This window comes from Fibrella arboris, assembly GCF_041321095.1.
In the GTDB taxonomy this organism is placed as follows: domain Bacteria; phylum Bacteroidota; class Bacteroidia; order Cytophagales; family Spirosomataceae; genus Fibrella; species Fibrella arboris.
This window is the reverse complement of the sequence record NZ_JBGGWE010000006.1, coordinates 171,401-229,071: the sequence shown is the minus strand read 5'-3', so window position 1 is coordinate 229,071 and position 57,671 is coordinate 171,401. Positions and strand designations below refer to the sequence as shown.

The 57,671-nt window shown below is 53.4% G+C and carries 50 protein-coding genes (1 of these 50 cut by a window edge); 22 read left to right on the top strand and 28 right to left on the bottom strand.

Annotation, left to right across the window (positions count from 1 at the left end):
• Positions 1 to 40 precede the first annotated feature (40 nt).
• Together ACAW75_RS13055 and ACAW75_RS13050 are read left to right on the top strand one after the other, a co-directional pair.
• Positions 41 to 1,435 carry a vanadium-dependent haloperoxidase gene (locus tag ACAW75_RS13055; protein ID WP_370729168.1) on the top strand — a complete coding sequence of 465 codons (1,395 nt, stop codon included), beginning with the start codon at positions 41 to 43 and terminating at the stop codon, positions 1,433 to 1,435.
• A gap of 130 nt (positions 1,436 to 1,565) precedes the next feature.
• The gene (locus tag ACAW75_RS13050) at positions 1,566 to 2,981 is read left to right on the top strand and encodes a vanadium-dependent haloperoxidase (protein ID WP_370729167.1); all 1,416 of its coding nucleotides are present in this window, start codon (positions 1,566 to 1,568) and stop codon (positions 2,979 to 2,981) included.
• Positions 2,982 to 3,018: 37 nt separating this feature from the next.
• Here the strand turns inward: ACAW75_RS13050 and ACAW75_RS13045 are convergent, their stop codons facing one another.
• The 5 genes from ACAW75_RS13045 to ACAW75_RS13025 all read right to left on the bottom strand — a co-directional run bounded on the left by ACAW75_RS13045 (position 3,019) and on the right by ACAW75_RS13025 (position 6,028).
• Positions 3,019 to 3,576 carry a GNAT family N-acetyltransferase gene (locus ACAW75_RS13045; protein WP_370729166.1) on the bottom strand — a complete coding sequence of 186 codons (558 nt, stop codon included), beginning with the start codon at positions 3,574 to 3,576 and terminating at the stop codon, positions 3,019 to 3,021.
• A 220-nt stretch (positions 3,577 to 3,796) separates the two neighbouring features.
• Positions 3,797 to 5,056, bottom strand: a complete 1,260-nt coding sequence (locus tag ACAW75_RS13040) for an aminotransferase class V-fold PLP-dependent enzyme (RefSeq protein WP_370729165.1) — start codon at positions 5,054 to 5,056, stop codon at positions 3,797 to 3,799.
• Positions 5,057 to 5,061: 5 nt separating this feature from the next.
• Positions 5,062 to 5,370, bottom strand: a complete 309-nt coding sequence (locus tag ACAW75_RS13035) for a putative quinol monooxygenase (RefSeq protein ID WP_370729164.1) — start codon at positions 5,368 to 5,370, stop codon at positions 5,062 to 5,064.
• Positions 5,371 to 5,379: 9 nt separating this feature from the next.
• Positions 5,380 to 5,721, bottom strand: coding sequence for a HepT-like ribonuclease domain-containing protein (locus tag ACAW75_RS13030; protein WP_370729163.1), 342 nt, complete (start codon positions 5,719 to 5,721; stop codon positions 5,380 to 5,382).
• Complete coding sequence (locus tag ACAW75_RS13025) at positions 5,708 to 6,028, bottom strand: nucleotidyltransferase family protein (protein WP_370729162.1); 321 nt, start codon at positions 6,026 to 6,028, stop codon at positions 5,708 to 5,710. The genes ACAW75_RS13030 and ACAW75_RS13025 overlap by 14 nt, the downstream gene beginning before the upstream one ends.
• Before the next feature lie 50 nt (positions 6,029 to 6,078).
• Here ACAW75_RS13025 and ACAW75_RS13020 point away from each other — a divergent pair, with 50 nt between their 5' ends.
• The gene (locus ACAW75_RS13020; protein WP_370729161.1) at positions 6,079 to 7,050 is read left to right on the top strand and encodes an aldo/keto reductase; all 972 of its coding nucleotides are present in this window, start codon (positions 6,079 to 6,081) and stop codon (positions 7,048 to 7,050) included.
• Positions 7,051 to 7,153: 103 nt separating this feature from the next.
• Here the strand turns inward: ACAW75_RS13020 and ACAW75_RS13015 are convergent, their stop codons facing one another.
• On the bottom strand, positions 7,154 to 7,861 hold the full coding sequence (locus ACAW75_RS13015; protein WP_370729160.1) for an SDR family oxidoreductase: 708 nt from the start codon (positions 7,859 to 7,861) through the stop codon (positions 7,154 to 7,156).
• Positions 7,862 to 7,973: 112 nt separating this feature from the next.
• Here ACAW75_RS13015 and ACAW75_RS13010 point away from each other — a divergent pair, with 112 nt between their 5' ends.
• Positions 7,974 to 8,900 carry an EamA/RhaT family transporter gene (locus tag ACAW75_RS13010; RefSeq protein ID WP_370729159.1) on the top strand — a complete coding sequence of 309 codons (927 nt, stop codon included), beginning with the start codon at positions 7,974 to 7,976 and terminating at the stop codon, positions 8,898 to 8,900.
• Positions 8,901 to 9,044: 144 nt separating this feature from the next.
• Complete coding sequence (locus ACAW75_RS13005) at positions 9,045 to 10,433, top strand: S8 family peptidase (protein WP_370729158.1); 1,389 nt, start codon at positions 9,045 to 9,047, stop codon at positions 10,431 to 10,433.
• Positions 10,434 to 10,464: 31 nt separating this feature from the next.
• On the opposite strand, the gene ACAW75_RS13000 is transcribed toward ACAW75_RS13005, so the two are convergent.
• A complete protein-coding gene (locus tag ACAW75_RS13000) occupies positions 10,465 to 11,436 on the bottom strand; it encodes a Gfo/Idh/MocA family protein (protein WP_370729157.1) in 972 nt (323 codons plus the stop codon).
• A 251-nt stretch (positions 11,437 to 11,687) separates the two neighbouring features.
• Between ACAW75_RS13000 and ACAW75_RS12995 the strand changes: the two genes are divergently transcribed.
• The 6 genes from ACAW75_RS12995 (at position 11,688) to ACAW75_RS12970 (ending at position 19,542) form a co-directional block, all read left to right on the top strand.
• On the top strand, positions 11,688 to 12,941 hold the full coding sequence (locus tag ACAW75_RS12995) for an efflux RND transporter periplasmic adaptor subunit (RefSeq protein ID WP_370729156.1): 1,254 nt from the start codon (positions 11,688 to 11,690) through the stop codon (positions 12,939 to 12,941).
• 4 nt (positions 12,942 to 12,945) lie between these two features.
• Positions 12,946 to 14,721, top strand: coding sequence for a TolC family protein (locus tag ACAW75_RS12990; RefSeq protein ID WP_370729155.1), 1,776 nt, complete (start codon positions 12,946 to 12,948; stop codon positions 14,719 to 14,721).
• A gap of 72 nt (positions 14,722 to 14,793) precedes the next feature.
• A complete protein-coding gene (locus tag ACAW75_RS12985) occupies positions 14,794 to 15,495 on the top strand; it encodes an ABC transporter ATP-binding protein (RefSeq protein WP_370729154.1) in 702 nt (233 codons plus the stop codon).
• Between the two features lie 58 nt (positions 15,496 to 15,553).
• A complete protein-coding gene (locus tag ACAW75_RS12980) occupies positions 15,554 to 16,801 on the top strand; it encodes an ABC transporter permease (protein WP_370729153.1) in 1,248 nt (415 codons plus the stop codon).
• A gap of 84 nt (positions 16,802 to 16,885) precedes the next feature.
• Positions 16,886 to 18,067, top strand: coding sequence for an ABC transporter permease (locus ACAW75_RS12975; protein ID WP_370729152.1), 1,182 nt, complete (start codon positions 16,886 to 16,888; stop codon positions 18,065 to 18,067).
• A gap of 86 nt (positions 18,068 to 18,153) precedes the next feature.
• Positions 18,154 to 19,542, top strand: coding sequence for a sigma-54-dependent transcriptional regulator (locus ACAW75_RS12970; protein WP_370729151.1), 1,389 nt, complete (start codon positions 18,154 to 18,156; stop codon positions 19,540 to 19,542).
• A 79-nt stretch (positions 19,543 to 19,621) separates the two neighbouring features.
• On the opposite strand, the gene ACAW75_RS12965 is transcribed toward ACAW75_RS12970, so the two are convergent.
• The gene (locus ACAW75_RS12965) at positions 19,622 to 20,719 is read right to left on the bottom strand and encodes a Gfo/Idh/MocA family protein (RefSeq protein ID WP_370729150.1); all 1,098 of its coding nucleotides are present in this window, start codon (positions 20,717 to 20,719) and stop codon (positions 19,622 to 19,624) included.
• Between the two features lie 106 nt (positions 20,720 to 20,825).
• Here ACAW75_RS12965 and ACAW75_RS12960 point away from each other — a divergent pair, with 106 nt between their 5' ends.
• Positions 20,826 to 22,145, top strand: a complete 1,320-nt coding sequence (locus tag ACAW75_RS12960) for a sensor histidine kinase (RefSeq protein ID WP_370729149.1) — start codon at positions 20,826 to 20,828, stop codon at positions 22,143 to 22,145.
• Positions 22,146 to 22,287: 142 nt separating this feature from the next.
• Here the strand turns inward: ACAW75_RS12960 and ACAW75_RS12955 are convergent, their stop codons facing one another.
• The 6 genes from ACAW75_RS12955 to ACAW75_RS12930 all read right to left on the bottom strand — a co-directional run bounded on the left by ACAW75_RS12955 (position 22,288) and on the right by ACAW75_RS12930 (position 35,614).
• Positions 22,288 to 25,728, bottom strand: coding sequence for a VCBS repeat-containing protein (locus ACAW75_RS12955; RefSeq protein ID WP_370729148.1), 3,441 nt, complete (start codon positions 25,726 to 25,728; stop codon positions 22,288 to 22,290).
• A gap of 89 nt (positions 25,729 to 25,817) precedes the next feature.
• The gene (locus ACAW75_RS12950; protein WP_370729147.1) at positions 25,818 to 27,356 is read right to left on the bottom strand and encodes a RagB/SusD family nutrient uptake outer membrane protein; all 1,539 of its coding nucleotides are present in this window, start codon (positions 27,354 to 27,356) and stop codon (positions 25,818 to 25,820) included.
• A 33-nt stretch (positions 27,357 to 27,389) separates the two neighbouring features.
• Positions 27,390 to 30,524 carry a SusC/RagA family TonB-linked outer membrane protein gene (locus ACAW75_RS12945; protein WP_370729146.1) on the bottom strand — a complete coding sequence of 1,045 codons (3,135 nt, stop codon included), beginning with the start codon at positions 30,522 to 30,524 and terminating at the stop codon, positions 27,390 to 27,392.
• An 850-nt stretch (positions 30,525 to 31,374) separates the two neighbouring features.
• Positions 31,375 to 31,791, bottom strand: a complete 417-nt coding sequence (gene ybeY, locus ACAW75_RS12940) for an rRNA maturation RNase YbeY (protein WP_370729145.1) — start codon at positions 31,789 to 31,791, stop codon at positions 31,375 to 31,377.
• 128 nt (positions 31,792 to 31,919) lie between these two features.
• Positions 31,920 to 34,295, bottom strand: a complete 2,376-nt coding sequence (locus tag ACAW75_RS12935; protein WP_370729294.1) for a TonB-dependent receptor — start codon at positions 34,293 to 34,295, stop codon at positions 31,920 to 31,922.
• A gap of 398 nt (positions 34,296 to 34,693) precedes the next feature.
• Entirely contained in the window at positions 34,694 to 35,614 is a 921-nt protein-coding gene (locus ACAW75_RS12930) for a PfkB family carbohydrate kinase (protein WP_370729144.1), read from the bottom strand.
• Positions 35,615 to 35,789: 175 nt separating this feature from the next.
• Here ACAW75_RS12930 and ACAW75_RS12925 point away from each other — a divergent pair, with 175 nt between their 5' ends.
• Both ACAW75_RS12925 and ACAW75_RS12920 read left to right on the top strand, forming a co-directional pair.
• Positions 35,790 to 36,134: a type II toxin-antitoxin system RelE/ParE family toxin gene (locus ACAW75_RS12925; RefSeq protein WP_370729143.1), complete on the top strand. Its 345-nt coding sequence runs from the start codon at positions 35,790 to 35,792 to the stop codon at positions 36,132 to 36,134.
• Positions 36,115 to 36,420 carry a helix-turn-helix domain-containing protein gene (locus ACAW75_RS12920; protein WP_370729142.1) on the top strand — a complete coding sequence of 102 codons (306 nt, stop codon included), beginning with the start codon at positions 36,115 to 36,117 and terminating at the stop codon, positions 36,418 to 36,420. The genes ACAW75_RS12925 and ACAW75_RS12920 overlap by 20 nt, the downstream gene beginning before the upstream one ends.
• Before the next feature lie 123 nt (positions 36,421 to 36,543).
• Here the strand turns inward: ACAW75_RS12920 and ACAW75_RS12915 are convergent, their stop codons facing one another.
• Positions 36,544 to 37,749: a hypothetical protein gene (locus ACAW75_RS12915; RefSeq protein ID WP_370729141.1), complete on the bottom strand. Its 1,206-nt coding sequence runs from the start codon at positions 37,747 to 37,749 to the stop codon at positions 36,544 to 36,546.
• A gap of 558 nt (positions 37,750 to 38,307) precedes the next feature.
• Between ACAW75_RS12915 and cysS the strand changes: the two genes are divergently transcribed.
• The 7 genes from cysS (at position 38,308) to ACAW75_RS12880 (ending at position 43,921) form a co-directional block, all read left to right on the top strand.
• Positions 38,308 to 39,798 carry a cysteine--tRNA ligase gene (gene cysS / locus ACAW75_RS12910; RefSeq protein ID WP_370729140.1) on the top strand — a complete coding sequence of 497 codons (1,491 nt, stop codon included), beginning with the start codon at positions 38,308 to 38,310 and terminating at the stop codon, positions 39,796 to 39,798.
• Between the two features lie 28 nt (positions 39,799 to 39,826).
• Positions 39,827 to 40,042: a hypothetical protein gene (locus ACAW75_RS12905; protein ID WP_370729139.1), complete on the top strand. Its 216-nt coding sequence runs from the start codon at positions 39,827 to 39,829 to the stop codon at positions 40,040 to 40,042.
• Positions 40,024 to 40,401, top strand: a complete 378-nt coding sequence (locus tag ACAW75_RS12900; RefSeq protein WP_370729138.1) for a type II toxin-antitoxin system VapC family toxin — start codon at positions 40,024 to 40,026, stop codon at positions 40,399 to 40,401. The genes ACAW75_RS12905 and ACAW75_RS12900 overlap by 19 nt, the downstream gene beginning before the upstream one ends.
• 184 nt (positions 40,402 to 40,585) lie before the next feature.
• Positions 40,586 to 41,776, top strand: a complete 1,191-nt coding sequence (locus ACAW75_RS12895; RefSeq protein WP_370729137.1) for an MFS transporter — start codon at positions 40,586 to 40,588, stop codon at positions 41,774 to 41,776.
• 123 nt (positions 41,777 to 41,899) lie between these two features.
• Positions 41,900 to 42,919 carry a M28 family peptidase gene (locus tag ACAW75_RS12890; RefSeq protein ID WP_370729136.1) on the top strand — a complete coding sequence of 340 codons (1,020 nt, stop codon included), beginning with the start codon at positions 41,900 to 41,902 and terminating at the stop codon, positions 42,917 to 42,919.
• Positions 42,920 to 42,924: 5 nt separating this feature from the next.
• Positions 42,925 to 43,494 carry a hypothetical protein gene (locus ACAW75_RS12885; RefSeq protein WP_370729135.1) on the top strand — a complete coding sequence of 190 codons (570 nt, stop codon included), beginning with the start codon at positions 42,925 to 42,927 and terminating at the stop codon, positions 43,492 to 43,494.
• A 37-nt stretch (positions 43,495 to 43,531) separates the two neighbouring features.
• Complete coding sequence (locus tag ACAW75_RS12880) at positions 43,532 to 43,921, top strand: hypothetical protein (RefSeq protein WP_370729134.1); 390 nt, start codon at positions 43,532 to 43,534, stop codon at positions 43,919 to 43,921.
• A 100-nt stretch (positions 43,922 to 44,021) separates the two neighbouring features.
• On the opposite strand, the gene nadD is transcribed toward ACAW75_RS12880, so the two are convergent.
• The 11 genes from nadD to ACAW75_RS12825 form a co-directional block, all read right to left on the bottom strand.
• Positions 44,022 to 44,609 (bottom strand): nicotinate (nicotinamide) nucleotide adenylyltransferase, encoded by a 588-nt coding sequence (gene nadD / locus ACAW75_RS12875; RefSeq protein ID WP_370729133.1) that lies wholly within the window; start codon positions 44,607 to 44,609, stop codon positions 44,022 to 44,024.
• Between the two features lie 125 nt (positions 44,610 to 44,734).
• On the bottom strand, positions 44,735 to 45,334 hold the full coding sequence (gmk, locus tag ACAW75_RS12870; protein WP_370729132.1) for a guanylate kinase: 600 nt from the start codon (positions 45,332 to 45,334) through the stop codon (positions 44,735 to 44,737).
• Between the two features lie 222 nt (positions 45,335 to 45,556).
• Complete coding sequence (locus ACAW75_RS12865) at positions 45,557 to 45,799, bottom strand: hypothetical protein (protein ID WP_370729131.1); 243 nt, start codon at positions 45,797 to 45,799, stop codon at positions 45,557 to 45,559.
• Positions 45,800 to 45,923: 124 nt separating this feature from the next.
• Entirely contained in the window at positions 45,924 to 46,541 is a 618-nt protein-coding gene (locus ACAW75_RS12860; protein WP_085411381.1) for a sigma-70 family RNA polymerase sigma factor, read from the bottom strand.
• Positions 46,542 to 46,772: 231 nt separating this feature from the next.
• Positions 46,773 to 47,279, bottom strand: coding sequence for a hypothetical protein (locus ACAW75_RS12855; RefSeq protein WP_370729130.1), 507 nt, complete (start codon positions 47,277 to 47,279; stop codon positions 46,773 to 46,775).
• Positions 47,280 to 47,318: 39 nt separating this feature from the next.
• Entirely contained in the window at positions 47,319 to 48,158 is an 840-nt protein-coding gene (gene mreC / locus ACAW75_RS12850) for a rod shape-determining protein MreC (protein WP_370729129.1), read from the bottom strand.
• A 93-nt stretch (positions 48,159 to 48,251) separates the two neighbouring features.
• Positions 48,252 to 49,277, bottom strand: a complete 1,026-nt coding sequence (locus ACAW75_RS12845; protein ID WP_085411377.1) for a rod shape-determining protein — start codon at positions 49,275 to 49,277, stop codon at positions 48,252 to 48,254.
• Between the two features lie 193 nt (positions 49,278 to 49,470).
• Entirely contained in the window at positions 49,471 to 49,653 is a 183-nt protein-coding gene (locus ACAW75_RS12840; protein ID WP_085411376.1) for a BF3379 family histone-like protein, read from the bottom strand.
• A gap of 136 nt (positions 49,654 to 49,789) precedes the next feature.
• Positions 49,790 to 51,094 carry an aminotransferase class I/II-fold pyridoxal phosphate-dependent enzyme gene (locus ACAW75_RS12835; RefSeq protein WP_370729128.1) on the bottom strand — a complete coding sequence of 435 codons (1,305 nt, stop codon included), beginning with the start codon at positions 51,092 to 51,094 and terminating at the stop codon, positions 49,790 to 49,792.
• Positions 51,095 to 51,261: 167 nt separating this feature from the next.
• Positions 51,262 to 52,926 carry an amidase gene (locus ACAW75_RS12830; protein WP_370729127.1) on the bottom strand — a complete coding sequence of 555 codons (1,665 nt, stop codon included), beginning with the start codon at positions 52,924 to 52,926 and terminating at the stop codon, positions 51,262 to 51,264.
• Between the two features lie 226 nt (positions 52,927 to 53,152).
• Positions 53,153 to 53,740 carry a thioredoxin family protein gene (locus tag ACAW75_RS12825; protein WP_370729126.1) on the bottom strand — a complete coding sequence of 196 codons (588 nt, stop codon included), beginning with the start codon at positions 53,738 to 53,740 and terminating at the stop codon, positions 53,153 to 53,155.
• Between the two features lie 164 nt (positions 53,741 to 53,904).
• Here ACAW75_RS12825 and ACAW75_RS12820 point away from each other — a divergent pair, with 164 nt between their 5' ends.
• Entirely contained in the window at positions 53,905 to 55,920 is a 2,016-nt protein-coding gene (locus ACAW75_RS12820) for a sensor histidine kinase (RefSeq protein ID WP_370729125.1), read from the top strand.
• An 89-nt stretch (positions 55,921 to 56,009) separates the two neighbouring features.
• Here the strand turns inward: ACAW75_RS12820 and ACAW75_RS12815 are convergent, their stop codons facing one another.
• Positions 56,010 to 56,654, bottom strand: coding sequence for a response regulator (locus tag ACAW75_RS12815; protein WP_370729124.1), 645 nt, complete (start codon positions 56,652 to 56,654; stop codon positions 56,010 to 56,012).
• Between the two features lie 28 nt (positions 56,655 to 56,682).
• Positions 56,683 to 57,671: the 3' end of an Ig-like domain-containing protein gene (locus ACAW75_RS12810; RefSeq protein WP_370729123.1), read on the bottom strand. It continues 3,007 nt past the right edge of the window; the window shows 989 of its 3,996 coding nt (coding positions 3,008–3,996); its start codon lies beyond the right edge, outside the window; its stop codon occupies positions 56,683 to 56,685.

Below are 57,671 nucleotides of genomic sequence, written 5' to 3'. Positions count from 1 at the left end.
AGTATGCACTCCATTTCATTCATAAGTCAAACGCACAATCATGAAAGTTTCTATATATACGTCCATCAGGACATTCACTCAACACGTTTTTCAGCTTCGCTATATACCGATCATTGCTTTTCTATGGTTGCTAACGGCATGCCAACCCGCTAAAGATGCCGATCCAAATCCGGTTCCGGCCGTTACAGATGCCTCGGTGGCCATGCAGTGGATGGACTTGTTTTTAACGCTTGACCGCTATGCGCCAGGGTATCGGCCACCAGTAGCCGCCCGGACACTAGGCTATATTGGTTTGGCCGCCTATGAAACCGTTGTGCCCGGCTCAAAAACGTACCAGTCAGTAGCCGCAAAATTTGCTGGTCTGACGATTCCCAAAATTGAGACCGGAAAATCGTATCGCTGGGATGTAGCCGTTAATGAAACGTACTATTTGATGATGAAGAAATTCTTTCCCCATATTGTTGATGCAGATAAAGATAAGATCGAGGCTCTGTATGCAAAGCTGACAACGACAACCGGGGCGGCCGATGAGCTGGACCGATCGAAAAAGTTTGGTCAGGCTATGGCGAGTGCCGTGTTTGCCTATTCTCAAACAGACGTTGCCGGCGATGCAGCTTATTTGCGGAATCAACCGGCCGACTATATACCCCCAACGGGTGCTGGAAAATGGCAGCCTACAGCGCCTGATTTTAGCCGGGCCCTGTTACCCTATTGGGGCAAGGTCAGGACGTTCGTTGCCAATGAAGCGGATAAACTGGCCAAGCCCCCGCTCGAGTATAGCACGAATAGTAAATCAACGCTGTTTGCCCAGGGCCTCGAGATCTACACAGCCACCACGCCGATCACAAAGGATCAGCAATGGATCGGCGATTTCTGGAGCGACGACATTTATAAACTAACGTTTGAACCAGCTGCGCGCTGGCTGGCGGTTGCCCAGCAGGTGGTACGTCAGCAAAAAGCACCGCTGGATAAGGCTGTTTATACATACGCGAAACTAGGCATCGGGCTGAGCGACATCGGTGTGGCCTGCTGGAACTCGAAGTATGTATATAACATCGAACGACCGATCACCTACATCCGACGCAGCATTGACCCAACCTGGCGAACACGCCTGGCTAATCCAATCAGTATTCAGGAAGGTGTAACGCCACCATTTCCGGCCTATCCATCAGGGCACTCCTGTTTTGGGGCGGTCTCGGCCGAAGTGCTGACCAACATTTATGGGGCCAGTTATGCCATGACCGATAGCTGCCACCTGGGACGCACAGAGTTTAACGGAACGCCCAGAAGCTTCAATAACTTCTATGAAATGGCGCAGGAAAATGCATATTCCCGGGTGCTCTTGGGCGTTCATTACCGGATGGACTGCGAAGAGGGCTTACGCATGGGCTATGCAATCGGGCGAAAAGTAAATCAGCTGGCCTGGACAAAATAGCGACAGAAAGCGAGGTCTCTCACTGGCGAAAGAGGAGTTACTGAGGCAAATGGCCGCTTTCATTAGTGAGAGACTCTTGCTGTTAACTGACTCGTTATCAATAGTTTTTATAAGTCAATCTAGCGCCACTATGGCAAAATATCTCTTTATACGTCGGGTGCTTAAACTCGGGTTGCTCTGGGGCTGCAATTTTTTGGCTCAGGCACAATCTCCGACGGCCATTCCAACGGCAGACCCCATTGCAACGACCTGGGCCGATATGACGGTGCGCGTAATGACGAAAGCGCCCAGGAATACGCCTACTTATGGCTCCCGGGCCATTGGGTATTTGGGCCTGACCATGTACGAAACCGTTGTGTACGCGTCGGCCAGCCACCGGTCTGTGTTTAGAAGGTTGGCAGGTGCCGATTTGTTACCGAAACCCGACCCGCAAAAAGAGTATTGCTGGGAATTGTCCCTGAACGCCGGGCAGGCGTATATGCTCAAGGCGCTGTATGCGTACACAAAAAAAGGACAACTGATTGATTCCCTGGAGGGTGCCTTACGCCAACGCTATGTTAACCGGGTGAGTCCGGAGGTTGCGGAGCGTTCCGAACGATTCGGCCAAGCAGTTGCCACTGCCATTTACGAATGGTCGAAGACCGATGGCGGGCATGAAGGTTATGAACGAAACTTCCCGACAGACTACGTGCGGCCTACCGGGGAGGGTTTATGGATTCCGCCTATTATTGGCCAGTCGAACACCAAAATTCCGATGCATCCAACCTGGGGCCAAAACCGAACGTTCTCGGCCCGCAACGGCAAACTTCCCCTACCTAAACCGCTGGTTTATTCTACCGATACAACCAGTCAATACTATAGTCAGTACAAAGAGGTGTTTGACCGAGGGAAAACGCTGACAACGGCAGACCGTGCCACCGTGATGTGGTGGGGCGACGACCCCACCGAAACCTGTTCACCGCCCGGCCATTCCTATAATCTGGCGACCATAGCCATTCGGACCAGCCAGGCTGATGTAGTCAAAGCGGCCGAGACCTATGCCCGCGTGGGCATGGCGGTTGCCGATGCATTCGTATGCTGTTGGAAAGTCAAGTTCACGTTTATGGTCCAACGCCCGTCTTCGTTCATTCAAAACAACCTTGCTACCAGTAGATCCTGGGGGCCCCCGTGGCTGCCGTTCTTTCTGGAACCCCCTTTCCCTTCGTTTTATTCAGGCCATGCCGTGCAGTCAGCAGCCACCGCCACCGTGCTGACCGACCTGTATGGCGACACCTTTGCCTTCACCGATAATACCCATGTGAACCGGCCCGATTATTTTTATACCTATCTAAGTACGGCCCCTGACAAGTCCACGTATTCATATCCTCAGCTGATTGAGCACCTGCTAAAGTATGAAGCCCGGCACTACCAGTCCTTTTGGGAAGCCGCTCGGGAATGCGCCGAATCGAGGCTGATGGGTGGTATTCATACGCGGCATGACAACGAGGTAGGCCTGGCCGAAGGAACCAAGATCGGCCGCAACATCAACTCATTTCGTTGGCATTGAGTGTCGGAAAGCCACTAGAGGCTTAATGGTGTACTGACTAGTTGTTTGTTCTAGCAATAATCCACTGCCAGACATCGCCATCGTCGGGGTCGTGTACCAGACCGTTGTAGTGAAAACCAATGGATTGCAGCAGCCGGTTCGAGTGGTTTTCAACCGCCAGCGTATGCGCCATCACCCGCCGGACATCGGGTCGGCTGAACGCAAACTGAACCAGGCCACGGGCCGTTTCGGTGGCCAATCCCTGGTGGCGATAGGGGTCAACGATGGAATAGCCGATCTCGACCGTACCCGTCTCATCGGGTCTGCCTTTGAAGCCACCCATACCGACCAGGGCATGATCGGCGCGGTGAACGCTGAAATAGGCACCCCAGCCCAGTGTATGCAGGTCGGGGTCAGTCTGCAAACTGTTCAGCGTGTAGGCCAGCGCACCAGGGTGATCGACCCACAAGCCGGCCCATTCGGGTGGAATCGTCAGGGGCCTGTCTGCCAACCGTATCGGTTGGTCGGCCATTAGTTCGGTTAGCGAAGACTCGGTTACGGGTACGAGCCAGAGGCGTGGGGTATCGATCATTGTAGGTACGTTAGTAGAGTTCATGTCAATCTTGCGTACTAGTTATTCAGTAGGGGTTTGACAGCGGAGCGTCGGTAGAAAAAAAGGGCCTAAATCGAACCTGCTTGCCGTAGGTACGCAAGCGGTAGCGTACCTACGGCACGCGGGAGAGGGGGACCCTACTTCCTAAAGCTACCGACGCTACGCTGTGATGTCCCGATGGGACAACAGAAAACCTGGCATAACGAGATTGACATGCACCCCGTTATGCCTTTGCCAGGGTTCGTAAGGCGGAAACAAACATGTCTAATTCAGTCAGCGAGGTGTAGAGATTGGGCGTGACCCGTACACCCTGCACGGAAGCCGCCGGATTGTCGATGGCGACCGTCCAAACCTTGTGGTCGTTCAGCAGCGTTTTGGCCAAGGCTGCCGGTGCCATTCCCACCACGCCGACGTTGGCAATGGCGCAGGTACGTTCGGGTTGGGCGGGCGTGTTGAGCCGGATGTTGGGCAGGGAACGTACCTGGCTGGTCCAGTACTGTTGCAGATACCGAAGCCGGGCTTCTTTGGCGGCGATGCCTATTTTCTCGTGAAAATCAATCGCTTCGTTAATGGCCAAATCGGTATGGACGGGATGCGTACCGGTGTGGTTCAGCTTTCGTATGTCGTCGTCGGCATAACCCAGATCGGCAAAAATTGGCCACAGGGCGGCTATTTTGGCTTTTTTCACGTAAAGAAGGCCCGCGCCGATGGGTACGCTCAGCCACTTGTGCAGGCTGGTGGCGTAATAATCGCAGCCGAGGTCGGGGATGGAAAAATCGAGGTGGGCGAAGGCATGGGCCCCGTCGACCAGCACCTCCACGCCATGCTGGTGGGCCATGTCTGTAATCTTTTTCACGGGCAGAATCTGCCCCGTAATGTTGACCATGTGGCAAAGCATCAGCAACCGGGTTTTGGGTGTAATGGCCCGTTCGTACAGCTCCACAATCGCTTCGTCCGAAGTCGGGTGCAGGGGTACGTTCAGCACCTTGTTGACGATGCCGTAGCGACGGGCCTGTAGCTGAAACATATCGAGCATGGCCCCGTAATCGTGGGTGGCCATGATGGCTTCGTCGCCGGGTTTCCAGGTTAGCCCGGCAATCACCGTGTCGATGGATTCGGTGGTGTTGCGGGTAATAATCAGTTCGTCGGGCGAGCAACCGGCCAGCTTGGCGAGGCGATTCCGAACGGCGGCTTTATCATCGAACTGGCGGGTACGCATGTAATACGATCCTTCCAGATTCACGTCGCGCACGTGCTGGATAAAGGCGCTCAGCACCGGTTCGGGCTGAATGCAGTAGTAGCCGTTTTCGAGGTTGATATAGTCGGGCTTGATCTGGTACGCCTGCCGGATGGTTGCCCAAAATGCCTCATCGCGGGCCAACTCGGCGGCGGGTACGTTATGTACTCCGGTCAGCAGCGTATCCAGTCTTACGGGTAATAAAGGCGCGGCGGCCATGGTTTTGATGAATTCCCGTTTGGTCATGGTGATTAGGTATTTGTCAGCGTAACCACCTCCACCGTTTCTGTTGAAAACGTCATTGGCTTATCGGCGAACAACACTTTGGTGGCGGCCCAGGTTGTTCGGAAGAGGTCCGACTGGCGGTAGGCTTCCAGCGCCTCGGCTGATTCCCAGTGGCTGTAGGTCATGCGGACGGTGGGGTGGTCGAGGTCGCGGAGTAGTTCAAGGTGCTGACAGCCGGGAAAGGCTCTGATGTTAGCCTTCGATGCCTCGAAAATAGACAGAAAATCGGCCAGGCGATCTTCTTGAAACGTCATGCGAACAAAGCGAATAAGCATGGGGCGGGGTTAACTCATGGACGATAGCATTCGCTCAACGGTTAGTTTGAGAGGAGGGATATTACTTTGTGTAATCGACCAGACCAAGTCCAAATCAACGCCAAAATATTCGTGGACAATAAAGTTTCGGAAAGCTGCCACTTTTCGCCAGTCAATCGAAGGGTACTGCTCTTTAAGCAAAGCAGAAAGATGATTCGTCGCTTCGCCAATAATTTCCAGTTGGCGTTCTATAGCGAACCGTAGTAACGCATTGTCGTATAAATCCTGCTTCGTTTTGTCGACTAAAAATTGATCGATGTAGTCAATTGCCTCCAGGATATGAAGTAGTCTGGCCTTGTCAGGAATTGGCATAAATTAACTGTTTCTCAGCGTCGATATAGGGCTGTATAAATTTAGATAATCCCTTGGCACTCAGTAGATCAACGGGTTTTTTTAATAGCAACGCCAGCTCGTCGTGCATCTGGATAAACCCGAAGAAATCAGCGCCATTTTCGTAGTCAAGCTCAACCAGAATATCAACGTCGCTCGTTTCTGACTGCTCTCCCCGCACATAGGAACCAAACAAATAGGCTCGTTTCACCGGTTTAGCTCTGAAATAGGCAACCAGTGTCGGCACGAACGAAATGGTCTCAATAGCAACGTTATGCGGCTCTTTCATGGGGATAAGCTACCTATTTTCTGCTTTCTAAAAAAATAACGAATAAACCAATGCAGTACAGAACATTTGGCCGGACAGGCTGGCAAGTAAGTGAAATCGGCTATGGGATGTGGGGCCTCGCCGGTTGGACCGGTTCCGACAAGGCCGAGGTGCTCCGCGCCCTGCAACGCTCGGTTGAGCTGGGCTGTAACTTCTTCGACACGGCCTGGGGCTACGCCGAAGGGGTCAGTGAGCAGATTCTGGGTCAGTTGCTACGCGACAACGCCGATAAAAAGCTGTATGCCGCCACGAAGATTCCACCCAAAAACCGGGTGTGGCCATCACGAGCCGACTTCTCAATCGACGATGTTTTTCCGCCCGATTACATTGTTGAATACACCGAGCGTAGCCTGAAGAACCTGGGTGTCGAACAGATTGACCTCATGCAGTTTCACGTTTGGGAAGATGCCTGGGCCGAACGGGACGAGTGGAAGCAAGTGATTGAGCAGTTGACAAAGGCCGGTAAAGTAGCCGCCTGGGGCGTATCGGTCAATCGTTGGGAGCCAGACAACTGCCTCGACACGCTCCGCACCGGCCTGATCGACGGGGTGCAGGTGATCTACAATATTTTCGACCAGAATCCCGAAGACAATCTTTTCCCGCTTTGCCGCGAACTGAACATCGGCGTAATCGCCCGCGTACCATTCGACGAAGGCACGCTCACGGGTACGTTCACAAAAGAGACGACCTTCCCCGCCGATGACTGGCGGTCAACGTATTTTGTGCCGGAGAACCTCAACAGCAGCGTCGACCATGCCGATGCGCTGAAGCCGCTGGTACCGCCCGGCATGACCATGCCCGAACTGGCGCTGCGCTTCATCCTGGCTAACCCCGACGTGGCCACCACCATCCCCGGTATGCGTCAGATCAGGAACGTAGAAGCCAACTGTGCCGCCAGCGACGGAAACGCACTGCCCGCTGAACTGCTGGAAGAGCTAAAGGCCCACCGCTGGGATCGTACCCCGACGGAGTGGAGCCAATAACTAGTTAAACTGTTTGCTGTTTATTGTCTTCTGTTGCTTCGCTCAAGTACGTTAATCGAGGCGAAGCAACAGAAGACAGTAAACAGAAGACAGTTTAACTGGTTCAATAGTCCTGCGTCAGCGGGTGAACCATGAACTCGTCAATGACGACGTGGGCGGGGCGGGTCAGGATGAATAGCATCGACTCGGCCATGTCGTCGCTTTGCAGGTAGTCTTTCGAGGTTTCGTGCCCGTGGCCTTTGGCGTGAAAATGCGAATCGACCAGGCCGGAGTAAACGCCCGACACTTTGATGCCGAACGGACGGACCTCTTTCCGCAACGCGCCCATGAACGCTTCCTGCGCGTATTTGCTCGCCGTATAGAGCGACCCACCCGCAAACGTGCGCTTGGCTACATCGGAGGCCACCACCACGATATGCCCGCTGCCCTGTGCTTTCAAGGTTGGCAGGGCGGCTTTGGTGAGCAGGAACGTACCTTTTACGTTCGTAGCCATCACCGAATCCCACTCGTCGACACTAATTTCCTCTACGTTTTTGAAAACACCATAACCCGCATTGTTGATCACGATGTCGATGGTGCCGAACCGGTCGATGGCCGTTTTGACAACCAACGCCATGTCGGTTTCGCTGGCTACATCGCCGGGAACGACCACGATCTTGCCGTTTCCTTCCGTTTCCAGCGTACTGAGCTCTTCAGCATTACGGGCTGTGGCCAGTACGTTGGCGCCATTCTGGGCCAGCAGGAGTGCCGTTGCCCGGCCAATGCCCCGCGAGGCGCCGGATATAATGATTGTTTTGTTGGCGAGAGTCATGTGTATGGCTGTTTTAGGATTTAGGTACGTTCCGAAGCAACGTACCTGGGTCAACACGCTATTCTGCAAAGATGCGGCGTATCTTGTCGCCTGTGTTCAGCCTATCTAAAAAATGATCTACCTCCTTGCCAGTATCGGGCTCTCGGTGATGTTGCTGCTCAATTTTCGCCTGTTTCCGCGCTATAATGTCAACACCGTTCAGGCCATCAGCCTCAACTACATCGTCTGTTTCATAACTGGGTACGTGCTGCTCCCGTCGGGCGTTTCCTTCTCCCTGGATTTTGCCCAGACCTGGACCTGGGTGGCGCTGGGCATCGGGGTGGCGTTTGTGGTCACGTTTCTGCTGTCGGGCGAATCCACGCAACGGAATGGCATCACGGCTACGTCGCTGGCCAACAACCTGTCGCTGGTCATCCCGGTCTGCGTGAGCCTGTTTGTCCTGGGTACGTCGGGGCGTGTGTTCGATGGCTGGAACTACCTCGGGTTATCGCTGGCCGTAGTGGCCGTGGCACTCAGCACGTATAAAAAGCCGGCTGACAACGCTGCTGACACCAAACAGGTTGCCGTGGATCAGCCGCGTAGGGCTGGTCTGGTGGCGCTGCTGCCCGTAGCCGTATTTCTGATGTACGGATTGACCAACACCATGATCAACTACATGAATGTTGAGTACATCGCCGCGCTGGGCATTAATCCGGTTGTGGTCACCCTGACAATGGTCATTGGCGCTGTTGCGGCGGGGATGACCCTATTTGTCTATCGGTTAGTAAGCCGGAAAGACCGCTTCGAGCTACGTAATCTGGTCGGGGCTGTAACGCTGGGGGTGCCAAACTTCCTGAGTTTCTACACGCTGGTGCTGGCATTGTCCGCTTTTAGTGGAAACGGGGCGCTGGTTTATCCGCTCTACAACATTGGTGTCATTCTTGTGGCTGCTGGGGTAGCTGCGCTCTTTTTTCAGGAAAAACTGCTGCCAATCAATAAAGTAGGTCTTGCGTTAGCCGTTGTGGCGATTGCGCTTATCTCGTGGCAGGAGTTTATCTGACCAGACCAATCAAGGCATTCGTTGGGTCGGCATGGGCAGCGCGTTGTTTTTTACCAGTCAGTATAGGCTGCCCGGAAGCAATGGTTTTTGTTGTAAATGGCTATAGATCAGTAGATTGCTTGGGTAGATTAGTCGATTTCCCGTATGAAACAACACCGTTACCGTTACCACTACCTCCTGGTCGCACTGTTTTGTGGCGGCTTTTTGGCGAGCTGCCAGCTACAGCCCGATCTGCTTCCTGTTTCGACTGAATCTGGGCAGGCGCGTCTTGGTGCCAAGTACAGGGCGGGCGAAGTACTGATCAAATTTAAACGTGGCACAAAATCTGATAAGGTGCTCGGCGTCCTGAGCAAGATCAACTGTCGTAAGTCTGAACGGATCTTGACCAGGATGATGCAGCATGTTGGCGATCAGGATGGGGTCATTCTGGCTACTATTCCCGGCGATATGCTGGCCACGGTCGCTCAATTAAAGGCCATGCCCGACATTGAGTATGCCGAGCCCAATTACGTTTATCAATCCAACGTTGTTTCCAACGATACCTACTTCACCAACAAGTCGTTATGGGGTATGTATGGCCCCAACACTTCACCTGCCAATGCCTATGGTTGTCAGGCAGCAACGGCCTGGGCGGCCAATAAAAATGGGTCGAGTGGGGTCATTGTGGGTGTTCTCGACGAGGGGGTCATGATCACCCACCCCGATCTGGCGGCCAATAAATGGGTGAACCCGAAGGAAACAGCCAATGGAAAGGACGATGATGGGAATGGCTATATCGACGATATAAACGGCTGGGATTTCGATGCCAACAATGCGTCGGTGTACGATGGCGTTGTTGATGACCACGGTACCCACGTGGCCGGCACGATTGGCGCGGCCGGTGGGAATGGGCAGGGTGTTGTGGGTGTTTGTTGGAACGTGAAACTGATTGCCCTGAAATTCGTTGGCACCAACGGCGGCACAACGGCCAACGCCATTAAAGCCATTGATTATCTCACCGACCTGAAGACCCGCCACGGCCTGAACATCGTAGCCAGTAACAACTCCTGGGATGGAGGCAGCTTTTCGCAGACCCTGCAAAACGCCATTGAACGGGCCAACGCCGCCGGTATTCTCTTTATCGCGTCGGCCGGCAATGGCGGGTCTGATAACATTGGCGACAATAACGATGCGGTTCCCAATTATCCGTCGGGCTATCCCAATGCCAACATCATTGCCGTAGCCGCCGTTACGTCGGCCGGCACGCGGGCAAGCTATTCCAATTATGGCGCCAAATCGGTGGACATTGCCGCACCGGGAACAGGCATCTGGTCAACGGTGCCGGGCGCGGGCAATACGTTCAGTTACGCGTCGTACAGCGGGACGTCAATGGCGGTTTCGCATGTAACAGGGGCCGTGGCGCTATACAAGTCGCTGAACCCCACGGCTACGGCCGCGCAGATCAAAGCCGCTATTCTTAACAAAGCCGTTGCTACACCCGATTTCTCCGGCAAGTGCGTGGCGAACGGTCGGCTCAGTGTGGGTACGTTCTAACCGATACCGGCTGATTCACCAGAGTCATTGGTCACCCCGTGATCCAATCCAGCACCTGGCTGGTTTGTGCCCCTGTTCCGCCCGTACTCGGGCTCGCCTTGCCGCCGCGTAGCTCGTTGACGATCAGTTCGATCAGTGGCTGTTGCACGTGCTCGGGAAACGGAACGGTCAGTATATCGGTGCCCGCCGCCGTATCGACGGTGATGGTAAAATTCTCGAAGAACGAGAAGGTGATCTTGCCTTTCGAGCCAATCAATTGGGTTTGTTCGAGACGTTGCTCCGGGTTTACCGTGAAGCACCAGCTACCCGTTCCCACCACGCCCGAGGCAAACTCGAATGCAGCGACCACCACATCGTCGGCGGTATATAAGCCCGCCTGATTACGGGCAAGGCCGCTGGCCGATTGGATAGGGCCAAGCAGAAACGCCAGAAAATCGAACTGGTGTGCGGCCAGGTCGTGGAAAAGGCCCCCGCCCGAAACGGCTGGGTCAACGCGCCACCCGGCCTGCGGGTCCAATTCCCGTTCGTTTGGTTGCCAGTTCAACTGAATGGAAACGGAACGTACCTGGCCAATCACGCCTGCATCGACCAGCTCTTTCACCCTGAGAAAATAGGGAAGTGCCCGGCGATAAAAAGCTACGAAGAGGGGTACACCCGTTTCCCGACTCACCTGATTCATGGCCTCGCACTCCGATGCGTTCAGAGCCATGGGCTTCTCAACATACACCGGCTTACCCACGCGCATGGCCCGAATGGCGTAGTCGGCATGGCTGCTGGGCGGCGTAGCAATATAAATCGCGTTCACGGCCGGGTCATGGATCAGGGCATCGGCATCGGTATACCAGATAGGTACGTTGTGGCGGTTGGCGTAATCGGCGGCTTTTTGGGCATCGCGGCGCATCACGGCCACCACCGTTGAATGGGGTATTTTTTTGAAAGCCGGGCCACTTTTCACTTCGGTTACGTCGCCGCAACCAATAATGCCCCATTGCAAATTTTCCATACCCTCAAAAGCATATTTGGCTGAAGTTTACCGGTGAGCGAGTCGTCTACGGCACCAGCCGTGGAGCCAAGTGAACTAGATTGCCTCCACGGCTGGTGCCGTGGACGACTCGCTCACCGTGTGCGAATCCGCACAGATAGTGCAATTCCGCACACGTTTTCAATTTGTAGATTGACTCAATCTATTGATAGACAATGGGCTATCCGTTGGCACGTCATTCGCAAGCCCTACAGGTAAAATGTGTATGCTGTATGGATCGTGAACTGGCCCCCGAACTTGTTACCCGCTCTCGTCGAAAGACGTGGCTTGTTGGCCTTGTGGCGCTGCTGGGTCTGGCGGGGGTTGTTCTTGGCGCCCGCTCGCTGCTGAAAACATCAATTGAGGCCACCAAGATCCGGACGGCGGTGGTGCAGAATGGGCCCGTCGAAAATACGCTGAACGCTACCGGCGAGATCATTCCGGCCTACGAACAGATTATGACCAGCCCCATTCGGGCCAGCATCCGGCGGGTATTGCTCACGCCCGGTGCGCGGGTACGTCCCGGTCAGCCGCTGGTGGAGCTGGACAAATCGCTGACGCAGATCGAATATGAAAAGCTACAGGATCAACTGGCGTTGAAGCAGAACGGCATCGAGCAGCTCAGGATGAAACTCGACAAGAACCTGTACGATGCGGATGTGAACGATCAGATCAAGCTGCTGAATATCAACAAACTAACGGCCGAAGTAGAGAACGCCCGGCGACTACTGAAAGTGGGTGGTCAAACGCCCGAAGACGTTACCCGCGCCGAAAATGCCCTGCGCATTGCCCAACTGGAAAAGAAACAACTGGAGAATGACCTGGATTATAACCGCCGGTCGATGGGGGCGAGCCTGAAGGAATCGCAATTGCAGGCCCGCATTGAAGGCACGAACCTGAAAGTACTGGCCCAGAAACTCCGGCAGGCCGATATTCTGGCCGACCGGGCGGGAGTGCTTACCTGGGTGAACGAGAACGTGGGATCGGCGGTAAACGAGGGCGACATGCTGGCGAAAGTGGCTGATCTGGGCAGTTTCCGGGTCGAAGCGTCGTGCTCCGATACCTACGCCGATCAACTGCGGGCAGGGCAGCCCGTCATCGTTCGCATCAACGAAACCGATCTTCGGGGACTGATTACGCAGGTGAAACCATCCGTGCAAAACGGTACGATCAAGTTCGCCGTCAGTCTCGACGATAATAACAATGCGGTGTTGCGGCCCAATCAGAAAGTAGAGGTATTCGTGGTGACCAATCGTACGGCCAATGCCACTCGGATAGCCAACGGACCAGCCTTCAAAGGCAAACGCCGTCAGTTTGTCTATGTGTTGGGAGATGATAGCGTCGCCCGGCGGCGGGAGGTGGAGATTGGCCTGACCAACTTCGACTGGGTAGAGATCAAAAGCGGCCTGCAGCCCGGCGACAAGGTGATTCTGACCGATCTGAGCGACTACGAGCACCTGGAGCAACTCACGATTTCTAAAGAGTGAACGTATGAAAGAGCGAAAGAGTGGGTCGTGGATAAAGGAAAAATTGGTGTCGTTTTTCTGGCCAGGTACGTTGAGCCGTTCATGGCAGACCATAACCGGTCCGCTGGCTGCCCAGGCCATCAGCAATGCAGCGCCGCCCCATGGGGGCACAACATCGGTAGCCAATGCGTTATCTCCCGCGTATTGGCGTGCCGTAGGTAGGCGACCTGCGGGGCTGTTGCCGCTCAATAGTTTGTGTGGCATAATGGCCTGTAGACATCTGGCCCCGATGGGGCGATGCTTACGAACTACTCGTGCGATAGCAATACACCTGGTCCTCGCCGCTTTTTTTTCCCTTACCAGCGTCAGTTTCAGTGTGGGCCAACCGACCAGTTGGCCCACACTGAAACTGACGCTGGATGAAGTCATAAATCTGGCGCGTGAACAATCGATTGCGGGCAAGCAGGCGGCTACGCTGAAGAAGACCAACTACTGGAAATACCGCTCGTTTCTGGCCGATTTCAAGCCGCAACTCAGTCTCGACGGGTCGCTGCCCAGCTTTACCCGCTCCTTCATTCAGGTGCAGCAACCCGACGGAACCATCGCGTTTCAGCCCGTGTCGCTCAATAACTCGTTGCTGAACCTGTCGCTGAGCCAGAACATTCCACAAACGGGCGGGTCGATCTATGTGCAGCAGCAACTCCAGCGGTTCGATAATTTCCTGAACCGGTCTACGCTCTACAACGGTATCCCGTTTGCCTTCGGCATCAGCCAGCCGTTATTCCGGTTCAACCAGATGAAGTGGGACCGGCGCATTGAGCCGCTGCGGTATGCCGAGAGCAATCAGCAGTATATCGAGGCCATGGAGCAGGTAGCCCTCGATGCCACGGGCCTGTATTTCGATTTACTGGTGGCGCAGGTGAACCTACAGATTGCCGAGACCAACCGCGCCAACAACGACACGCTGTACACCATTGCCAAACACAAGCTGGAACTGGGCAAAATCTCGCGCAACGATCTGCTGCAACTTCAACTGAGCGTACTGAACGCCCGGAAAGATCTGGCATCGGCCCGGCAAAGCGCCGAAGTAGCGTCGCTGAAACTGCGGTCTTATATCAACACCCAGACAACGACGAATCAGGTACGTTCTTTTGAGCTGGTTATTCCCGATCAGGTACGTTCGTTCGAGATCGACCTTCAGCAGGCCCTGGCCGAGGCATTCGCCAACCGCTCAGACGCCATCGGATTTCAGCGAAGGCGGCTCGAAGCCGACCGTGATGTGGAGAAAGCCCGGAAAGAAAACGGCATCAACGCCACCCTCAACGCCGATTTTGGCCTGACCAACCGGGGCAGCCGACCCATTGATGTGTACATTCAGCCACAAGACCGGCAGTCGGTTATACTTCAGTTTACCGTACCCATCATGACCTGGGGCCGGGCGCAGGCTCGTACCGAAACAGCCCGCGCCAACCAGCAACTGGTCGTGCAAACGCTGGAGCAGGCCCGGCGCACGTTTGAGCAGCAGATTTACACGCAGGTAACGCTACTCGATATGCTTCGTCAGCAGGTGAAATTAACCGCCGAGGCCGACCAGATTGCCCAGACCCGCTACCAGATCGCGCAGGAACGTTTCCGCCTCAGCGACCTGACCGTGACCGACTTAGGCATTGCTACGCAAGACAAAGACCGCGCCCGCCGCGACGCCATTCTGGCCCTTCGCGACTACTGGCAATCGTACTACACGCTCCGTTTATTGACCTTATACGATTTCGACACAAACCAGAAACTGCAAGGAGCTTAGGGCTTGGGGCCGGGGGTAGCTGACGCAAGAGCAAACCCCCAAGCCCCAAGCCCTACGCCCCTGCCCAATCACATGATCACGCTCAAAAACATCGAAAAAGTGTACCGCACCAGTTCCATCGAGACCCTGGCGCTGACCAACATCAATCTGACGATCAAGTCGGGTGAGTTCATCTCGATCATGGGGCCCAGCGGCTGCGGTAAGTCGACGCTGATGAACCTGATGGGCCTGCTGGATGCGCCCAGCGCCGGCCAGGTAGCGATTGACGGAAAAACCGTGACCCAGTACCGCGACAAGGAACTGGCCCTGCTGCGCAATCAGCAGATCGGTTTCATTTTCCAGAGCTTTCACCTGATCAGCGACCTCTCGGTGCTCGATAACGTGGAGATTCCGCTGCTGTACCGGAAAGGCGACACAACAGGGGCATCGCGTCGGCAACTGGCGCAGGAGGCACTGGAAAAAGTGGGTCTGAGTAACCGCATGAAGCATTTTCCCGGCCAGCTATCGGGCGGACAAAAACAGCGCGTGGCCATTGCCCGGGCCATTGTTGGCCGCCCGTCGATCATCCTGGCCGATGAACCGACGGGGAACCTCGACAGTGCGATGGGGAACGAGATCATGGCCATTCTTCAGCAACTCAATACCGAAGGCAGCACCATTGTGATGGTCACGCACGACGAAACGATGGCCCGGAAAACGCACCGCCTGATCCGCCTGTTCGACGGCGCCATGGTGGGGGATTCGTTGCTACTAAATGAAAGAATGACTGAATGACAGAGCGATGGTCAGCGTACCCCTCTTTCACCACTCACTCTTTCACTCTTTCGCCCTTATGCTCACGAACTATATAAAAATCGCCTGGAAGGTGTTGCTGCGGCACCCGTTCTATACCTTCATTACGCTCTTCGGCATCAGCCTGACGCTGACTGTGCTGATGGTGCTGACCTCGTTTCTCGACCATTTATTTGGTGCGCATTATCCCGAACTGAAGCGCGACCGGTCAATCTATATCCAGATGATGACCCAGCTGGATTCGGGCCGCAATGGTCGGTCGCAGGGGCCGATGAGCTTCAGGTTTTTAACCAAATACGCCAAAGCCCTGAAGTCGGCCGAGCGGGTGACGATCTGCTCGATGTTCAACACGTCGAACGCGTATGTCGGCTCCCAAAAAATCGACCTGAACACCAAGTTTACCGACGCTGACTTCTGGCGGGTAACTGATTTCGAGTTCCTGGAAGGAAAACCGTACAACGAACAGAACATCGCCAATGGCGATTACGTAGCGGTAATTACCGATGACTTCAGAAAACAGTATTTCGAAGATCCGTCGGAGCCGGTCGTTGGGAAAGATGTGGAGATCGAGAACATTCACTACAAAGTAATTGGTGTAGTGAAAGGCAGCCCGATCACACGGATTCTGACGCATGCCGACGTTTATTTTCCCTACACCGCCCCCAAAAGTAATTACCAGAATACAGGCCTGCGGGGGAATTACATTGCCATTGCGCTGGCAGGCGATAAGCGGGGCATGAAAGCGATTAACGATGAGTTTCAACGCTTTATCCAGCGCATTCCGGTACCGGGCGATCAGGATGGATTCAAGTATTACGTACTGGTCGTAAAAAGCCTGCCTTATCTGGAAAGTTTTATGGGCGCCTTTGCCGACGGCGACAGCGGCCTGAAAACTATGTTCTACGGCGTCATCGGGTTTATCATGCTGATGCTGATGGGGTTGCCTGCCATTAATCTGGTGAATGTAAACGTGAGCCGGATTCTGGAACGTGCCTCGGAAATAGGCATACGAAAAGCCTTCGGGGCACCCATACGTACCTTGCTCTGGCAGTTTATTGTGGAAAATATTTTCATCACGTTCATCGGCGGGGCCATCGCCCTGGTGCTGACCCTGATCGCCATTTCCCTGATCAACAACAGCGGCTGGATTGCCCATGCCGACCTGACCATCAACGTACCCGTTTTTCTGATCAGTATGGGTATCTGCCTGGTATTCGGGCTGTTATCGGGCGTGCTGCCTGCCCTGCGGATGTCGAAACTCAATATTGCCGAAGCCTTAAAATCGTAAAGAGTGAATGAGCGAAAGAGTGCTAAACGCACCTTCCTCTATCTGGTCACTCTTTCACTCATTCATTCTTTCACTCTTTAAAAAATGATCCGTCATCTGTTTACCCTCATCTGGAACAAGAAACGGGCGCACTCGCTGTTGATCATCGAGATCTGGGCCTCGTTTATGGTCTTGTTCGGGCTGGCTTCGCTGCTGGTCCACAACCTCAGCAATTACCGTGAACCGCTGGGCTTTGCTTACGAAACTATCTGGGTGGTTGACTTAAATAATAACCAGGATACCGTAGCCGTAGCCGAAAAAACGCAACGGATCATCCAGCGAATAAACGCCTTTCCCGAAGTGGCGTCCAGTTCACGCATGAGCGATAATAGTCCATTTTCTGCCAATACCATGAACAATGCCGTTGTGCGTGGGAATCGAAACACGATGATGGATTTTTACGTGACCGACGAGAATTTTGCCAAGGTGCTGGCTATTCCATTGGCCTCGGGCAGATGGTACACGGGCGCTGATAGTATTGGCAAATACAAGGCTGTGGTGATCAATCAAAAGGCGAAAGAAAAATTATTTGACAACGAAGATCCGATTGGTCAATTGTTGGGCGATAAGCCTAAAGAAAATGATGGCCCACGCCAGAAGAAAATCGTTGGTGTAGTCGATAATTTTAAAGCCAAGGGCGAATTCATGACGAACAAACCGGCTATTTTCGAGCAGCTTGACAGCCGTGAGCCGTACTACAAAAAGATTCTGGTCAACGTAAAACCCGGTACCGACGCTGTTTTTGAGGCGAAGCTGGTGAAGGCCATAACGGCGATGGCCACGGGCTGGAGCGTTGATGTGGATCACCTGACGGAGTCGCGGCAGAACCAGCACAACCTGACGCTGGTGCCTGCTATCATCTTCGTCGTTGTGTGTAGCTTCCTGCTCATCAATGTCGCGCTCGGCCTGTTCGGGGTGTTGAACGTAAGCATCACCCGGCGGCGGGGCGAGATTGGCCTTCGTCGGGCGCTGGGGGCCACTGAACGGTCAATTTCGTGGCAGTTTGTGGGGGAAATGTGGGTACTGGCTACTTTTGCACTGGTACTGGGGCTCGTGCTGGCCTGCCAGTTTCCGCTGCTCAACGTATTCGATCTGCCCGCCAGTGTGTACATCACCGCTATCCTGATTGCCGCCCTGGTCGTGTACCTGCTCGTTACGGTCTGTGCGCTGTTCCCCAGCCGACAAGCCGCTACGATCCAGCCTGCCGTGGCCCTTCACGAAGAATGAACGGCAGGTAGCACCGAAGCTCCAGCTTCGGTAGTAACTGATAAGCTTATACTACCGAAGCTGGAGCTTCGGTGTTACCCTGCCCCATGCTCCTTATCATCGACGACGATATGGCTGTTCAGACGTCTCTTTCGCTGCTTTTCAGGAAAGAGGGGTTTGCTGTGCGTATTGCCGATGGGCCGTTCGAGACGCGGGAGGTACTGGAGCAGGAAACGCCCGAAGCCATTCTGCTCGACATGAATTTCTCGGTCGAAACGTCGGGCGATGATGGCCTGCGGCTGCTTCGGTCCATTCGCGAACGGCTGCCCAACGTACCTGTGCTCCTGATAACGGGCTGGGGGAGTATCGATCTGGCCGTGCAGGGAATGAAGGCCGGGGCCAATGATTTCATTACCAAACCCTGGCAGAACGACCATTTGGTGCAGTCGGTCAAAACGGCGATCAGGCTGGCGGGCGGTCGATCTGGTGAGGCTGTGTCGGCGGGCCGTCGGCAGCTCGATGAACAGTTTCAGTTCGATAACATCGTGGGTGAAGACCCGAAGCTGCTGGATGTGCTCACCACGATCGGACGTGTAGCCCCTACCGATGCGCCGGTGCTGATTACGGGCGAAAGCGGAACGGGGAAAGAATTGATTGCGGAAGCCATTCACCAGAACAGCCGTCGTAAACGACAACCGTTCGTGAAGGTGAACCTGGGCGGCATTTCCAGCACGTTGTTCGAGAGCGAACTTTTCGGCCACGTGCGCGGCGCCTTCACCGACGCCAAAGCCGACCGCATTGGCCGTTTCGAGCTGGCCAATCGAGGCAGCATTTTCCTGGATGAAATCGGTGATCTGGATGCGGCGTCGCAGGTAAAACTGCTCCGCGTGTTGCAGGACCGCACCTTCGAACCGCTGGGCAGCAGCAAAACCCGGACGGCCGACGTGCGGGTGATCTGTGCCACGAACCGGAATCTGGAAGACATGGTGAGGCTGGGTACGTTCCGCGAAGACCTGTTCTACCGCATCAACCTCATTACGGTGCGCCTGCCCGCCCTCCGCGAGCGCCCCGCCGATATTCCGCGGCTGGTCAACTTCTTCACCAACAACCTGAAAACGCTGTACGGCCGACCGAATTTACAGGTGAGCAAGGAAGCGCAACACTGGCTGAAAGACCTGTCGTTGCCCGGCAACATCCGTCAGTTGAAAAACGTGGTTGAACGGGCCGTGCTGCTCGCTCCCGGCGATATGCTCACCGTTGCCGACTTCGAAAAGCACGTGAGTCAGCCATCTTCCAGCCCCGCGCCCCAACCCCCCAGCCACTTACCGCCTGTTGGCAGCATGACCCTCGATCAGATGGAGCGCCAGATGATCGAGCGGGCGATGGCGCACCACCAAAACCGGGTCGGCCACGTAGCGCGGGCGTTGGGCATCACCCGTTTCGCCCTCTACCGCCGCCTGGAGAAATACGGCATTGCGTATAATGCGGAGGAATAATCGGTATAGGGGGCTCAACTGGCACGAGCACGTGCTCGTGCCAGTTGACACTAATCCGCCAAGTCAGTGTACCATAAAATCACGCCCGTTTCCAGTCGATTTCGATGCGGCGGCCTGTGTCGGCGGCTCGAACGATGGCATCTATAATGTGGAGGTCTTTGATGCCCTCGGCGGCCGAGGCAATGGGTTCGGTGTTGTCGATGATGTTGGTAGCGAAGGCGTCCATCTGGCGAATTTGCTGAAAAGGCGGCGTTGCCAGGTCGATCTTTCCTTTCGATGAATCACCTTTGGCACCCGTGGCGTTGAAGGCGGGTTGTAACCCGAACCACTGGTAGCCGGTGGTCGCGTAAAGCCGGTCAACGTAGGAGGTATAGGTTGTAGTTGAGCTGGATAAGGCACCGCCCGGAAATTCCATCTGGAAAAACATACTCTCGTAAATGTCCTTGAAAATCGTTTTGTCCCGGATAAAGCCCTGCGCCGTCACGGCAATCGGATCTTCGCCAATCGTACGGCGGGCACCCTGAATGGCATACACACCCAGGTCCATGATGGCCCCGCCACCGCCCATCTGCTTGTTGAGTCGCCACGACTGTGGGTTGGCCATGGAGAAGCCCAGTGCCGTTTCCATCATTTTTATAGTGCCCAACTCCTTCGATTGTGCCAGCCGACGTACCTCCAGATGATGCGGTTCAAAATACAGCCGATACCCCACCGACAGTTTCACGCCCGCCTTTTTGCAGGCCTGAACCATCTGCTCACATTCGCCCGCGTTGAGGCCCATCGGCTTTTCGCAGATCACGTGCTTGCCCGCTTTCGCCGCCCGAATCACATACTCGGCGTGCATCGAATTGGGCAGCACCACATACACAATGTCGATGTTGGGGTTGTCGGCAATGCGGTCGAAGGTCTGGTAGTCGTAGACATTCTCTTTCGGAATGGTGTACTTCGCCATCCATTCCTGCGCTTTAGCCGGTGTGCCCGTCACGATGCCCGCCAGCCGACAGCGCTCGGTATGCTGAAGCGCCGGACCCAACTGAACGGTACTATACGTACCCAGCCCCACCAGTGCAATGCCCAACTTACGGGTGTCGGCGGCACGAAACAGCGGCGAGGCATTGGCACTGGCCAACGCGCTGGCTCCGAGAGCGGCCTGCGATATAAAAAGGCGACGATTCATGGTTAGCATGTAGTTAAAAGCAGGAGATTTACCCTTGACAAGATACGAAAGAGCTGTACCTGTAAAATTTGTGTAAATCGGCTTATCTGCGTCATCAGCGTTCTATATGACATTTCAAACCCGTTACCTGCTCTACATTGGGGCCGTTCATGCCGTATTGATCGGGCTGACGTTTCAGTTGCTGAAAGAGAATAAACCCTACTTCATTGCGTCGGAAGTGCTGATCCTCCTGTCGATGTACATTGCCGGGCGGCTGTACCAGTCGTTCCGGCAACCAGCGGCGTTTATCGCGTCGGGCATTGAAGCCATTCGGGATAAGGATTTTACGATCAAGTTTGTGCCGACGGGTAACGAGGAGGTGGATGGTCTCATTACGGTCTACAACCTGATGATCGATCAGCTTCGGCAGGAACGTACCCGGCAGGCTGAACAGCAGTTTTTTCTGAATAAGCTGGTAGAAGCGGCCCCCATTGCCTTACTGATTTTTGACTTTGATGAGCGCGTATCGGCCGTGAATCCGAAAGCGCACCAGCTACTAAACCTGCCCGACAACGACCTGATTGGCAGATCTTTATCGGCCATAGGGCACCCCCTGCTAACGCACCTGATCGACCTGCCCGCCGACCAGCCGCAGACGATCAAACTGACGGGCGTTGAAACCTACCGGGCCATGCGCGGCCAATTTATTGATCGGGGTTTCCGGCGTCAGTTTCTGTTCATTGAAGAACTGACGGCCGAGATTATCGATACCGAGAAGAAAGCCTTCGGCAAGGTGATCAGGATGATGGCCCACGAAGTCAACAACTCCATTGGGGCAATCAACTCTATCCTGCACATTGCCGAACCCGACGTACCTGACCCCGACGTGCGGAAGGCCGTGCGGGTGGCCATTGAGCGGAATGATCGGCTCAACCAGTTCATGCGTCGCTTCGCCGATGTGGTGCGCCTGCCCGTGCCCAACCCTGCGCTAACCAACGTACCTGACCTGCTGCGCGACGTATTTAGCCTGATGCAACCCCAGGCAACCGCGCGCGGCCTATCGCTGACGCTGCACTTGCCCGATGGACCGGTGAAGCAGTTGATCGATGTCGCCCAGATGGAGCAGGTGCTGGTCAACGTGGTGAAAAACGCGCTGGAAGCCTGTCAAACCGGACAGTCAGTCGAAATGGTGTTGACCAGTAGTGACTTACTCGTCCGCGACAATGGCCAGCCGATTTCCGATGAGGTGGCTACGAATCTGTTTAACCCGTTCTTCAGCACCAAAACCACCGGCCAGGGTATTGGCCTGACCCTCGCTCGCGAAATCCTGCTCAACCACGGCTTCGCCTTCTCGCTACGTACCCAGCCAGACGGCTGGACGGTGTTTCAGATTAAATGGCACGCGGATTTAGGGGATTTGAAAAGATTGGCGCGGCTGTTGGATTGAAGCGGATTGGTAACCTGGAACAGAGCCAATCTGCTCAAATCCCCTAAATCCGCGTACCCGGAAAACAGCCCCGAGAATCGGTTTAATCCCCACATCCGTGTTCTATTGGCCAGCCGCGTACCCCCTTAAAATCCGCGTACCATTAATGGGCCAAGCAGCGGTTCAGGCGGAGGCCTTGTGAATTGATGGCTGTGATCAGCAGTGTTTCTTTGTTAGGGCCGCGTAAAAGCGCCGATGACCGGGCGTCGCCCCGAATCAGCAGGCCGCTGCTCGTGGAGTCGAGCGGCTTGAAATGACCACGGCCATCGCCCAGCAGCACTGTACCCACAGAGGCATCTTCCCGGCCCATGTTGACTTCGTTTGGGTAAAAATTGCCCGTCAAAACCGCATCCAGATGTCCATCCCGGTTAAAATCGTGTACGACGATCCCGAAAGCCGGCGCTACCTGAGCCGGGCGAGGCAAGGCATGTACGGCGAATTGACCGTGCCCCTGGTTTTCGATATAAGCGCTTTGCAGGTACGTTGCCTGGGCCTTATAAGCGTCTTCCAGCTCATCGCTGGTCAGTAAGTCATCGAAGTGTACGGCGGCGTAATCGGCAAAGCGCTGGTATTTTCGGCGGAACTGGATTACCTGCTGGTTCAGCGCATCGCGTGGAATGGCCGGATAACACACACCGTTGATGAAATAGCCCATCAGCGGGTCTATGGTACCGTCGTTGTTAAAATCTTTGGCGATAATCTTGACCGGTTCGTTGGCTGAGGCCTGATAAAGCGTATTCAGTCCCTCGTTTCCAGCCATGTAGTCGAGGTCGCCGTCGTGGTCGAAATCGCCCTGCGCCAGCGTATTCCACCAACCAGTCGTGTTTGGCAGCTGCACTGCGGCCGATTTGAAACTACCTCTTTGATTTTTGTAGATCGTCAGCGGCATCCACTCGCCGGCCAGCAGCAGGTCGGGCCAACCATCCTGATCATAATCGGACCAGAGCGCCGAGCAAACCATACCGGCCTTGAGCAGCGACGGACACAACTGCTGGGTCACGTCGGTGAAGCGATACCCCGTTGCCGACCGGTCGTTTCGCAGCAGATAGCTCCGGGCGGGCAGCGGGTATTCGCCGGGAATCTGACGCCCCCCCACAAACAAGTCCAGATCGCCATCATGGTCAAAATCGGAGGCAATGGCACAGGATCCGCTTCCTGATAGATCGGGCAGCACCCCGGCAGGAGCCATGCCGAAATTGCCTTTTCCGTCATTGACATACAACTGATCCTGGTAGAAGGCCTTATCCGTTGCCGGCCGCTCATTACCCCCATAAACCACATAGAGGTCCAGGTCTTTGTCGCCATCGGCATCGAAAAACAGCGCGTTGGTCGCTTCCTGATCAGCCCCGGCTGGAAAGGCTTTCTTCGTGAACCCGCCCGCCGACTGCTGAACGAACAAACAGGCTGGACTCCCCCGGTATGAACTACCGGTAAAACAGTCGTCTAACCCATCTCCATTGACATCGCCCACCGCCAACGCAAAACCAGCGCGCGACAGCATTTTGTGCATAGCAGCCCGCTGCTTGAAATCAACGAAATCAGATTCTTTATGCACGAAATCGATGGGATAGTGCTCCGTGACGTCGGTGAACAGGCGATTACGGGCTGAGTTAACCGAAGGCTCTTTTGCCGCTATCGTCGCCTGCGAATACGATAGCGTGATGGGTTGATCTACGGCTATATTTCGCCTGCTTTCTGAGCGCCCGCCCGGCCACTCGATACGTACTGAGTCGATTGTTGCGTTTCGGCCTATTCCAAAGTGAAGGGCCGGTTCTACAGACGACAGATAGCCCCGCACAACGTATAGCTCGGCATATTGCCTGGCGCCCCCGGCCCAAAGCGTTACGGTCGCGCCTATCCCTTGTCGGTTAGCCGAATCGCCCTGTAGTTTAACCGTCAGGTAGTGTTGGTCCGGCGCCTGCTCACGGCTTCGATTGCGGTAGATAAGCGCTTCACTATCAACGTTGTTGACGGCAATGTCCAAATCGCCATCCTGGTCGAAGTCGGCGTAGGCGGCGCCGTTCGCGTACGATTTTGTGTCAAGTCCCCAGGCCCGTGACACATCGGTGAACGACCCATCGCCTGCATTGTGAAACGCATAGTGCGCGAGCGGAATCTCGGGCACCTTATCCAGCAGGGCAAGGCGCTTCTGCGTGTTGTATTCGGTGGTGCCGAAGCTGGAAAAATCTTCGGTGAACGTGATGAAGTCGCGGTCGGTCACGTTTTTGCGGTAGCCGTTGGTGATGTACATGTCTTTCCAGCCGTCATTGTCGAAATCGGCCAGTAACGTGGCCCAACTCCAGTCTGTCTGCGCAACGCCCGCCATCAGGCCAACTTCAGCGAAAACGGGCTGGGGGCGCGGGGCTGAGGGCTGATGGTTTGGGGCAGCGCTTTTTACCCCCTGCCCCAAACCCTCAGCCCTCAGCCCGTCGCCCAGATTCATCTGCAGCGAATTCCGCATATACTGCATCTGGTTGCCGTAGCGGGACGAAATGCTCATTTCCTTTCGGTCGTAATCCTGACCACCCAGCATCATCTTCAGCCGGTCATTCTCTTTCGGGAGCATGTCGAGTTGCATCAGGTCGATGCGGGCATCGTTGTTCAGGTCAGCCGCATCGACGCCCATGCCGTACATACTCGTGTGGGCAGTAGCTTCTTTGATGACGTTGGTGAAATGGCCGTTCCCGTCGTTCAGGTAAAGAATGTCGCTGCTGGTGAAATCATTGGAACAATAAATGTCTGGATAGCCGTCCTTATTCACATCACTAACGACCAGCCCCAGGCCCAGCGCGTCGTAGGTGATGCCTGCCTGCCGGGAGACGTCGGCGAAAACCGGATGGCCCGCCGGCCCATTTCCTTCATTTCGGTAAAGTTTACCCGTGCCGGGATGCGACCCATCCGATACGACAGGGCGCATGTGGGCGGGGTTCTGGTAGTCAGGCGCTGTGTTGAGCAGGAAAGCATCCAGATCGCCATCCAGGTCATAATCGAAGAAAGCGGTTTGGGTAGTGAAAGCCGGGTCAGCCAAGCCATAAGCTTTCGCCATTTCGTTGAAAACGGGTTTCCCATTCGTCAGCCCCTGGTTGACGAAGAGCAGATTCTCGGTCTGTTTGAGCGACGAATGGCTGGCAACAGAAACATAGATGTCGAGCCAGCCGTCCTGATTGATGTCCGTCATCACCGCCCCCGAGCACCATCGATTGGTGGTCAGTCCGGCCGCTTCCGTTATATCGTCGAACGAAAAGCCATCACCCGGCTGTTTTCCCTGATTCAGATACAGGCGGCAACTAGCCTGGTTGCCGGTGAAGAATACATCCGTAAAACCGTCCTTGTTAACGTCGCCAACCGCTACGCCGCCCCCGTTGTAAAAATTGGTGAACGTGAAGCCATTTACCTGTTCGGAGGGAGTCAGCGAATTGGTAAAGGTTATGTGGGTCTGACTGCTGGGTAATTGCTCGAACAGGGGATCGGGTGACCGATGACAAGCCAACAGAACGCTGCTCAGCGCACTCGCCCAAACCACATGTAACCAACGTACTTGCATACCTATCGCCTCGGGTTTACGTAATACAACAATGACACCGGAGCATCCGGTGTCATTGTTGTATTACCAGTGTATATCAGATTAATCCATTAATAACCAGGGTTTTGGCCTTTAACGCCAATGTTCGGGTTGTTGTCGATTTCCTGTTGAGGAATGGGCAGCAACTCATGCTTGCCTTTCTGGAAATAGGAGAAGGGCTCGGTCGTCAACTTACCCTGTTTCCGCCAGCGCAGGATATCCCGGTTCCGAATCTCTTCGCCATTCAGCTCCACCCGACGTTCGTGTACAATGGCCGCAAATACCTGATCTTTCGTCGAAGTAGGGTATTTGGCGGTTGGGTACGTTGGCATGGCTACGCTGGGCCGGTTGCGGATCTGGTTCAGGTACGTTACCGCACTGGCTGTATTTCCCAGTTCGTTTTCGCATTCAGCCATGGCCAGCAGCGTTTCAGCATACCGCATAATCCGCTGATTGATGCCGCCTGTTGTCGAAACGCCCGCTTTGTACATCAGCGTGAACTTCCGCCAGCTTACCTTCTGCGTTTTGCCATCCACAATCGAGCTATTGCCGTTCTGCACCTCGTCTGTCAGGATGTTTTGGTCCTTGTTAAACTTATCGCCCGTGGTGTAGAACGATTTCGCATAGCGGGGGTCGGTCTTCGCATCGCCTTTGCTGGTTTTCTCAAACTCAGCTAACAGACTGTTCGACGGAATAATGTTCCGCCAGCCAATACCCGAATACTCCTGGGTACGTACCGTTTCTTCGCCTGCCGAGGCGCCATCCGCATCGCCATTCCAGTTGAATGTGCCCCCCGATGGCAGGAAATTCACTTCCCAGATCGATTCCTTGTTAAACTCGGTCTCTTCGAGGAAATTGTCGTTGTACTCATCTACCAGGGCATAGGTGCCGGAGCTGATGACTTTCTGAAGTTCAGTCTTCGCGTTGGCATAGTCACCCTGTTGCATGTAGACCCGGGCAAGCAGCATCTGAGCAGCGCCCTTGGTCGCACGCCCCTGATTGGCTGCGTCATACGTGGCCGGAAGGGCATCCTGAGCGGCTTTCAAATCAGCCACGATGAACGCATACACATCGGCTTCCGGCGAACGGGGCAACGACCCCGATACGCCCGTGACATAGTTTTTATAGAGCGGAACGCCTCCCCACATACTCACCAGCTCGAAATAAGACCAGGCCCGCAAGAACTTGGCTTCGCCCACTGCCTGTGTGGCCACGCTGGCCGTTAGCGCTTTGGCCGCCGCCGCTTTGTCAACCACTACGTTGGCCCGGTGAATCACGCGGTAGGCTCCCGTCCAGACAGAGGCTACCAGCCCGTTGTCTGTTGTGTGAACGCCCAGCAACAGCTGGTTCCGTGGTGTTTCGAGCTGGCCGCCGCCTGCCGCTACGTCGTCTGAACGCAAATCATTGGTAAAGAACCACTCGCGGGCAACCAGGTTCGTAGACTGCAACGCGGCATAAACACCGTTGACTGCACTCCTGATCTGTAGATCATTTTGAAAATAACTGTCGGTCGTAACCGCGTTGGGGTTTAGCTGCTCCAGCTTCTTTTCGTCACACCCGGCGGTCAGAACCAGTAGTAAAGCGCCGGCTAAGAAATAGTGCCTTTTCATATATACAGTATGCTTTGAGTTCGTTAAAATCAGTTAGAATGTTACCTGAAGACCGGCCAGCAGGGTACGTGCCTGCGGGTAGTTAGCGTAGTCGATGCCGCTCCGCAGCAGCGTTCCATTGCGCGAACCAATCTCCGGGTCATAACCCGTGTATTTGGTCAGCGTCAGCAGGTTCTGACTCGATACATACACCCGTACTTTGTTCACCGACCCACTCGTTAAACTGCCCAATGCCTTGGCCGGGATCGAGTAGCCGATCGACAGGTTCTTGACGCGCATGTACGAACCGTCTTCAATGAACCGATCTGACGTACGGCTGTTGTTGTTCGGATCACCCGCCACTGCCCGGGGGATGTTTGTATTCGTATTGGTTGGCGTCCAGGCGCTTAGAACGGCAGGACCTGCATTGAAGAGCCGGAGCATACCTTCTGTAACAACCCGGGTGCCGTTGTAGATTTTGTTGCCGTAAGTACCCTGCAAATACAGCGTAAAGTCGAAGTTCCTGTACGTACCGCTAAAGTTGAGGCCGTAATTGAACTTCGGCAGGTAGCTGCCCAGGTACGTCCGGTCATTCGCGTCGATTTTACCATCGCCGTTCAGGTCTTTGAACCGAATGTCGCCAGCCGACGTGTTTTTGGCCGGGTTATCCGCATCGCGCGTGGCAGGGCGGTTCTGAATAGGCGAGCTATACACTTCGTCGATCGACTTGAAAATACCATCGACTACGTAGCCATAGAACGACTGAATGGGTTGCCCAACTTCGGTCTTGGTGATATCGGCTCCGCCGTAGTCAGCATTGGAGCCTGCATAGATCGCTGAGGTTGGGGTGGCCAGGCTCAACACCCGGTTGCGGGTAATGCCCACGTTGGCCGACACGTTCCAGCGGAAAGCACCTTTCGAATAGTTATACCCCGCCTGGAATTCATACCCCCAGTTCTTCATGCTGCCGATGTTGGCCACCGGTGCGTTGCTGTAGCCGATCGAGTTTGGAATGGGAACGCCCAGGATAAGCCCGTCGGTGAACCGGTTATAGATTTCGGCCGTAAACGTGATCTTGTTGCTAAACAGGCCCACATCGATACCGCCATTGACCATGTCGGTCGTTTCCCACTTCAGTTCGGTGTTCCCCAGCGAGTTGAAGTAAGAACCCAGGCTGTTTGCCGAGCCGAACGGGTAGGCCGTTGCATCGGCCGATACGAGCGACTGCCAGGCGTAGTTGCCAATGCCGTTGAAGCCCGTCTTGCCGTAGCTCACCCGGAGTTTCAGTTCAGACAGCTGCGGTACACCTTTCATGAACGACTCCTGATCCATACGCCAGCCGAGCGATGCCGACGGGAAATTCCCCCATTTGTTGCCCGGCGCAAACAACGACGAGCCATCGCGACGGATCGAGGCGCTGAACAGATACTTACCTGCGTAATCGTAATTGACCCGACCAATGTAGGAGATCAGGTCCGTTTCTGCCCGCGTGCTGGTGATCGCCGGGTTACTGACCCCCTGAATCACATCCAGGTCATTGTTGGGCCGGGTGCCCGATCCATTCATGCCTGTCGACAGGACCTGTTGCGTTTCAGCAACAACCAGCAGACTCAGGGAGTGTTTCCCGAAGCTTTTGTCGAACGAAAGCTGATTGGTGATCGTCTGCGCGATATTCGTGTTTCGCGACTGCGAGACAGTGGCCGAGCTACGTGTTGTATACCCATCGTTGTAGATTGGGTTGAACGTGCTGCCATTCGAGAAGCCCAGATCGACGCCGTAGTTGAACCGGTATTTCAGGTAACTCGTCAGCCGAACATCCGCATAGATAGTGGCAAAGGCTTTCAGGAACTTCGTCCGGGTGACGTCCATGGCTGGTGCCCGAAGTGGGTTTTCCGGGTCTGACCCATCGGCGGCCGTTGGTGCGCTATAGCCCCCTACTTTGGTCGGGTCCGTTGTAGGCCAGTAGGGCATCATCCGGAGGGCGTGCATCAACTGCGACCGATCGCCGGTGGTTTCGTTACGCTGATTGCTGTAGGCCGCCGTCAACGTCTGACCAATCGAGAGAAACTTGGTGATCTGGTGATCGGAGTTCAGCCGCAATGAGCCGCGTTCGAAATCAGTCCCCTGCATGATACCAACCTGCTTGAAATAGTTACCCGACGCAAAGAACCGCGACGTTGCATTGCCACCCGACAGAGAAAGCTGGTGCTGCGCAATGGGCGCATTACGGAAAAGCTCGTTCTGCCAGTTCGTTTCCGTCTCGGCAAACGTTTGAGTGGCACCCGCATAAATGGGCGTATTCAGGTTATTGAGCCGCGAGGGAAGAGCGATACCCGCATTGGCCGTGAGCGCTTTGGCATATTGCACATACTGATCCCGGTTGAGGACATCAATTTTATGCGTTGCACTCTGAACGCCGACGTACGAATCCAGCGAAACGCGGACCTTGCTATCCCGGCTTCCCTTTTTGGTCGTGATCAGAATAACCCCGTTGGCGGCCCGTGATCCGTAAATAGCCGCTGAACTGGCATCTTTCAACACTTCCAGCGACTCGATGTCATTGGTGTTGAAGCTGTTGAGGTCGCCCGTTGGTACGCCGTCAATAACGTAAAGCGGGCCAGATCCGTAGCTGATTGACCCAACACCCCGGATTTGCACGATAGGCGAGTTACCTGGTCCACCGTTGTTAACGACGGATACGCCCGGTACACGGCCCTGAAGCGCTGAAGCCAGGTTGGGGACTGGCAAGGCCGTTATCTCTTTCGGCGTCACCGTCGATACCGCGCCCGTCAGAGACGACCGTTTCTGAGTGCCATACCCCACCACAACCACTTCTTCCAGCGAACCGGCGTCGGCTACCAACGATATATTGATCGTTGTTTGATTACCGACCGTGACCTCCTGTTTTTTATAACCAATGAAGCTAAATACCAGTATCGAGCTACCATTAGGTACGTCGATACGATAGGCCCCGCGTGCATCAGTCGTTGTTCCTCTTGCTGTTCCTCTGATCTGAATGCTTACCCCTACCAGCGGGCTGCCTGTTTCATCGAGCACAGAACCCGTTACTGATTGATCGGCTAGGCGGGCCCAGCTTGTGATCGTCAGGGCGTGAACGATAATGAGGGTGTAAAGTCCAATCCATATGAGCTTCTTTAAGGAAGCATGGATTTGTAATTGTTTAGACATAATTTTAGGGGTTTGTTGGTTTCACAACGGACAAAAAAATCCCTGCATCCGATTACGGATGTTCTCTCGCAGGAACAAAAAGGGAGCTTCGGAGTCAGTAATGCGCCAACATTGCTGACTCTTTTTTTATGCGTATAGCATGTGATCGCGCATAGGCTGAAGGAGGGTTGGGTTTAATTTAATTCGGTTGTAGTGGGCAAACACTGACTGGTCTCAATCATAAAGGCACGCTGGTTTACTTTCCACTGCATAGCAATCATGGGTAAGGGGTACATAGAATAGACTTGTCTTCCAGTCTGGTGAAGCCCGTTTACTCTATTCTACAGGAATTCCATTATCTCTATCAGGTAACTGCTTAATTCTATGTGTCAAAATGACACTTTTTCATTTGTACGAGTAAAGGCGTTTGACTGTGATGCATGCCGCGAGTGGAATCCAGGAAAAGTCCCGCTGCTTAAAAATGACAATTTTTAAAGTGAAAATACTATTTATATATGGATTGTCAAGGCGTTGGTCATATCTTGATATATATCAGTCATATTATTACATATATCCGTCAGGTTATCACATTTACTATACGTTCGTAGCCTGGAAATACTACTTATAACTATAGCTCTTTGATAGTCTATTATACAGTAGCTGGTCTGAACAACAGCAGGAAAACCAGTAGATCAGCCTGATCTTGTCTCGCGAAATTCTACTTAATCACGCCTTTATGGCTTATTGCGTACTCGGAAAGACAAGTGGTGCGCAGCTTCTTTACTTCGAGCGGACCAGATAAAAGAAAGCCTTCTGATTGAAGCAGAGCCAGGGCATGTGCATCCGTTTAGTCCGCCTGTTGTAAGCCTTATCAAAAAGCAGCCAACCATTCGTCTTCTTTGCTGCGCATTAGTTTCTCATCCTCAGGCGACTTGTCGCCGTAACCGCAAAGGTGGAGCAGACCGTGGGCCAGCACCCGGCGCATTTCCTGTTCGGGCGAAACGCCCAGTTGGCCAGCATTGTCGGCTACGCGGTCAACGCTGATAAAGATGTCGCCCTCGATGGGGTCGTCTTCAAATTCGCGATTATCGAACGTGATGATATCGGTGTAATAGTCGTGGTTGAGGTGTTCGCGATTGACCTGCAACAGGTAGTCGTCGGAGCAGAACACGTAGTTCAGGTCGCCCATGTCGTGCCCTTCGGCCCTGGCCTGCGTCGTGAGCCATTTTTTCGCCGCCAGTTTCTGCGATAACTTATAGTCGACGTCTTCGTTGAAAAAGCGAATCATGCTTAAGGGGAGTAAAGGAGTAACGCAGGAAGGGAGAAACGGTAGCTTCGCGCGTTGATAACTCAACATGCAAAGCTACCGTTTCTCCCTTCCTGCGTTCCTCCTTTACTCCTTTATTTCTATCTAACTTAAAATTTCACCCGCACCCCCGCCAGTACATTGCGGGTGGCTTGTGGGTAATAGTAGTTGTACGAATCGAGGCGGCCTTCGCTGATATAGCCATAGGTGTAGCCGTTCGAGACGTAGCGCTCACTGAACAGGTTATTGACCAGCAGGGTGAAGGCGATTTCCTTCGCAAACGTGGGCTTCAGCGTGTAGATGAACCGCAGGTCATTCACGAAATAGGCGTCGATCTTCCGGTCGTTGCTACTGGTATTATCCAGGAACTGCTGACCCACATATTTCGATAAAAAGCCGATTTCCAGGCCTTTGGCGGCTGTCAGCACCAGTTGCGAGCCGGCAATGACGTTGGGCGAAAAGGCAATGTCGGTCTGCGCAAACTGGCGGGCTTCCTGGCCGGCATCTGAGTCGAAAAACTGGGTATAGTTGCGAATTTTGTTCTGGCTGAAGGTGCCGTTCACGCTCCAGCGCAAGGCCTTCGTCAGCAACGTAGTTACTTCGGCCTCAATACCGGCTCGGTAGCTGCTGGGTACGTTGATCCGGTTGAACGCGCCCACGTCGTTGATGGCTCCGTTGAGCACCAGCTGATTGCGGTAATCCATGAAATAGCCGTTCAGGCTCAGGGCCACCCGGTCGGTACGGGTTTTCACGCCCGCTTCCCAGTCATACAGCCGCTCGGCCGCTGGTCGGCTGCCCGGTGTCGACTGCGTGTAGTCGTCGCGGTTGGGTTCCTTGTTGCCCACGCCGACCGATGCGTAGGCCGTGGTGCGGTCGTTGACGGTGTAGGTAACCCCCGCCTTTGGATTGAAAAAGGTTAGCGCCGCCTGCTGCTGCACGTTCTTCAGCTGGCTATTGAAGCCCAGAAACGAGTAATTCACCGAACGTACCTGCAAGTCCAGGAAGGCATTCAACTGGGTCGTGAACTGGTAAAAGGCTTTGGCGTACACATTTACGTCGGTCTTGGTGGCGTCATCTTCGTAGTACCGATACGGTGTGTTAGGAACGAACTGCCCCGAAATAACCTCGCCGAAATGCTTCCCCTGGTACTTGTTCAGTCCGCCACCGATGTTGGCTGTAAGCCGGTTTTTGGTATCGTAATCAAACGAGAAAACGGTGCCGTAAAAGTCATTATCCAGCCATCGGCGGCGCACAATGTTCGACCGGCTAGTGACCGAATCGCGGATAACGACATTGGGAAGACCGTATTTACTTAGCTTGTCACCTTCCTTGAATTCTTCGTAGTAACCGCGCCCTTTCGTATAAAAGAGCGATACATTGGCCCGCCAGCTCCGGCTCAGTTCGGTTGAGGTAATGAGTTGATACTGATCCTGTTGGTAGTTGTCTGTCTGGTTCGGGTACGTAAATTCGTTGTAGGTCCGGTTCGTCGCCAGCAACTCTTCGGGTACGCCATTCCAGGCCTGGTATGTCTTTTCCTGTCCCGAGAAAACGTTGAGCCGAATGAAGCTTTTCTGATTGTAATACCCACCCGACACATAAAACGATTTCAGATCCGACGCCGCCCGGTCGATATAGCCATCCGACGCGATCTTCGACAGCCGCGCGTCCACCACAAAGTGGTTCGATAGCAGGCCCGTACCGGCCTGCACCGTGGCCCGCCGTGTGTTGAACGACCCGCCCGACAGGTTCACTTCGGCATACGGATCTTTCTGGAGCGAATTGGTCTGCACGTTCACACTCGCGCCAAACGCCCCCGCCCCGTTGGTCGACGTACCCACACCCCGCTGAATCTGAACGCTATTGACCGACGACGCAAAATCGGGCATATTCACCCAATACGTCCCCTGCGATTCGGCATCGTTATATGGAATGCCGTTGAGCGTCACGTTCACCCGCGTAGCATCGGACCCGCGAATACGAATGCCTGTGTAGCCCACGCCCGCGCCTGCATCCGACGTGGTCACGACCGAGGGTGTGAAGTTGAGCAGCAGCGGCAGATCCTGCCCCAGATTGAGCTTGGTGAGGTCGCGCTTCGTCACGTCGGTGTAGGCAATGGCCGATTTCTCGCTGGCCCGCGTAGCCAGCACAACAACCTCATCCATAACTATTTCGCTCTGGTGCAACCGGAGTGTGAGCGGCTCGGTAGCTGGTAGCTTAATGGTCTGGTCAACAGCGTCGTAGCCAACGATAGAAGCACGTACCTGGTACGTACCCGGACGAAGATTGGTGAGCCGAAAAGCCCCTGATGCATCGGTACTGGTTCCTTTCAGGGAGCCATCGAGCGTGATGGCAACGCCGGGTAACGGGCTGCCGTTTGTTTCCCGCACAAGGCCGGAGAGGGTAAGTGATTGTGCCCAGGCGGGCAGTTGGAATACGCACCACAGCAAGAGTGTGGCGGCAAAACGATAGGTCGTTGCGTTGGTCATCATGACACAAACGGTTAACGATAAGGCGTAGGGGCCAAGCCTATCTTTGGTGAAAAAAGAGAGTTTCAAGTGTCAGGTATCAAGTTTCAGGTGCGCTGCTAACAACCACCTCGGTGATAAGCAACGCACCTGAAACTTGATACCTGACACTTGAAACTCATGTTTACATTCCCTGCTGCGGCATTACCCGTGTACAGGTTCTATGGGTATAATCTCAGCCCGTTGTTATAAGGCACCCCTGAAAGATTAATGACGCAAAGTTAATGCGAAAAGAGTTTCAAGTGTCAGGTTTCAGGTTTCAAGTTTCAAGTGTCAGGTTTCAAGTGCGTTGCTTACCTATGTTTTTGTTAATAAGCAACGCACTTGAAACTTGAAACCTGACACTTGAAACTTCCCTTCTACATTTCCACGCTAAACGCCGACAGTTTCACGAACTGACTGACGCGGTCCTGAATTTCTTCGGGAGACAGGTTCAGGATGCGCTCGGCACCGAACTTCTCCACGCAGAACGACGCCATCGCCGACCCGTAGATGACGGCCCGTTTCATGTTGTCGAAGGAGATATCGTCGGTTTTGGCGATGTGGCCGATGAAACCGCCCGCAAACGTGTCGCCCGCGCCGGTTGGGTCAAATACCGATTCCAGTGGCAGGGCAGGGGCGGCAAAGATCCGGTCTTCCTGGAACAGCAAGGCGCCGTGTTCACCTTTCTTGATGATGACCGTTTTGGGGCCCATCCCCATGATCGTGGCCGCCGCGCGTACGAGCGAGTAATCACCAGTGAGTTGGCGGGCTTCTTCGTCATTCAGGACCAGCACGTCCACGTCTTGCAGCAGCGCTTTCAGATCGGCGTTGGCAATCTCGATCCAGAGGTTCATCGTGTCGAGCACGATCAGCTTGGGCTGGTTGGTCAGGCGTTTGATCACCAGGTGCTGAATGGCCGGGGCCGTGTTGCCCAGCATCAGGTACGTGCATCCCTGATACGATTCAGGAATGATAGGGTCAAAGTTCTCCATCACGTTGAGCTGCACGTCGACCGTATCGCGCGAGTTCATGTCGTTATGGTATTTGCCCGACCAGAAAAACGTTTTTTCGCCCTGCCGGATCTCCAGCCCGTCCACGTTTACACCGTGGCTGACCAGCGTGTCGATCATACTTTGCGGGAAATCATCGCCCACAACGGCCACCAGGTTATTTTCTTCGGTGAAATACGACGCCGACAGGGTAATGTAGGTGGCGGCACCGCCAATGATTTTGTCGGTCTTGCCGAAGGGGGTTTCCAGGGCGTCGAACGCGACCGAACCCACGGTGAGTAAACTCATGCTGTTTGTAGTGTCAATTGATGCCAGCAAAGGTAAGCGTGAGCGGGGTATGTAAAGTGAAGGCTACGCGTGCATCGATGAGGTTTAACCGGTATACATTACGCGCCAAAAAATGAATAAAGGTGTTTTTTGGCCAAATGTTGTACTTTAGGGCAACTTTTTCAGCTTTTTATTTGTGAGTCAGAAGCATCGAACTGTCATCTTCTACAAGTCTTATTTCGAAGAGTTCTTTACAGCCCAACGGGATAAAGTGAAGGATGAAATCATCTGGACGCTTAGCCTGATTGAAGAGCTTCAACGAGTGCCCGAAACGTACCTGAAGCACATCGAGAACACGGACGGCCTCTATGAGATTCGAGTGCAGGTGGGAAGCGACATCTTTCGGATTTTCTGCTTTTTCGATCAGGGTCAATTAGTAGTGCTGGCGAATGGGTTTCAGAAGAAATCACAAAAGACGCCAAAACAGGAAATTGATAAAGCGCTCAGTATTAAAAACGATTATGAAAACGAACAAAAATAACGTGACAACACTCGACCAATTGAAAGATAAACAATACGGTCAGCGTGGCTCAGCGAAACGGGAGGCATTAGAGGCTGGTTATGAGAGCTTTAAGATTGGCGCACTTTTACATCAAGCTAGACTTGAAAAAGGCTTAACTCAGGAAGAGCTAGCTGATCGTGTGGGTACAACAAAATCCTACATCTCTAAAATCGAGAATAATATAAAGGAGGTACGCTTGTCGACGCTCCAGCGGATCGTTGAAATCGGCTTTGGTGGCCAGTTGCAGCTTTCTATAAAGTTGTGAGCCAGTAACAGCAGCACTTTTGTCATCCCGACGACAGGATCGTTCCGCCGCTGCGGGATGACAAAAAACGACCAGATAAGAAACTAAATCGACGTACCTGGAATCTCCTTCACCAACTGCTCTCTAGATCACTTTATGCCGTTTGAACTCCTTCTCGCGGTCGAAGAGGAAGCGGTAGGTGATGTGGCGTTTGACGACTTTGCCGCCGAGCATCTTCGAGAAACGGATCATTCGGACGTTGAAATCGCCGATCCAGTTCAGTTCTAACTGGCTGAACTGGTGCTTCTTGCCGCCCCAGGCCTCGCGCGTTGGGTAGGCAATGGCAATGGCCGATTCGATGCCTTTCCCCTGAAAATCAGGCACAACGCCGAAAATAACGCCGAAGGCTTTATTGGTCGGTTTGACCAGTTTGTGGTACAGGAAGGTCAGCTTGCCACGCAGGTCCATCTTGCCGTTTACGTGCTTGAAGTACTGGTTCAGCTCGGGTAGCATGATAAAGAACGCTACGGGTTGCCGCGATGGGCCGCTGCCGTGATAGCCGAACCAGACCAGGTTTTCTTCCATTACCGGCTTCATCTTCTGCATCAGCACCAGCGCCTTCTCGGGTGTCATATCGGGCGTACCCAGAATTTTGGCCCAGGCTTTGGTGTAGATTTCGGCGAAATCAGCGGCATATTGGGGGAGTTTGTTCTTCTGAATATGCTCGAACGTGTAGGCCGGGTCGTCAAGAATTGCTTTGGCCCGGTCGAACACTTTCTGCTGCATGCCGTTCGCAATCAGCTCATCGTAGGCAATGGGCAGGTAGAAGGTGTGTTGCTGGAAATAATCGTTGAACCCGTACGCCTCGAAAAACGGTACGTAATACGGTTTGGTGTAGGGCATACCGTAGTTGGGCTCTTTGTCGTAGCCTTCGACCAACAGGCCCCACCACCGGTCGCGGTCACCAAAATTGATGGGCCCGTCCATGGCTTCCATGCCTCGAGCCGCCAGCCATTCCCGACAGGTATCGAACAGGAGGAAAGCCGCTGCCTGATCATCGATGCACTCGAAAAAGCCCATTCCGCCCGTCGGCTGGTCTTTTTCGGCCTTCAGCGTTTTCTGATTCACGAAAGCCGCTACTCGCCCGATGGTCTCGCCCGCCTCATTTTTCAGGACCCAGCGCGTGCATTCGCCATCGTCGAACAACTTGTTGCGCCTGGGGTCGAACACGCTTTCCAGATCATCGTCGAGCGGACGAATCCAGCAGGGATCATTCTTGTACAGCCGAACCGGCAGTTGAAGAAATTCGGTACGGAGGGCGGCGTTCTGGCCTACTTCGAGTAATTGCATGAAACAAAAATAGTCTACTGTTTGCTGTTTACTGTTTTCGGTTGCGCTGCTGGGGCAAGTAATTCATCGTTGTCGCTTGCCTGTGACGAGTGACCCCTATCGACAGGGCCTCTGGCCCGCTGGTTCACTTTCGTATGGCCAGCTAAGAAGACCTAGTTTAAAGCTATGAACGGGCCAGAGGCCCTATCGATAGTGGTCACTCGCCATAGGCAAGCGACAACGGAGTTAGTCTTCCGTCCTCTATGGGGTCACTCGCCAGTTTACTGTTTGCTGTTTACCGTTTTCTGTTGCTCCGCTCATAGACAACCTCGTTGTCGCTTGCCTGTGGCGAGTGACCCCTAACTAGAGGGCCTCTGGCCCGTTCATGGCTTTAAACTAGGTCCTCTTAGCTGGCCATACGAAAGTGAACCAGCGGGCCAGAGGCCCTATCGATAGTGGTCACTCGCCATAGGCAAGCGACAACGGAGATGAATTTTTACTGTTGCAAGATTGGTGTTCGTTCCAGTAAGCGGAGCAACAGAAAACGGTAAACTGCAAACGGTAAACTATTTTTGTGTCATGCAACCGCTCTCGCTCTACAATACACTTTCCCGTCAGAAAGAACCGTTCGACCCCATCAGCGCCCCCAACGTGGGACTCTACGTCTGCGGCCCAACGGTTTATAACTACGTTCACCTCGGCAACCTCCGCACCTTCCTGACCTTCGACAGCCTATTTCGCTACCTGACATTCATTGGTTACAAAGTCAGGTACGTTCGGAACATCACCGACGTGGGGCACCTGGTGGGCGATGGCGACGAGGGCGAAGACAAGATTGGCCGGATGGCGAAACTCGAACAGATTGAGCCGATGGAGATCGTGCAGCGTTACACCAACGATTTTCACGACGTGCTGTTGACCTTCAACATGCGTCCGCCGAGCATCGAGCCAACGGCAACGGGCCACATGATCGAGCAGATCGAAGCGGTGAAGTTGCTGATCGATAAGGGGTTAGCTTATGAATCGAACGGGTCGGTGTATTTTGATATTGAGCAGTATAACAAAAACGGTGGCGACTATGGCAAACTGTCGGGCCGGATTCTGGACGACCTGCTCAATGAAACCCGCGAGCTGGACGGACAGAGCGAGAAACGGAATCCACTGGATTTTGCGCTCTGGAAAAACGCTTCACCCGAACACCTCATGCGCTGGCCGTCGCCCTGGGGCGATGGTTTTCCGGGCTGGCACCTTGAGTGTACCTGCATGAGTACCAAATATTTAGGCTCTCAATTCGATATTCATGGCGGCGGTATGGACCTGAAGTTTCCGCACCACGAATGCGAAATTGCCCAGGGGAACGGCCTCAACGATCGCGCTCCGGTTCGGTACTGGATGCACTCGAACATGCTGACGGTCAACGGGCAGAAGATGAGCAAATCGCTGGGTAACTCGTTCCTGCCATCACAGTTGTTCGCCGGTGACCACCCGCTGCTCGATCAGGCCTATTCACCCATGACGGTTCGGTTCTTCATGCTGCAATCGCACTACCGCAGTACGCTCGACTTCTCGAACGACGCGCTGAAAGCGGCCCAGAAAGGCTACAAACGACTCGTGAACGGCTATCGGCTCATCAAATCAATGACGTACCTGGCCGACGAAGGCGTGGAAGTCGATCCGAAACAGGGCGACGAAATTGCCAACTACAAACAGGCCCTGTTCGACGCCATGAACGACGACCTGAATACGGCCGTTACGATTGGTCACCTGTTCAGCCTGCTGAAAAAAGTAAACCAGCTCGATACCCGTCAGGTGTCGATGGGTCAACTGGGAGAAGAAGCATTTACTCAGTTGAAAACGACGTTCCTTCAATTTTTCGAAGAGGTACTGGGATTGCAGGAAGAAATCACACGCGACCAGTCGGCGATGGTTGGCGGTATGCTGGACCTGTACCGCGAATACAAAACCCAGCGGTTGTACGACAAAGTAGATCAGGTACGTACCTACTTCAAATCGCAGGGCCTGGTCATCCGCGACATGAAACACCGCATCGACTGGGCTTATGAGGAGTAACAGAATAGCTTGCTAAAAGAATCAGCTTATGCAGACGCTAACGATCAGAGTACATAACCCGCACGCTTTTAAATTAATTGAGGAGTTGGAAGCATTGCGACTTATTGAAGTTGTCAGAGAGTTGGTGCCCAAAAAAGAACAGAGGCTTTCGGATCGCTTGGCTGGCAGTATTACGAGTGAGCAGGCCAATCGGATGCGGGAAGAACTGAAACAAAGCCGAGACGAATGGGAAAGAAATTTCTGATTGATACAAATGCAATTATTGATTTTTCGGAGAATAAATTACCTGCTTCGGGTAAGGCGTTCTTAAGCGAAATTCTTGATAGTGAACCTTGTATCTCTGTTGTGACGAAGATTGAACTACTCGGGTTTGCTGGTATTGGGCAGCCAATTATTGATTTCGTCAATGAGTCATTGGTAATAGGTCTGACAGATGAGGTGGTGGAACAGACTATTGCCCTGCGGAAGAAGCACAAGATAAAGCTGCCCGACGCTATCATTGCAGCTACAGCTTTACTACAGAAGGCTACAATTGGGAGCCATAACATACGTGACTTTCAGAATATTAAGAAGCTCAAATGCGTTGATCCACATACGCTCTAACCGGATACGTACCTACTTTAAAGCGTAGGGCCTGGTCATCCGCGACATGAAACACCGCATCGACCGGGCTTATGAGGAGTAGTTGATTAGATCCGTAAACCTTGACGCTGACGTGTCTTGCTGACGCCTGGTCGAAAGGCGCGAAGCTCACAGCGTTTATCTATTGCCTTGATCCGCCTAACCCTTGACTCAAGTACGCACTGAGCCGCCAGGCAACGCCCATTTATTGGTTATTGTGCTGGCGCAATTTGCCGGCACGTCGCTCTGGTTTGCCGGGAATGTTGTTCTCCCTAACCTGCAACCGCTGCTTGGCACTACGGCACTGAGCGGCTGGATCACGTCGGCCGTGCAACTGGGATTCATTGCCGGTACGTTGGTCTACACCCTGTACCGTATTCCCGATACGTACCCGGCTACCCGTGTTTTCCTGGTGTCGGTCATCGCGGCGGCGATTTTCAACCTGCTTATTCTGGTGCTGCCGCTCCGGTCGGGCTGGGTGTTGCTAAGCCGATTCGGAACTGGGTTCTTTTTGGCAGGCGTTTATCCAGTTGGTATGAAGATCGCGGCCGATTGGTTTCGGCCGGTTCTTGGCCGGGCCATGGGTTTTCTGGTTGGTGCGCTGGTACTGGGCACCGCCCTGCCACACCTGATACGCGGCGTGGGCCAATCATGGCCGTATGAAGGCGTGTTACTCACCGTGAGTATGCTGGCAGTAGCGGGTGGGCTGTTACTGTCCTGGGTTATGCCAGCAACGCCAGTAGTACGTCGGCCAGGTACGTTCAGCCTGTCGGTTTTTCCGATGTTGTTTCGGCCTGGACCATTACGGGCAGGCGTTACAGGCTATTTCGGCCACATGTGGGAACTCTACGCGCTTTGGGCCTTTCTGCCTACCCTCCTCCTCATCTACAGCCAGCACCACCCTGATCATCCAGTCAATAGATCCGTTTGGGCATTCTGGGGCATTGCGGCGGGCTTTATTGGCTGTGCGGCGGGTGGTCTGATCGCCCTTCGCGTTGGTAGCCGACGGGTGGCAACCGTCAATTTGCTGATTTCAGGCTGTTGCACTGCGCTGATACCGCTGATAGTACATGCGCCACCGGCTTTATTTCTAGCTTTCCTGACCCTCTATGGCATCACCATCGCCGGTGATTCGCCGCAACTTACGACCATCATATCGACCAACGTACCTGACAACATGCGGGGTAGTTTACTGACGCTTGTTACTTGCCTTGGCTTCACCATCACCATCATGTCCATTCAGGCGCTGGCCTGGTTGCTGGCTAATTCGGGCGGGTCGGTCTGGGCATTTTGGTTGCTGCTGCCGGGGCCAGTACTAGGTGTTTGGGGGCTGGTGAACAAGCGTGCCATCGGCTAGTTGTCTTTCCTAACGGCCTGTTTTGTACGCGATCGTCAATTCACGATCGTTGAACCACACAGATGGCGTACTTTTGGGCGTTCTGATAACAAACCGATTCTGTTTGTTTGACAAATTTTACTCATGAAAACAACCTTTCTGGCCGTTTTGGCTTGTGCGCTTGTTCTTGTAGCCTGCGACGATAAAAAAAGTGGTTCATCGGAAACAACGCAGACTGAAACAAAAATGGTCTCGGCACCAACGTTTTCCGGCGATTCAGCCTATTCGTTTATTGAAAAGCAGATTGCCTTTGGGCCTCGTGTACCCAATACGCCTGCTCATGTCCGCGGCGGCGACTACATTGTGGCAACCCTGAAATCATATGGCGTTGAGGTGATCGAACAGCCGTTTACGGTGAAAGGCTGGGACGGTATCCTGGTCAATGGCCGTAACATCATCGGCGTGATTAACCCGAAGGCTGAAAAGCGATTGATGTTCTCGTCGCACTGGGATTCGCGCCGTTTTTCGGATCAGGACAGTCTGGAGGTAAATCATAAAAAACCAGTGCCTGCGGCTAATGACGGGGCCAGTGGCGTAGCCGTGTTGCTTGAAATGGCGCGTGTTATTCAGCAGGCCAAAGACAAGCCAACGGTAGGTGTCGATCTCGTCTTTTTCGACGCCGAAGACTGGGGCAATGGCGAAAAGGCCGTGGGTGATAAAGAGGCAGGCCACCCCGATATTGATTATGTTGGCTTCTGCCTTGGCTCGCGCTACTGGGCTAAAAACCCGCATAAACCGGGTTATACGGCCTTTTATGGTGTGCTACTCGATATGGTCGGGGCCAAAGGCGCTACGTTTTTAAAGGAAGGCTACTCCATGCAGTTTGCTCCAAGCGTAACCCAAACCCTCTGGAACACCGCCAGCCAATTAGGGTATAGCCAATATTTTGTGGATAAAACGGGTGGTTCGATCACCGATGATCACCTGGCTCCAAATACCATTGCCAAAATTCCAATGGTCGATATCATTCACCTAAATGCACTGAGTGGCGGCTTCTTCCATGATTGGCACACGGCCGAAGACGATATGCGGAACATTGATCCAAACACGTTGAAAGCCGTTGGGCAAACGCTGGTTCAGGCGGCATATAACGAGCAGCCATGATCGGTATGAAAGCCCGCGTTTGCCGCTGTAGTCTTCTGCTGCTACTAGCAGGTACGTTGCATGCACAACAAGCCGATTCAACGCGGGTTCAAACGGCTGATTCGCTGGCGCTACAACGTTTTATGGAAGCGGTTGGGCCAGCCGAGGCCGTTTTTTCGTTTGGGCCAACCGCCTTCTTCCGGTTTAAATCGGGCGTTTATTCTATCAGAGACACCCACTTTCCGCTGCTTGATTCGCCCGACTCGCTGGTTAGCCGGCCAATTGAAAAAGCTTATAAACGACACCGCCGGGCTCGGATAACCGCCTATGCTACGGCGGTTCCGCTAGTTGTGTTAAGTTACTCGGCCGTTCGGCTTGTGTTATCATTAGGTACTGTCGTTAGCGGTCGTCCAAGCTCGGCAGGTTTACCGAGCGAAGGCGTACTGCGGGCATCGGGTATTGCCTCGGTAACGGGCATTGCCTTGATGGGTGCGTTCAATATCAGCACAACGACGAGTTTATTTAAGGGTATCAGGCGGCACAATAAAGGCTTTGGCCGGAAACTGCCCACGCTTTTTAACCCTAAAGGATTGTGAGCTGACAACTTATACTACGAATCTACACCGTCAACCGATGACACCTATAAAATTAGTATCGCTTATTGGCTTAGTAACCCTATTACTTGCCTGTGCTGGCCCCGACAAGCTGGGTACGTTGGACCTGAAAGCCTGGCGTGATGACCGGGGGGGCTGCAAAGGTGTACGCCAGACCTTGCTAACCAACTTCATGACCGTGCGCGATCAGTTCAAAGGCATTCATGTGAATGATCTTGGTAAGATGCTGGGCCGTCCCGACGTGAACGAAATTACTGACCGTAACGGCAAGATTTACGTGTACTATGTTGAGCAGGGCCCACAGTGCGGCGAGAATACCGGTGCTAAATCAGGCGCGAAAAGTGTTGCCCTGCGAGTTAGCTCGATTGGCCTGGTAACCGAAGTGTCGACCCAGAACGGAACGCCGTAGGGAGTAGTTTCAAGTCTCAGGTTTCAGGTCTCGAGTCGCGCTGCTACGCTACCAACAACTCACAAGCGAAGCACTTGAAACCTGAGACTTGAAACTACACTCACACATAAAACTTCTTGCGTTCAATCATCTCTTCCACCACATCGGGTACCATATAGCGAATGGAGCGATTGGCGCGGATAGTATCCCGTATGTATGTGGCCGACAGGTCAAGCAGGGGCGCTGCAATCAGTTGAACGTTTGGGTGTGTGCGCAAAGGAGAGGGGCTGGCCAATTCGCCAGGGCGGGCAGGGCGAGGGTACACATATAGACCGAACTCGTTCAGAATACGCTCATACTGTTTCCAGTTGGCAAACTGCTCCAGGTTGTCTTCGCCCATGATCAGTTTAAAGGTATGCTGCGGAAATTTCTGGCTCAGCACATCCAGTGTATCGATGGTGTAGCTGGGTTTGGGCATCGAAAACTCCACGTCGGTAGCTTTCAGGCGGTTGTTGTCAGCAATAGCCCGCTCTACCATATCGAGCCGGTCAAATTCGTGCAACAGACTCTTTGTTTTTTTAAACGGATTTTGCGGCGACACAACAAACCAGACCTGGTCCAGATCGGTGTTGGTAGCCATCGTATTGGCAACAATCAAATGCCCAACATGAATTGGGTTGAATGAGCCAAAGAAAAGACCAATTTTCATAGAAAGAAGTTTACTGTCTTCAGGTTCAGTTTACCGTTTTCTGTTTACTGTCTTTTGTTGCGTTGCTAAAAGCAGCGTACTAAAGAAGCAGTGCAACAGAAAACGGTAAACAGAAAACGGTAAACTTAAATTACCGTTGCCTTCGCCGGAACGATATCGTTTTCAATGAAATCGTCGATTAGTTTTTGGGCTTTGGCATACGATTCCTCTAAATCGTCATTGACCAGAATGACATCGAACTGATCCTGAAACGACATCTCGAAATGGACCTTGAAGAGCCGTTTCGACAGGCTGTCTTCCGTTTCCGTTCCGCGGCCGATCAAGCGTTGACGCAATGTTTCTTCGTCAGGCACTTTCACAAAAACGGCCAGCGCCCGATCACCATAATACTGCTTCAATTTCAGGCCACCCTTCACATCTACATCGAACAGTACGTGTTTACCACTGTCCCACAGGCGTTGAATTTCTGATTTCAGCGTGCCATAGAAAGCGCCGACATATACTTCTTCCCATTCCACAAATTCATCGGCGTCGATTTTGTGCTTAAACTCGTCGGGCGTCAGAAAATAATAGTCCTGCCCGTTCTGCTCGGCGCGGCCCCGGCGGTCGCGGGTGCAGGCAGAAATAGAGAAGCCAAGGTTCTCGTTTGACTGTAGCAGATGGTGGACAATGGTTGTTTTGCCAGAGCCAGATGGAGCCGAGAAGATGATGAGTTTGCCGTCCAAGTGGGGAGAAGTTTAATGGAAAGGAACTGTCATTACGCTTCGCTGTCATTAGACAGTCATTAATGGTCATTTGTTGTGAAAGCAATGAATGACCATTAATGACTGTCTAATGACAGCGAAGCGTAATGACAGTTCTTCTGTAAAGGTATAAAAAACAAATCGGGGTAAGTAAGAGGCCGGTTGGCTTACTCACTTACCCCGAAGGTAATAGCTCAATGATGCTTAGTTGAAGGTAGCAATTCGGCTACGGATGTCTTCGATAATACGTTCGGGACAGCACCTTTTTTCCATCTTGTTCTGAAGAAGAGCTTTGATCTCTTTTTCCAGATGGTACATTTTAATACAGGGCTGGCACGACTCCAGATTACGCTTCAACTTCTCAAGATCCTGTTCGCTCGCTGCTCCGTCGAGTACCGATTGAATAAACTTCAGACAGTCGCTTTGGTGCTCACACGAATGTTTCATACTCTCCGGTACCTTTGGCGACGATGTTGGCAAAGACGTTTGCATTGGAAAAATTTTATTTATTCCAAAATTAGTTATATTGTTGCTATTGGTCTAACCAAAGTCTGTATCGTAAAAGTTCGGTTTAGTCGTCAATATTTTCGTTATAACCCATCGATGCCGCATAATCTCGCAGCTTTTCCTTCAGAAGGTTACGGGCCCGGTGCAACCGTGACCGAACCGTACCGATAGGAATGTCGAGGATCTTGGCCATTTCTTCATAAGTGAATCCTTCGATATCACAAAGAATAATGACCGTCCGAAAATCGACGGGTAGCGAGTTTAGGGCGGTAGCCACTTCATCACCGATCAGATCCGACACCGTTTCGGCCCGAAGGTCGACTGTGTGTTCAGTCTCTGAATCTTCTGAATTGTAAGTGGTCTCAACGTCCTGGTAATCAACCTTGGCTGGTTCCTTACTTTTCTTCCGATAATCGTTAATGAAGCTGTTCTTCAGGATTCTGAACAGCCACGCCTTTGCGTTGGTTCCCTGTTCAAAGGACGAGATAAACCGGAACGCCTTTAGGTACGTATCCTGCACAAGGTCATTCGCATCGTCTTCGTCCATGGTCAGACGGAAAGCGAAGTTGTACATGGAATCAATATGGGGCATAAACTCCTTATTGAAGATCCGGTATTTCTGGTCGTCGGTGTATCCGCGAGTGGGCGTCGTATCTGACATAGTTTCGGGCATTGTCGACATAAAAGTAGGCGTTAAAGTCGGTTTGCCTCGACAGCCGCCAGATTTTACGCAGGTCTGAAAGAGAGACTGCGCTGGCAGAGGCCGGTGTAGACAGTCTACTGCAAAAACCAAACCTTTGTTTAACTAAACGGTTTACCGGTCAAAATGGCAGAACTAATCAAAGGGTGCCTATGTTTCCGACCGCTAATGACATACTAACCTATATGTCCGGTTCTGGGTATGCTGCTACCTTTATCGCCGGGTAAAAAACTGAATCAGCGTGATGCTTAAGGTGGTGAATACGGCACTGGCCACTGTACGTATGGCTGTAGGCAACAGGAGCGATATACTCCCGGCTTCAATAAGAAACAGAAAAGCGTGGTGAATAAAAACCAGGACAAACACGTACTTGAAAAAATCGGTAAAGCCCAGCTCCTGCAATGTAAACACTACCCGTGACTCCTGAATGCGCTGGCTCATCTGAACGCGTACTACCAGCGGGCGCAGGTACGTCATAAGCACCGTAGCGGCTGCGTGGATGCCCAGCGTGTTATAAAACGTATCAACAATAACACCTGTAACGAAAGCAAGCAGCAGCAGCCAGGTTTGACTGAATTCGTTTGGCAGCAACAGGATACAGGCTACGTAGATAAAGCAGAATCCGTAATCGAACAGGACCAGATTTCTGACGATCAGGATCTGAAGAAGCAGGTAAAGCAGAAAGAGGGAAACGAGGACAAGAATTTCGCGAAGGGTCATGTAATCGATAAGGTGGGGCGTTGCGGAGTCGGTAGCTACTTATTTCTCGCTGTCAATCTGTTTTTCCAGTTGCTCCTGTTGAGCCGCTAAACTGTTCTGCACCACATAAACGTAAGACAGGTTGCCAAAATTAGTCGATAAGTCGATGGTCAGGTCATGGAACGTCTGGTTGGCCTGTACGCCGATGGTTCGCACCCGCCCAATGAGAATACCCGGCGGAAAGACAGAGTTCTGATTCGACGTGACCACTGAGTCGCCTTTGCTAACTGGTTTGTAGCGCGAAATATCGAGCAGTGCCATTTTAGTCGGGTCAACGCCCAGCCAGCGAGCCGTTCCGATCTCATTAGCTTTTACCAGGCTAGCCGATACCCGAAATTCGGAATGTAGAATTGAGGTGATAACGGAGAAATGTTCGTTGCAGAAATGGACTCGCCCTACAATGCCCGTCGGAGAAATAACGCCCATTCCCGGCTTAATACCGTCGGCGGTACCTTTGTCGATGGTCAGGTAATTATTGGCGAACGTAGTGGTGTTGTTGATTACCTTACCAACGGTAAAGGTAAAACGTGCGGCGAAAATTGAGTCCGCTTTGTAAAGTGGTGGGCTTGACGGGCTGCGTTCCTGCTGCCGTTGCGTCAGTTGAGTACGTAGACGTAGGTTTTCGGCGGCCAGATCGGCGTTTACCTGCCGTAGGTTGGCATACTCTCGGGCCGTGTTCGACAGAGTCAGTAGCTTCGCCGCATACTGGTTTGAGGTATTGAAGAAACTGGCACTCCAATAGTTGTTTGTGTTGATGATAAAGTAAAAGCACAGCACCTCCAGCAACACAAACAGAATGAAGTTGCGGCTTTGGGCAATAAAGGCAAAGAGTTGTTCCACAAAGAAAGTTTACTGTTTACTGTTTGCCGTCTACTGTTTGCTTTCGGCTCAGGCGGAGCAATAGTAAACAGCAAACAGTAAACGGCAAACAATCTACGAAATCAGTACTGACTTGTAAAGATCAAGATTTTTAATTACTTCACCAGTGCCTTTCACTACCGCTTTGAGCGGATCGTCGGCTACGTGAATAGGCAGTTTGGTTTTGCTGGCCAGCCGCTTGTCGAGGCCGTGCAACAGTGCACCACCGCCCGTCAGGTGAATACCGTTGGTATAAATATCGGCCGATAGTTCGGGTGGTGATACTTCCAGGGCTTTCATGACGGCTTCCTCAATTTTCGAGATCGACTTATCGAGGGCGTAGGCGATTTCGCTGTAGGTGACCTTAATTTCTTTCGGGATACCGGTCATCAAGTCGCGACCACGGATTTCGTAGTCGGCGGGCGGGTTGTCGAGTTCGGGTAGCGCCGAGCCCACTTCCATCTTGATCTGTTCGGCCGAGCGTTCACCGATCAGCAGGTTGTGCTCACGGCGCATGTAATCCACGATATCGCGGGTAAACACGTCGCCGGCGATCCGAATCGACTGTTCGCAGACAATGCCGGAGAGAGCGATAACGGCGATTTCGGTAGTTCCCCCGCCAATATCAACGATCATGGTGCCGTTGGGCTGGGTAATGTCGATACCAATACCTATGGCGGCAGCGATTGGCTCGTGTACCATGTACACCTCCTTGGCTCCTGCGTGTTCGGCTGAGTCTTTAACAGCCCGTTTTTCTACTTCGGTGATGCCCGACGGAATGCAGATGACCATACGATGTGAGGGCGAGAACAGGCGATTGCCTGATTCAATCATTTTGATCAACCCCCGAATCATCAACTCCGCTGCTGTAAAGTCAGCAATTACCCCGTCTTTCAGCGGGCGGATCGTTTTGATGTTTTCGTTTGTCTTTTCGTGCATCTGCATTGCCTTATGCCCAATAGCCAGCACTTTACCGCTGACTTTGTCCATGGCAATAATCGACGGCTCGTCGACTACGATGCGGTCTTTATGAATAATAAGGGTATTGGCCGTACCCAAATCGATAGCAATGTCGCTAGTCAAAAAATTAAAAAGTCCCATTTCAGGCTGGTTACGTATAGATGCTAAGCTGGATTTCCAAACAATACACAAAAGTAGGGATAATAAAAGACAACTTTAGCCCACTGTTTGAATGGACTTTTGTTTTTCCCCATGATTGTCAGCCTATAAACGTCAAACCCGCCCGAACAGGGGTGTTCGGGCGGGTTTGATTAATAGTGGCAAGAAAAACAAACTATTTTGCAGCAGCGTTTTTCTGGTCCTGAACTTCGGAGCGGATCTGCTGGGCCATTGTTTTCAGGTCCTGCATACCCTTACGTACCCGAGTTCCGGCCGCCTGATTCTTTTTGTCATAGAATTTATCGAAGTCGCCTTCTAGTGACATAATCAGGTTTTTTACTTCCTCAAAGCGTGTCATACGATTGGGGTTTAAGTGTGAAAAGTGCTTAAATGCGCTAAAAACGCGTATTTGGGCGAAATATAGCTATTCTCTTATACACCGCAAGAGCCGGGTCAAAAAAATAACAGAATAATACAACTTAAACCCCTGTACCTTACTCAGCGGCAGACTCTGTCACGGCAGTTTCGGCTAATTCAGCCATTCCAGCGGGTTTTTGCTGCGCGTAGTAACCATTTTTGAGTTTTTCTACAATTTCGCTGAACACAGTGAGCGTATAGGAAACATCTTCGAGCGAGTGGGCCGCCGTTGGGATAACACGAAGCATGATAACTTCTTTGGGTACCACGGGGTAGGTAACGATTGAGCAGAAAATACCATAGCTCTCACGCAGCTCACGAACCATGGCCGTGGCTGCCACAATACCGCCATCATTCTGTAATAGAACGGGCGTAACCGGAGAAGTCGTTTCACCAATGTCGAAACCACGCTCGCGCAGACCATTCTGCAACGCCCGCACGTTCTCCCACAATTTCTCGCGAAGCTCAGGATGCTTCTTGATCAGTTCAAGGCGTTTCATTGCGCCTACAACAAGCGGCATTGGCAGCGACTTGGCGTACGTCTGCGACCGCATGTTGTACTTGAGGTAGTGGATTATGTCTGCGTCGGCGGCCACGAAAGCGCCAATCGAAGCCATTGATTTGGCGAACGTCGAGAAATACACGTCGATACCGTCCTGGCAACCGAAATGCTCACCAACGCCAGCACCGGTTGGGCCCATGGTACCGAAGCCGTGCGCATCGTCTACAAACAGGCGGAAGGCGTATTTTTCTTTAAGGGCAACGATTTTATCCAGGCTACCCACTTTCCCCGACATACCGAAAACGCCTTCGCTGATGACCAGAATGCCACCCCCGTTTTCTTCGGCTTTCTTGGTGGCCCGCTGCAGGTTTTTCTCCAGGCTGGCCATGTCGTTGTGGTTGAACTTATAATAATCGCCCATCTTGGCTTTATGCAGCCGGATACCGTCGATGATGCAGGCGTGGCACTCGGCATCGTACACGATAATGTCGCGGCGATCGACCAGCGATTCGATGGCCGACAGTACGCCCTGGTAGCCAAAATTAAGCAGGAAGGCATCCTGCTTACTGACAAACTCAGCTAACTGATGCTCAAGCTCCTCGTGCATATCGCTGTTGCCCGACATCAGCCGAGCGCCCATCGGATAGGCCAGTCCCCAATCGGCGGCCGCTTTCGCGTCTGCTTCGCGTACTTCAGGGTGGTTGGCAAGGCCCAGATAGTTGTTCAGACTCCAGTTGAGCATCTTCTTGCCAAAGAAGGTCATATGAGGGCCAAGTTCGCCTGTCAGCTTAGGAAAAGCGAAGTAATGATGCCCATTGAAGAGTTTTGAATTCGAGCCGATCGGGCCGAGATTGCTGCGGAGTTTCTCAAATAAATCCACTTTATGATGCCGTTTGAGGGCCTAAAGCCCCGTTTATGATCTATTTAGTGCAAATTTAGGGAATAATGTATAATGCACAATGTACAAAGGGTAATGGCTTTTCCCTGAAGAGAGGCCCTACCTGGCAAGCTGTTAGCCATCGTCTGTTGTGCAGTATACCTTATTCCTCATAAAACCGGGTGCTTCTTGTGCCAGTTGGTGGCATCCTGATAGGCCTTGGCAACGGCCAGAACGGACCCTTCGGCGAAGAGCTGGCCATTGAAGGTGATACTGGTCAGGGTCTGCTGGGCATTGAACCCATTGGGCAGCACCACGCATGGATGGCCGGTAAGATTAGTCAACTGAAGGTTGCCCCCGGCGTAGGCAGGCGTCACGTACACGTCGACCTGCGCTTTTTTCAATACGTCGTGCAGCTGGTTGATAAGCTGGGTACGTATGCGGTTGGCCTGTATGTACTCGACCGCCGGGATAAAGCGCGACGACCGGAACTCGTTTGGCCAGGCCGATTTCATCTGCCGGACCATCAGGCTATCGCGGCGCGACCGGGTGAGTTCGTCGAAGGCGGCAGCACCTTCAACGCCGATGATCATCGTAAGGGCACCATACCGGAAAGGCGGTAATTCGATGGGCACCAGGGTAGCACCGAGTTTTTTCAGCAGCTCAAGCGTGGCCTGATCATTGGCTTTGTTCGGGTACGTACTGTCGAATGCTTTTTGAACAACGCCAATCCGAACACCCTTCAAGGAATTCAGGGGCGCATAGCGAAAAGGGACGTTCATCACCGTTGGGTCGAGGTTATCGGGCCCCTGAATAGCGTTGAACACCAGGGCGCAGTCTTCGACAGAGCGAGCCATCGGCCCAATTTTATCCATCGACCACGAAAGCGCCATGGCTCCGTGCCGACTTACACGCCCGTAGGTAGGACGCAGGCCGGTAGTGCCGCAAACCGTTGACGGCGACACAATGGACCCCAGTGTTTCGGTGCCAATGGCAAAGGGTAACAGGCCAGCGGCCACCGTACTGCCCGACCCGGCCGATGAGCCGCTCGAACCCGTCTCTGATTTCCAGGGGTTACGGCTCTTGCCGCCAAACCACACGTCACCCATAGCCAGTTCGCCCATGGCCAGCTTGGCACAGAGCACCGCCCCGGCATCTTCCAGCTTTTTGATGACCGTGGCGTCATAATCGAGTACCTGATCTTTATACGGCACCGACCCCCAGGTAGTTTTGTAACCACGTTTGGCCAGCAGGTCTTTGGCCCCGTAGGGAATACCATGCAGCGGCCCCCGGTATTTACCTGCTTTAATGTCGGCGTCGGCGCGGCGAGCCTGTTTCAGGGCCAGCTCTTCGGTCAAGGTTACAACGTTGAAGAGCGTTGGGCCGTAGGTTTTCAGACGCGTAAGGAAAAACTGGGTCAGCGCCTCCGACGTGATCTGCCGGGTACGGATCAATTGGCTTAACTCAGCCACCGTGTAAAAAGCCAGGTCGTCACGGTTGGCGGGCAAACGTACCTGGCCCGGCAGCGAAGCGCGGAATGAACTGCCTCCGGCTGGCATGACGAACCCGGTTGGCAGTGGGTTGAAATACAGCGCAGGAGCAACGTCGTTGGTGAGCTTAACGGTACGGATCGTTTCAAAGTCGCGGCGCTGATCGTTGAGGTTGTCGACCATGGAGTCGCGCTCGGCCCGGGTAAACGACATACCGAAGATGTTGGCCGCTACATCGGCCATTTCGGCAGTAATCGGCTGCTTGGGGTCGTCGTAACTGGTGATGAACGCACCGGCAGAGAAACTGGTGGCACACAGAAGAAGAAGACGTAATGGTTTGTGCATGAAGTTAGCTGGTTGTACAGACCTTAAATATAGGCCAACTTCAATGAACGACAGGGAACTATGCGTCTAAAAAGAAACGGATACTGCCTGATGCCTATACGATCTAATGTATGTCATTGTGGGCTGACAATGCTAGTACAGCGAAGAGCGCTAACGCGATGGACATCCAGACTGGAATCTTTCGCCACCTAGGGTATATGCGCGGATTGGCCAATTGCCAACGTACCTACTTTCCGGGCGCCGGCGCTGGCATGGCGGGCTGGAACTCCTTCACATACGTACCTGCCTTGAAGGTATCAAATGGCTCTTTGGCCTGATAATTTCCACCAAAATAGGTAATGACCTGATGGAACATGCGCGGTTCCAGGTAACCCGCAATGGGCTGAATCATCGCCATTTTTTCATCGAGAAATACGGTTGATGGGTAGCTCATTTTGCCCTGCAACAGATTCACGGCCAATTCATGCGCATTGCCCTGCTTGCGGAACGTCTGACCCCCAACCGTGATGTCTGCGGCCTGTTCGGCGTCGAGCTTCACGGCGTAATAATGCTCATTCACGTAATCGATGATAGCGGGCTGTGAGAACGTCTTCTGATCCATCACCTTACACCAGCCGCACCAGCCCGTGTATACGTCGATGATGATCTTACGGGGCGCTTTCTGGTTCAGGTCAAAGGCTTCCTTAAAACTGAGCCAGTTTATCGTTTTGCCTTCAGCAGCGGGCGCAGGTACCGCTGGCCGGTCAACGGCGGGGCGGAACGAAAAGAACAGGCCAACAAAGAGTAAGGTGAAAAACAGAGCAGACAGGCGCATGAGCTGGCTTTTTACGGGTATGATACTATCATCATGAATAACGGCAAAAAGCGGGCCGAAATTGCTGTATCTGCGGTGCCCGGAGCCAGATAATGACCTTTACATCAGTTGTTTCTTGGCCAACTGGCTCTGCCGTTTATTTTTGGTAATAACCTACTGTGAGCATGCGGATCTGGTGGCCTCCCGGTCTCTTTATTTTCTTTTGGCTGTGCAGCCAGCCACTGGCCCACGCCCAAACGACCGATATGGTCGTGCTCACTGACGCCGATGAGCCACTGGCTGTTATCTCAACGGATGGGGCATTGAGTATATACGTAGATTCTACGCGGCAGCAACCGTTGTCGGTTGTGCAGCACCAGGCCTTTGCACCGGTGGGCCGCATGGTGCCAAACGTTGGTTACACAGGAGCTACCGCGCACCCGAACCCGATATGGCTTCGATTCAGGCTACAAAATGCCACGCATCAGGCGGTCAGGCTTTATGCCCGTATCAATTTCTGGTGCTTCGACTCGACCCAGTTTTTTATCGTTGATCCGGCCAATGATTCCCTGTTGATCGCCTCGCCTGTCTTCGGCTGGCGAACACCCGTTGACAACCGGATTGTGGCCGACCGGAATTTTACTTTTCCGGTTACTATAGCCGCCGGGGCCGATCGGTTTGCTTACCTGCGCGTTTTCAAACGGCGCGGCACGCAGGTCATTCCCCTGACGCTCTGGCGCGAAGCCGGCTACTGGGCCAATATGCCGCGTGAGTACCTGTTCTGGGGCGGCATTCTGCTATCGCTGGCTTTTGTGGCGTTGATGAGCCTGTTCTTTTTCATAACCACCGGCGATTCCATCTACTGGAGTTACATGTTCTGTGTGCTCTGTCTGATCGGATTCTTCTTTATCAATGATGGGTTCATGAATCAGTTTGCTTTTGAGGCCCAGTTCTGGTTACCCCGTCAGAATATTTATTTTCTGTTTCCCCTGCTCCTGTTCTATTCGCAACTTGTCTTTATCCGCACGTTTCTACCGTTGAAAAAAACGTCGGCTCGTTGGCTGCACCGGTTGAGCACTGTTGGTCTGCTGGCTGGATTGGCCTGCGCACTGATGCTCACCGCCGAACTGGTGGTAACGTACCCCCCGGCGCTTGAAGTACTGTTCATGCGGGCTTTTGTGATCCTCTACTGGTTACCGATGCCCCTGATCGGTGCCTTTGTGGTGGTCAGCATTGGGCAGCGCTATTATGTGGCAGCAGGCTGGCTTTATCTGATTGCCGTATCGCCGTTCTACCTGCTCAATTTCGGTCAGGTATTGGCCAATTTTGGGCTGATTCCAACGTATAGTTCGTTTGTTGATTTTCGGTGTTACGCCGTCACCGCTTTGTTTGAAGTGCTGGCCCTGACGTTTGGACTGGCTTACCGCTACAAGCTGACGCGCGATAGCAACGATAAGCTGTTAAGCGCCCAGCGCGAGCAGGAACGCACCAACTACGCGAGTGAAGTGCAGTCACTGGCGCTCAAGAACACCATGCTGAGAGAGAAGGAGCGTATTGCCCGCGATTTACATGATAACGTAGGCGCGCAGTTGGCATTGATGATCACCAGTCTGTTGCATATCAGTCGGCAGGCCGAGCAAGTGCCCGTTGCAGGCAATAAACTGGAGGTCGAAGAGAGCGACAATCGAATGCCACGCCTTGCCGACGAACTGCGGACGGTCGTTGGTTATGCCCGCGAAGCCATACGGACGCTTCGCGAAACGATCTGGGCCATTAATCAGGAAAGCTTCACCATTGATGAGTTCGAGGAGCGGCTCAACCAGTATGTGAACAGGTACGTGCATCAACTGAACGGGCTGAATGTCGATGTACAGATCGTGGGCGATGCTGGCCAGCCCCTTTCCTCTGTACAGGTGTTGAACTTCTTCCGAATTGTGCAGGAGGCGCTCAGTAATGTGGTCAAACATGCACACGCAACGCAGGCCGAGGTACGGCTGGTCACCCGTTCGGATGGGGCCTTTCATCTGACCATTCATGATAACGGTCGTGGCCTCAACGAGGCGATGAACGAAACCGATGAACGGCATTACGGGATTCATAACATGAAGCGGCGGGCCGACGAGCTGGGGGGGCAGTTTCGGATTTATGTGCATGATGGCACCGTGGTCGATGTGGTCCGGAAAGGCGATTCCAGCGCATAGATCAGCCTTATGGGCCACTGGCAACGTACCTGGCGGCGCCTGGCGGGTGTCTTTAGAGGCATGATCCTGTTGAAAGGGTCAGTTTTTGTTCAGGAGGCAATCAGCTTTTTATCAATCGCAAACTTGATCAGGGCCGCCGTGTTTTTGCAGCCCGTTTTGCTCAGGATGTTTTTCCGGTGTGTGTCAATGGTTGTGCGGGCCAGGCATAACTGTTTGGCAATCTGATCGTTCGTTAGCCCCTCTGCTATGTAGCCAACAATTTCGCGCTCGCGGCGCGTGAGTGGCTCTACGTAGGCAAAAGTAGGGATTGGCCGTGCAGCAACACCGTGTATAAGCACTGGTGATAAGGCTGAACTAACATAGATACGGCCCTGCGCCACACTCTCCAGGGCTTTGGTCAGCTCTGTTTTACCGGTGTCTTTAAGCAGGTATCCATCGGCGCCGGCCTGAAGCATCAACTGTACCGTCGAGAAGTCGGCCATCATGCTGATAGCCAGTACACTGACGTGTGGCCAGTCGCGCTTGATGAGCCGGGTTGTATCGACGCCATTCAGCTCGGGCATTTCAACGTCGATCAAGACGCAGTCTACGGGGTAGCGATGCAGGAAGGCCAGGGCTTCACGGCCATTCCGGGCCTCGCCTACCACCTCACAGGTATCAATTCGATCGATGAGCATCCGCAGGCCGTCAACAAAAAGCTGGTGATCGTCTGTAATGAGAATACGTTGTGGCATAACTAAAATGGTTTGGATCGTGAAGCAATTACTGTTTGATCAGTTTGATGGCTGCCGCCTGGCTGTTACCTGCCAGCAGGCGAACGATCAGCAGTCCATCAGGCTGGGTGGCGAGGTCTACACGTTCAATTTCCCGACGCCCGCTACCCTGCCGTTCAGCCTGCCAGCTTACATGGCCAGTGGCATCAACAAGCTGAAGGCGCACCGACACCTGAGCGGCCGCCAGCCATTCCACGGTTATATGTTGAGAAGCGGGTATGGGGTAGACCTTCAGATCGGCCGTTGGTACGGCAATAGGGTCTATGGCCAACGGCGCAAGCACAATTAGCCGATAGGTGTTTAAAATCTGTCCGGCTCCACAATCATTCGTGAGCGACTGTACGGCGTAGGTAACCGTACCGGGTTGACTCGGTTTCACCCATTTGACATACGGGCTGGTGGTGGTTGTCACGAGTTGCCCGTCCCACAGTTGAACGCGCCAGGGAGCATCGCCGGTAAACCGGACCCGGATGGCGGTGCTGTCGTACAGGACACTGACCGAATCGCCGGAGAGCCGGACCGTAGCGCGGTTGAGCACACGAACAGTTACCAGCTGCCCTGCACTTTCGCAGGCGTTCTGTGTCTGCGTGACAACGTACGTGAGCGATTGACCAACGCTGGTTGGGGGAACGATACTGGGCTGCGCAGTGCCACTACCATCATACCAGCGCAGATTCTGCCCAACAGCGGTTAGCGCCGTTGGGGTATCACCAATGCAGTAGGTTCGGCCTGTAGCGGCAGGCGCAGGCGGCACCGCATACACGGTCGTGAGCAGGGCGGCACGAGGCCCCTCACAGGTGCCAAACCGTTGTGCCACCCAGTAGGTACGTTCTCCCAGCGTTGTTGTCTGTGGCGTCAGTGACGAGGTAGATGTGCCACCCGTTGCCTGATCATACCAGGCTAATGCATCGCCCGTGGCTTTCAGTGGTTGTGCCATCTGATTCTGGCAGAGCGATAGTGGGCTCACCCCCGGCGCAC

Bases quoted from the DNA above. Each gene is read 5' to 3' on its own strand.
- ACAW75_RS12860 (WP_085411381.1), bottom strand. From the start codon at position 46,541: ATGTCGACAATGCCCGAAACTATGTCAGATACGACGCCCACTCGCGGA.
- ACAW75_RS12990 (WP_370729155.1), top strand. From the start codon at position 12,946: ATGAAAGAGCGAAAGAGTGGGTCGTGGATAAAGGAAAAATTGGTGTCG.
- ACAW75_RS12970 (WP_370729151.1), top strand. From the start codon at position 18,154: ATGCTCCTTATCATCGACGACGATATGGCTGTTCAGACGTCTCTTTCG.
- ACAW75_RS12855 (WP_370729130.1), bottom strand. From the start codon at position 47,279: ATGACCCTTCGCGAAATTCTTGTCCTCGTTTCCCTCTTTCTGCTTTAC.
- cysS (WP_370729140.1), top strand. From the start codon at position 38,308: ATGCAACCGCTCTCGCTCTACAATACACTTTCCCGTCAGAAAGAACCG.
- ACAW75_RS13030 (WP_370729163.1), bottom strand. From the start codon at position 5,721: ATGCCAATTCCTGACAAGGCCAGACTACTTCATATCCTGGAGGCAATT.
- ACAW75_RS13005 (WP_370729158.1), top strand. From the start codon at position 9,045: ATGAAACAACACCGTTACCGTTACCACTACCTCCTGGTCGCACTGTTT.
- ACAW75_RS12845 (WP_085411377.1), bottom strand. From the start codon at position 49,277: ATGGGACTTTTTAATTTTTTGACTAGCGACATTGCTATCGATTTGGGT.
- ACAW75_RS12980 (WP_370729153.1), top strand. From the start codon at position 15,554: ATGCTCACGAACTATATAAAAATCGCCTGGAAGGTGTTGCTGCGGCAC.
- ACAW75_RS13050 (WP_370729167.1), top strand. From the start codon at position 1,566: ATGGCAAAATATCTCTTTATACGTCGGGTGCTTAAACTCGGGTTGCTC.
- ACAW75_RS12960 (WP_370729149.1), top strand. From the start codon at position 20,826: ATGACATTTCAAACCCGTTACCTGCTCTACATTGGGGCCGTTCATGCC.
- ACAW75_RS12935 (WP_370729294.1), bottom strand. From the start codon at position 34,295: ATGACCAACGCAACGACCTATCGTTTTGCCGCCACACTCTTGCTGTGG.
- ACAW75_RS12880 (WP_370729134.1), top strand. From the start codon at position 43,532: ATGACACCTATAAAATTAGTATCGCTTATTGGCTTAGTAACCCTATTA.
- ACAW75_RS12945 (WP_370729146.1), bottom strand. From the start codon at position 30,524: ATGTCTAAACAATTACAAATCCATGCTTCCTTAAAGAAGCTCATATGG.
- ACAW75_RS13015 (WP_370729160.1), bottom strand. From the start codon at position 7,861: ATGACTCTCGCCAACAAAACAATCATTATATCCGGCGCCTCGCGGGGC.
- ACAW75_RS12840 (WP_085411376.1), bottom strand. From the start codon at position 49,653: ATGACACGCTTTGAGGAAGTAAAAAACCTGATTATGTCACTAGAAGGC.
- ACAW75_RS13025 (WP_370729162.1), bottom strand. From the start codon at position 6,028: ATGAAAGAGCCGCATAACGTTGCTATTGAGACCATTTCGTTCGTGCCG.
- ACAW75_RS13035 (WP_370729164.1), bottom strand. From the start codon at position 5,370: ATGCTTATTCGCTTTGTTCGCATGACGTTTCAAGAAGATCGCCTGGCC.
- ACAW75_RS12930 (WP_370729144.1), bottom strand. From the start codon at position 35,614: ATGAGTTTACTCACCGTGGGTTCGGTCGCGTTCGACGCCCTGGAAACC.
- ACAW75_RS12885 (WP_370729135.1), top strand. From the start codon at position 42,925: ATGAAAGCCCGCGTTTGCCGCTGTAGTCTTCTGCTGCTACTAGCAGGT.
- ACAW75_RS12965 (WP_370729150.1), bottom strand. From the start codon at position 20,719: ATGAATCGTCGCCTTTTTATATCGCAGGCCGCTCTCGGAGCCAGCGCG.
- ACAW75_RS12820 (WP_370729125.1), top strand. From the start codon at position 53,905: ATGCGGATCTGGTGGCCTCCCGGTCTCTTTATTTTCTTTTGGCTGTGC.
- nadD (WP_370729133.1), bottom strand. From the start codon at position 44,609: ATGAAAATTGGTCTTTTCTTTGGCTCATTCAACCCAATTCATGTTGGG.
- ybeY (WP_370729145.1), bottom strand. From the start codon at position 31,791: ATGATTCGCTTTTTCAACGAAGACGTCGACTATAAGTTATCGCAGAAA.
- ACAW75_RS12995 (WP_370729156.1), top strand. From the start codon at position 11,688: ATGGATCGTGAACTGGCCCCCGAACTTGTTACCCGCTCTCGTCGAAAG.
- ACAW75_RS12900 (WP_370729138.1), top strand. From the start codon at position 40,024: ATGGGAAAGAAATTTCTGATTGATACAAATGCAATTATTGATTTTTCG.
- ACAW75_RS12975 (WP_370729152.1), top strand. From the start codon at position 16,886: ATGATCCGTCATCTGTTTACCCTCATCTGGAACAAGAAACGGGCGCAC.
- ACAW75_RS12955 (WP_370729148.1), bottom strand. From the start codon at position 25,728: ATGCAAGTACGTTGGTTACATGTGGTTTGGGCGAGTGCGCTGAGCAGC.
- ACAW75_RS12905 (WP_370729139.1), top strand. From the start codon at position 39,827: ATGCAGACGCTAACGATCAGAGTACATAACCCGCACGCTTTTAAATTA.
- ACAW75_RS13055 (WP_370729168.1), top strand. From the start codon at position 41: ATGAAAGTTTCTATATATACGTCCATCAGGACATTCACTCAACACGTT.
- ACAW75_RS12830 (WP_370729127.1), bottom strand. From the start codon at position 52,926: ATGCACAAACCATTACGTCTTCTTCTTCTGTGTGCCACCAGTTTCTCT.
- ACAW75_RS13010 (WP_370729159.1), top strand. From the start codon at position 7,974: ATGATCTACCTCCTTGCCAGTATCGGGCTCTCGGTGATGTTGCTGCTC.
- ACAW75_RS12920 (WP_370729142.1), top strand. From the start codon at position 36,115: ATGAAAACGAACAAAAATAACGTGACAACACTCGACCAATTGAAAGAT.
- ACAW75_RS13020 (WP_370729161.1), top strand. From the start codon at position 6,079: ATGCAGTACAGAACATTTGGCCGGACAGGCTGGCAAGTAAGTGAAATC.
- ACAW75_RS13040 (WP_370729165.1), bottom strand. From the start codon at position 5,056: ATGACCAAACGGGAATTCATCAAAACCATGGCCGCCGCGCCTTTATTA.
- ACAW75_RS12985 (WP_370729154.1), top strand. From the start codon at position 14,794: ATGATCACGCTCAAAAACATCGAAAAAGTGTACCGCACCAGTTCCATC.
- ACAW75_RS12915 (WP_370729141.1), bottom strand. From the start codon at position 37,749: ATGCAATTACTCGAAGTAGGCCAGAACGCCGCCCTCCGTACCGAATTT.
- ACAW75_RS12950 (WP_370729147.1), bottom strand. From the start codon at position 27,356: ATGAAAAGGCACTATTTCTTAGCCGGCGCTTTACTACTGGTTCTGACC.
- ACAW75_RS12890 (WP_370729136.1), top strand. From the start codon at position 41,900: ATGAAAACAACCTTTCTGGCCGTTTTGGCTTGTGCGCTTGTTCTTGTA.
- ACAW75_RS12865 (WP_370729131.1), bottom strand. From the start codon at position 45,799: ATGAAACATTCGTGTGAGCACCAAAGCGACTGTCTGAAGTTTATTCAA.
- ACAW75_RS12825 (WP_370729126.1), bottom strand. From the start codon at position 53,740: ATGCGCCTGTCTGCTCTGTTTTTCACCTTACTCTTTGTTGGCCTGTTC.
- ACAW75_RS12815 (WP_370729124.1), bottom strand. From the start codon at position 56,654: ATGCCACAACGTATTCTCATTACAGACGATCACCAGCTTTTTGTTGAC.
- ACAW75_RS13045 (WP_370729166.1), bottom strand. From the start codon at position 3,576: ATGAACTCTACTAACGTACCTACAATGATCGATACCCCACGCCTCTGG.
- ACAW75_RS13000 (WP_370729157.1), bottom strand. From the start codon at position 11,436: ATGGAAAATTTGCAATGGGGCATTATTGGTTGCGGCGACGTAACCGAA.